The sequence below is a fragment of the Nonomuraea sp. NPDC049486 genome (genome assembly GCF_040676925.1).
Classification (GTDB): domain Bacteria; phylum Actinomycetota; class Actinomycetes; order Streptosporangiales; family Streptosporangiaceae; genus Nonomuraea; species Nonomuraea ferruginea.
Map to the genome: position 1 here is coordinate 54,507 of NZ_JBFAPV010000001.1, position 56,303 is coordinate 110,809.

The 56,303-nt window shown below is 70.9% G+C and carries 52 protein-coding genes and 3 pseudogenes (2 of these 55 cut by a window edge); 25 read left to right on the forward strand and 30 right to left on the reverse strand.

From position 1 onward, the window contains the following. Positions 1–1,340, reverse strand: the 5' portion of a protein-coding gene (locus AB0K05_RS00340) for a hypothetical protein (protein ID WP_364225197.1). Its footprint begins 280 nt before the window's first position; 1,340 of the gene's 1,620 nt are visible here — the first part of the coding sequence; its start codon is at positions 1,338–1,340; its stop codon lies beyond the left edge, outside the window. Positions 1,341–1,531: 191 nt separating this feature from the next. Continuing rightward, on the reverse strand, positions 1,532–2,704 hold the full coding sequence (locus tag AB0K05_RS00345; protein WP_364225200.1) for a methyltransferase domain-containing protein: 1,173 nt from the start codon (positions 2,702–2,704) through the stop codon (positions 1,532–1,534). Positions 2,705–3,007: 303 nt separating this feature from the next. On the opposite strand from AB0K05_RS00345, the gene groES reads away from it, so the two are divergent. The 4 genes from groES to AB0K05_RS00365 all read left to right on the forward strand — a co-directional run bounded on the left by groES (position 3,008) and on the right by AB0K05_RS00365 (position 6,150). Beyond that, a complete protein-coding gene (gene groES, locus AB0K05_RS00350; RefSeq protein ID WP_219545199.1) occupies positions 3,008–3,322 on the forward strand; it encodes a co-chaperone GroES in 315 nt (104 codons plus the stop codon). Positions 3,323–3,394: 72 nt separating this feature from the next. After that, positions 3,395–5,014, forward strand: a complete 1,620-nt coding sequence (gene groL / locus AB0K05_RS00355) for a chaperonin GroEL (RefSeq protein WP_271274693.1) — start codon at positions 3,395–3,397, stop codon at positions 5,012–5,014. 348 nt (positions 5,015–5,362) lie between these two features. Further along, a complete protein-coding gene (locus AB0K05_RS00360) occupies positions 5,363–5,998 on the forward strand; it encodes a sigma-70 family RNA polymerase sigma factor (protein WP_148036828.1) in 636 nt (211 codons plus the stop codon). Continuing rightward, a complete protein-coding gene (locus AB0K05_RS00365; RefSeq protein ID WP_187281617.1) occupies positions 5,995–6,150 on the forward strand; it encodes a hypothetical protein in 156 nt (51 codons plus the stop codon). The genes AB0K05_RS00360 and AB0K05_RS00365 overlap by 4 nt, the downstream gene beginning before the upstream one ends. Here the strand turns inward: AB0K05_RS00365 and AB0K05_RS00370 are convergent. After that, on the reverse strand, positions 6,111–6,488 hold the full coding sequence (locus AB0K05_RS00370) for a DUF5319 family protein (protein WP_148036829.1): 378 nt from the start codon (positions 6,486–6,488) through the stop codon (positions 6,111–6,113). The two genes, AB0K05_RS00365 and AB0K05_RS00370, sit on opposite strands and share 40 nt — an antisense overlap. Before the next feature lie 36 nt (positions 6,489–6,524). Continuing rightward, the gene (locus AB0K05_RS00375; protein WP_364225206.1) at positions 6,525–7,538 is read right to left on the reverse strand and encodes a helix-turn-helix transcriptional regulator; all 1,014 of its coding nucleotides are present in this window, start codon (positions 7,536–7,538) and stop codon (positions 6,525–6,527) included. A 397-nt stretch (positions 7,539–7,935) separates the two neighbouring features. On the opposite strand from AB0K05_RS00375, the gene guaB reads away from it, so the two are divergent. Together guaB and AB0K05_RS00385 are read left to right on the forward strand one after the other, a co-directional pair. Next, on the forward strand, positions 7,936–9,417 hold the full coding sequence (guaB, locus tag AB0K05_RS00380; RefSeq protein WP_219545119.1) for an IMP dehydrogenase: 1,482 nt from the start codon (positions 7,936–7,938) through the stop codon (positions 9,415–9,417). A gap of 15 nt (positions 9,418–9,432) precedes the next feature. Next, positions 9,433–10,542 (forward strand): GuaB3 family IMP dehydrogenase-related protein, encoded by a 1,110-nt coding sequence (locus AB0K05_RS00385; protein ID WP_271274762.1) that lies wholly within the window; start codon positions 9,433–9,435, stop codon positions 10,540–10,542. A 12-nt stretch (positions 10,543–10,554) separates the two neighbouring features. Here the strand turns inward: AB0K05_RS00385 and AB0K05_RS00390 are convergent, their stop codons facing one another. From AB0K05_RS00390 to AB0K05_RS00425, 8 genes are read right to left on the reverse strand one after another with little or no spacing between them, the layout of a single operon-like run. After that, positions 10,555–11,535, reverse strand: coding sequence for a serine hydrolase domain-containing protein (locus AB0K05_RS00390; RefSeq protein ID WP_364225210.1), 981 nt, complete (start codon positions 11,533–11,535; stop codon positions 10,555–10,557). Further along, complete coding sequence (locus AB0K05_RS00395; protein ID WP_364225213.1) at positions 11,532–12,002, reverse strand: Clp protease N-terminal domain-containing protein; 471 nt, start codon at positions 12,000–12,002, stop codon at positions 11,532–11,534. The genes AB0K05_RS00390 and AB0K05_RS00395 overlap by 4 nt, the downstream gene beginning before the upstream one ends. Further along, the gene (locus tag AB0K05_RS00400) at positions 11,999–12,235 is read right to left on the reverse strand and encodes a hypothetical protein (protein ID WP_271274697.1); all 237 of its coding nucleotides are present in this window, start codon (positions 12,233–12,235) and stop codon (positions 11,999–12,001) included. The genes AB0K05_RS00395 and AB0K05_RS00400 overlap by 4 nt, the downstream gene beginning before the upstream one ends. A gap of 47 nt (positions 12,236–12,282) precedes the next feature. After that, positions 12,283–13,050 (reverse strand): alpha/beta hydrolase, encoded by a 768-nt coding sequence (locus tag AB0K05_RS00405; protein ID WP_364225217.1) that lies wholly within the window; start codon positions 13,048–13,050, stop codon positions 12,283–12,285. Between the two features lie 2 nt (positions 13,051–13,052). Continuing rightward, positions 13,053–13,502, reverse strand: coding sequence for an SRPBCC domain-containing protein (locus AB0K05_RS00410; RefSeq protein WP_364225220.1), 450 nt, complete (start codon positions 13,500–13,502; stop codon positions 13,053–13,055). After that, a complete protein-coding gene (locus tag AB0K05_RS00415) occupies positions 13,499–13,846 on the reverse strand; it encodes a metalloregulator ArsR/SmtB family transcription factor (RefSeq protein ID WP_364225223.1) in 348 nt (115 codons plus the stop codon). Before AB0K05_RS00415 ends, AB0K05_RS00410 begins: the two co-directional genes overlap by 4 nt. Positions 13,847–13,901: 55 nt before the next feature. Then, positions 13,902–14,276 (reverse strand): VOC family protein, encoded by a 375-nt coding sequence (locus tag AB0K05_RS00420; RefSeq protein WP_364225226.1) that lies wholly within the window; start codon positions 14,274–14,276, stop codon positions 13,902–13,904. A 5-nt stretch (positions 14,277–14,281) separates the two neighbouring features. After that, positions 14,282–14,848, reverse strand: a complete 567-nt coding sequence (locus AB0K05_RS00425; RefSeq protein ID WP_364225229.1) for a TetR/AcrR family transcriptional regulator — start codon at positions 14,846–14,848, stop codon at positions 14,282–14,284. A gap of 57 nt (positions 14,849–14,905) precedes the next feature. Here AB0K05_RS00425 and AB0K05_RS00430 point away from each other — a divergent pair, with 57 nt between their 5' ends. Beyond that, positions 14,906–15,868, forward strand: a complete 963-nt coding sequence (locus tag AB0K05_RS00430; RefSeq protein WP_271274704.1) for a DsbA family protein — start codon at positions 14,906–14,908, stop codon at positions 15,866–15,868. 22 nt (positions 15,869–15,890) lie between these two features. On the opposite strand, the gene AB0K05_RS00435 is transcribed toward AB0K05_RS00430, so the two are convergent. Genes AB0K05_RS00435 through AB0K05_RS00450 form a run of 4 tightly spaced genes read right to left on the reverse strand, consistent with a single transcriptional unit; the run spans position 15,891 to position 19,636 of the window. Next, positions 15,891–16,718, reverse strand: coding sequence for a class II fructose-bisphosphate aldolase (locus AB0K05_RS00435; RefSeq protein ID WP_271274705.1), 828 nt, complete (start codon positions 16,716–16,718; stop codon positions 15,891–15,893). Positions 16,719–16,731: 13 nt separating this feature from the next. Then, a complete protein-coding gene (locus AB0K05_RS00440) occupies positions 16,732–17,634 on the reverse strand; it encodes a 1-phosphofructokinase family hexose kinase (RefSeq protein ID WP_271274706.1) in 903 nt (300 codons plus the stop codon). Next, on the reverse strand, positions 17,634–18,767 hold the full coding sequence (gene nagA, locus AB0K05_RS00445; protein ID WP_364225234.1) for an N-acetylglucosamine-6-phosphate deacetylase: 1,134 nt from the start codon (positions 18,765–18,767) through the stop codon (positions 17,634–17,636). The genes AB0K05_RS00440 and nagA overlap by 1 nt, the downstream gene beginning before the upstream one ends. After that, positions 18,764–19,636: an SIS domain-containing protein gene (locus AB0K05_RS00450; protein ID WP_219545130.1), complete on the reverse strand. Its 873-nt coding sequence runs from the start codon at positions 19,634–19,636 to the stop codon at positions 18,764–18,766. Before AB0K05_RS00450 ends, nagA begins: the two co-directional genes overlap by 4 nt. A gap of 127 nt (positions 19,637–19,763) precedes the next feature. Between AB0K05_RS00450 and AB0K05_RS00455 the strand changes: the two genes are divergently transcribed. Together AB0K05_RS00455 and AB0K05_RS00460 are read left to right on the forward strand one after the other, a co-directional pair. Further along, positions 19,764–20,534, forward strand: coding sequence for a DeoR/GlpR family DNA-binding transcription regulator (locus tag AB0K05_RS00455; RefSeq protein ID WP_148036845.1), 771 nt, complete (start codon positions 19,764–19,766; stop codon positions 20,532–20,534). Between the two features lie 44 nt (positions 20,535–20,578). Then, complete coding sequence (locus AB0K05_RS00460) at positions 20,579–22,309, forward strand: glycerol-3-phosphate dehydrogenase/oxidase (RefSeq protein WP_271274709.1); 1,731 nt, start codon at positions 20,579–20,581, stop codon at positions 22,307–22,309. On the opposite strand, the gene AB0K05_RS00465 is transcribed toward AB0K05_RS00460, so the two are convergent. Next, positions 22,304–24,229, reverse strand: a complete 1,926-nt coding sequence (locus tag AB0K05_RS00465) for a beta-propeller domain-containing protein (protein WP_364225239.1) — start codon at positions 24,227–24,229, stop codon at positions 22,304–22,306. The two genes, AB0K05_RS00460 and AB0K05_RS00465, sit on opposite strands and share 6 nt — an antisense overlap. 118 nt (positions 24,230–24,347) lie before the next feature. Here AB0K05_RS00465 and AB0K05_RS00470 point away from each other — a divergent pair, with 118 nt between their 5' ends. The 3 genes and pseudogenes from AB0K05_RS00470 to AB0K05_RS00480 all read left to right on the forward strand — a co-directional run bounded on the left by AB0K05_RS00470 (position 24,348) and on the right by AB0K05_RS00480 (position 28,055). Then, entirely contained in the window at positions 24,348–25,850 is a 1,503-nt protein-coding gene (locus AB0K05_RS00470) for a succinic semialdehyde dehydrogenase (protein WP_271274711.1), read from the forward strand. Further along, positions 25,847–27,506, forward strand: a pseudogene (locus AB0K05_RS00475) (GMC family oxidoreductase). Before AB0K05_RS00470 ends, AB0K05_RS00475 begins: the two are co-directional and overlap by 4 nt. A gap of 72 nt (positions 27,507–27,578) precedes the next feature. Further along, positions 27,579–28,055 (forward strand): hypothetical protein, encoded by a 477-nt coding sequence (locus AB0K05_RS00480; RefSeq protein ID WP_271274713.1) that lies wholly within the window; start codon positions 27,579–27,581, stop codon positions 28,053–28,055. A gap of 1 nt (position 28,056) precedes the next feature. On the opposite strand, the pseudogene AB0K05_RS00485 reads toward AB0K05_RS00480, so the two are convergent. Then, positions 28,057–28,746 (reverse strand): annotated as a pseudogene (locus tag AB0K05_RS00485) (pyridoxal-dependent decarboxylase); the annotation flags it as partial. A gap of 127 nt (positions 28,747–28,873) precedes the next feature. Further along, positions 28,874–29,506: pseudogene (locus tag AB0K05_RS00490) on the reverse strand (pyridoxal-dependent decarboxylase); the annotation flags it as partial. Between AB0K05_RS00490 and AB0K05_RS00495 the strand changes: the two are divergent. The 4 genes from AB0K05_RS00495 to guaA are packed head-to-tail and all read left to right on the forward strand — an operon-like array spanning position 29,469 to position 33,783. After that, the gene (locus tag AB0K05_RS00495; RefSeq protein WP_246639931.1) at positions 29,469–29,942 is read left to right on the forward strand and encodes an Lrp/AsnC family transcriptional regulator; all 474 of its coding nucleotides are present in this window, start codon (positions 29,469–29,471) and stop codon (positions 29,940–29,942) included. The pseudogene AB0K05_RS00490 and the gene AB0K05_RS00495 overlap by 38 nt on opposite strands. A 12-nt stretch (positions 29,943–29,954) precedes the next feature. Further along, entirely contained in the window at positions 29,955–30,701 is a 747-nt protein-coding gene (locus AB0K05_RS00500; RefSeq protein WP_364225244.1) for an N-acetyltransferase, read from the forward strand. Between the two features lie 10 nt (positions 30,702–30,711). Then, positions 30,712–32,202, forward strand: a complete 1,491-nt coding sequence (locus AB0K05_RS00505) for a DUF885 family protein (protein WP_271274716.1) — start codon at positions 30,712–30,714, stop codon at positions 32,200–32,202. Between the two features lie 33 nt (positions 32,203–32,235). Beyond that, positions 32,236–33,783 (forward strand): glutamine-hydrolyzing GMP synthase, encoded by a 1,548-nt coding sequence (gene guaA, locus AB0K05_RS00510; RefSeq protein ID WP_271274717.1) that lies wholly within the window; start codon positions 32,236–32,238, stop codon positions 33,781–33,783. A 222-nt stretch (positions 33,784–34,005) separates the two neighbouring features. Here the strand turns inward: guaA and AB0K05_RS00515 are convergent, their stop codons facing one another. Next, positions 34,006–34,440: a CBS domain-containing protein gene (locus AB0K05_RS00515; protein ID WP_271274718.1), complete on the reverse strand. Its 435-nt coding sequence runs from the start codon at positions 34,438–34,440 to the stop codon at positions 34,006–34,008. Between the two features lie 124 nt (positions 34,441–34,564). Between AB0K05_RS00515 and AB0K05_RS00520 the strand changes: the two genes are divergently transcribed. Next, complete coding sequence (locus AB0K05_RS00520; RefSeq protein WP_271274719.1) at positions 34,565–35,539, forward strand: CapA family protein; 975 nt, start codon at positions 34,565–34,567, stop codon at positions 35,537–35,539. Between the two features lie 15 nt (positions 35,540–35,554). Here AB0K05_RS00520 and AB0K05_RS00525 read toward each other — a convergent pair whose 3' ends face one another. The 4 genes from AB0K05_RS00525 to AB0K05_RS00540 all read right to left on the reverse strand — a co-directional run bounded on the left by AB0K05_RS00525 (position 35,555) and on the right by AB0K05_RS00540 (position 38,632). Continuing rightward, positions 35,555–36,172 carry a protein-L-isoaspartate(D-aspartate) O-methyltransferase gene (locus tag AB0K05_RS00525; RefSeq protein ID WP_271274720.1) on the reverse strand — a complete coding sequence of 206 codons (618 nt, stop codon included), beginning with the start codon at positions 36,170–36,172 and terminating at the stop codon, positions 35,555–35,557. Between the two features lie 78 nt (positions 36,173–36,250). Next, positions 36,251–37,105: a hypothetical protein gene (locus tag AB0K05_RS00530; protein ID WP_364225251.1), complete on the reverse strand. Its 855-nt coding sequence runs from the start codon at positions 37,103–37,105 to the stop codon at positions 36,251–36,253. Between the two features lie 340 nt (positions 37,106–37,445). Further along, positions 37,446–37,682, reverse strand: coding sequence for a DUF397 domain-containing protein (locus AB0K05_RS00535; RefSeq protein ID WP_333485678.1), 237 nt, complete (start codon positions 37,680–37,682; stop codon positions 37,446–37,448). A gap of 38 nt (positions 37,683–37,720) precedes the next feature. Next, entirely contained in the window at positions 37,721–38,632 is a 912-nt protein-coding gene (locus tag AB0K05_RS00540; RefSeq protein WP_364225255.1) for a helix-turn-helix transcriptional regulator, read from the reverse strand. Positions 38,633–38,827: 195 nt separating this feature from the next. Here AB0K05_RS00540 and AB0K05_RS00545 point away from each other — a divergent pair, with 195 nt between their 5' ends. Beyond that, a complete protein-coding gene (locus AB0K05_RS00545) occupies positions 38,828–39,121 on the forward strand; it encodes a hypothetical protein (RefSeq protein WP_271274724.1) in 294 nt (97 codons plus the stop codon). Beyond that, positions 39,118–39,570, forward strand: a complete 453-nt coding sequence (locus AB0K05_RS00550) for an ATP-binding protein (RefSeq protein ID WP_271274725.1) — start codon at positions 39,118–39,120, stop codon at positions 39,568–39,570. Before AB0K05_RS00545 ends, AB0K05_RS00550 begins: the two co-directional genes overlap by 4 nt. A gap of 9 nt (positions 39,571–39,579) precedes the next feature. Here AB0K05_RS00550 and AB0K05_RS00555 read toward each other — a convergent pair whose 3' ends face one another. After that, positions 39,580–39,987 (reverse strand): archease, encoded by a 408-nt coding sequence (locus AB0K05_RS00555; RefSeq protein WP_364225263.1) that lies wholly within the window; start codon positions 39,985–39,987, stop codon positions 39,580–39,582. A gap of 156 nt (positions 39,988–40,143) precedes the next feature. On the opposite strand from AB0K05_RS00555, the gene AB0K05_RS00560 reads away from it, so the two are divergent. Further along, on the forward strand, positions 40,144–40,980 hold the full coding sequence (locus AB0K05_RS00560; RefSeq protein WP_364225266.1) for a PhzF family phenazine biosynthesis isomerase: 837 nt from the start codon (positions 40,144–40,146) through the stop codon (positions 40,978–40,980). A gap of 91 nt (positions 40,981–41,071) precedes the next feature. Here AB0K05_RS00560 and AB0K05_RS00565 read toward each other — a convergent pair whose 3' ends face one another. The 3 genes from AB0K05_RS00565 to AB0K05_RS00575 form a co-directional block, all read right to left on the reverse strand. Beyond that, positions 41,072–41,569 (reverse strand): hypothetical protein, encoded by a 498-nt coding sequence (locus AB0K05_RS00565; protein ID WP_364225269.1) that lies wholly within the window; start codon positions 41,567–41,569, stop codon positions 41,072–41,074. 845 nt (positions 41,570–42,414) lie between these two features. Next, positions 42,415–43,416, reverse strand: a complete 1,002-nt coding sequence (locus AB0K05_RS00570; RefSeq protein WP_364225272.1) for a zinc-binding dehydrogenase — start codon at positions 43,414–43,416, stop codon at positions 42,415–42,417. Positions 43,417–43,565: 149 nt separating this feature from the next. Continuing rightward, positions 43,566–45,749 (reverse strand): M9 family metallopeptidase, encoded by a 2,184-nt coding sequence (locus AB0K05_RS00575; RefSeq protein WP_364225275.1) that lies wholly within the window; start codon positions 45,747–45,749, stop codon positions 43,566–43,568. A 114-nt stretch (positions 45,750–45,863) separates the two neighbouring features. Between AB0K05_RS00575 and AB0K05_RS00580 the strand changes: the two genes are divergently transcribed. The 3 genes from AB0K05_RS00580 to AB0K05_RS00590 all read left to right on the forward strand — a co-directional run bounded on the left by AB0K05_RS00580 (position 45,864) and on the right by AB0K05_RS00590 (position 53,920). Then, positions 45,864–46,817 carry a LysR family transcriptional regulator gene (locus tag AB0K05_RS00580; protein ID WP_364225278.1) on the forward strand — a complete coding sequence of 318 codons (954 nt, stop codon included), beginning with the start codon at positions 45,864–45,866 and terminating at the stop codon, positions 46,815–46,817. A gap of 84 nt (positions 46,818–46,901) precedes the next feature. Further along, complete coding sequence (locus AB0K05_RS00585) at positions 46,902–49,805, forward strand: AAA family ATPase (RefSeq protein WP_364225281.1); 2,904 nt, start codon at positions 46,902–46,904, stop codon at positions 49,803–49,805. Between the two features lie 206 nt (positions 49,806–50,011). Further along, positions 50,012–53,920 (forward strand): S8 family serine peptidase, encoded by a 3,909-nt coding sequence (locus AB0K05_RS00590; RefSeq protein WP_271274732.1) that lies wholly within the window; start codon positions 50,012–50,014, stop codon positions 53,918–53,920. Positions 53,921–54,151: 231 nt separating this feature from the next. Here the strand turns inward: AB0K05_RS00590 and AB0K05_RS00595 are convergent, their stop codons facing one another. Beyond that, positions 54,152–54,382, reverse strand: a complete 231-nt coding sequence (locus AB0K05_RS00595) for a hypothetical protein (protein WP_364225285.1) — start codon at positions 54,380–54,382, stop codon at positions 54,152–54,154. 96 nt (positions 54,383–54,478) lie between these two features. On the opposite strand from AB0K05_RS00595, the gene AB0K05_RS00600 reads away from it, so the two are divergent. Both AB0K05_RS00600 and AB0K05_RS00605 read left to right on the forward strand, forming a co-directional pair. Then, positions 54,479–54,955, forward strand: coding sequence for an ester cyclase (locus AB0K05_RS00600; RefSeq protein ID WP_364225288.1), 477 nt, complete (start codon positions 54,479–54,481; stop codon positions 54,953–54,955). A gap of 27 nt (positions 54,956–54,982) precedes the next feature. Beyond that, positions 54,983–55,951, forward strand: coding sequence for a class I SAM-dependent methyltransferase (locus AB0K05_RS00605; RefSeq protein WP_364225291.1), 969 nt, complete (start codon positions 54,983–54,985; stop codon positions 55,949–55,951). Here AB0K05_RS00605 and AB0K05_RS00610 read toward each other — a convergent pair. Beyond that, a protein-coding gene (locus AB0K05_RS00610) for a polysaccharide deacetylase family protein (RefSeq protein ID WP_219545155.1) crosses the window boundary here: on the reverse strand, positions 55,942–56,303 show its 3' portion. 313 nt of this gene lie beyond the right edge of the window; 362 of the gene's 675 nt are visible here — the last part of the coding sequence; the start codon falls outside the window, past its right edge; the stop codon is at positions 55,942–55,944. The two genes, AB0K05_RS00605 and AB0K05_RS00610, sit on opposite strands and share 10 nt — an antisense overlap.

Sequence of the window (56,303 nt, forward strand, 5' to 3'; positions counted from 1 at the left end):
GCCTGCTCGGCGCGGGTGTTGAGGCCGGTCAGGTGGGCGTCGAGGCCCTCGACCCGGTGGGCCAGGCGCTCCTCGGCCTCGCCCAGGCGCCCGTCGAGCGAGGTCAGGCGGTCGTCGATGCCGGCGAAGCGGTCCTCGTGGCGGCCCGCGGCCTTGCCGAGGCGGCCGTCGACGGCCTCCAGGCGCTCGTCCTGCGCGGTCAGCCGGTCCTCGACCGTGTCGAACCGCCCGACCTGGGCGGTCAGCCGCTCGTCGATGGCGTCGAACCTGTCGGCGTACGTGACGAGGTGCCGGTCGACGGCGTCGAAGCGGCCGGTCAGCCGCGTGTCCGCGGCGTCGAGGCGGTCGGCGTGGGCGGTGAGCCGCTCGTCGATCACGTCGAAGCGGCCGGTGTGCGTGTCGAGGTGCTCGTCGAGGGCGTCGAAGCGGCCCGCGTGGGAGGCCAGGCGGGCGTCGAGGGCGTCGAAGCGGCCGGTGTGGGAGGTCACGCGGGCGTCCACGCCGCGCAGGCGGGCGTCGACGTCGGCCAGGCTCTCCTCGGCCGTCTCGAACCGGGTGTCGAGCGCCATGAGCCGGCTCTCGACCCGGTCGACCCGGCCGTCGACGCCGTCGAAGCGCCCGGACAGGTGCTCGCCGACCTCGTCGACCCGGGCCCGCACCTCCCGGGCGGCGCTCGCCACCCGCTCGTCGAAGGTGTCGGACAGGTCGAGCACCACGCCCTCGACGCGGTCGGTGCGGGAGTTGAGCTCGGCCAGCGACTTGTCGAGCCGGGTGAACCGGCCGGCGGCCACCTCCATGCCCGCGCTCACCTGCGCCAGCCTGGCCGTGACGTCACCCATCCGCTTGGCCATGTCGTCGGTGAAGTCGACCACCGTCTGCAACCGGCCCAGCGTCTCCTCCATCCCCTCGCACACGGCGGTGACGTCGGCGCGCAGCTTCGGCAGCTCCATGACCGGGTGGACGCGCTTGCCGACCGACTCCACGGCCGAGTCGACGCCGCCGACCTGCTCGCCCACCGCGTCGACGTGGTCGCGCACCGCCTCGACGTGCTGGGCCAGGCCCTCGGCCCACAGGGGCGGCTTGGCGGCGATGTCGTCCAGCCTGCCGCTGACGGTCTCCAGGGTGCCGCTCAGGCCGCCCAGCTCGCGCTCGCGCACCTCGCGCAGGAGCCATTCCATGCCCTCCAGCCGCTGGCGGATCTCGTCGAGCACGGCTCCCTGCGTGCGCTGCTCGTACACGTGATCCTGGGCGGCGCGCGCCAGCAGCTCCCGCATCCGCTCCGAGATGGCGGTCTGGCCACCCGCCGCCTGCAGCAGAGTGGTGTGGTTGGAATGGTCCACCGAAAGGCTCCTTCGCTGTCGACGGTCTGCCGCGTAGCGGTGGGATGGTCCGATTTGCAGATAAGAAGGAGAACGCGGCTCACCGCAAGAGGGGGGAGGACTCCCGCCCGCCCACCTTAGCCTTTCGATCAAGGTCCGTCAGGGGCGAAGAAAAACGTCGCGCTTATCGGTGAATCGCCCTGATTTGTCATTCACGCAGGTGGGCTGGGGTCGCAGATCAGGACAGTGGGCTTATCGGATACGCGCGTGAGAATGACCACGGCGGTCCTGTCGCCGGAAAGCCTGAGGTCGGCCCGCAGGCGTTCTATATCGACCGCCGAGCCGCGTTTCTTGATGACGGCGTTGCCCACTCCGCGCTCCCTCAGCGCGGCCCTGAGCCGCTTCAGCGAGAACGGCAGCACGTGCTGTATTTCGTAGCGGGTGGCCCACGGGGTGTCGACCGGCTCGTCCCCCGAGATGTAGGCGATCATCGGGTCGGGCAGCCACCCGCGCACCAGCTCGGCCACCTCGCCGACGAGATGCGCCCTGACGGCCGCCCCGTCCGGCTCGTACACGTACCGCCCGACCGGCCCGGTGGCCGCGCGGGCGCCGGTGGCGGTGAGCGTGTGCCCGCCCGGCAGCAGCGTCGCGCGCCGCGCCCCCTCCGGCGGGCGGCCGGTCCACAGCGTGGCCTCCTTCACCTCGCCCTTGTACGAGACCCATTCGGCCTCCGCGTCGTCCGGGATGAACTCGTACGGGATGCCCGGAGCGACCTTCACACAGCCGACCCGCGCCCTGCCCAGCAGGCCGAGCACCACGGGCCAGGACGGCGAGTAGGCGAGCGGGTCGAACGTCCTGCCCCTGGAGGTGCGCCGGGCGGGGTCGGCGAACAGCACGTCGTAGGCCTCCGGCCGCACCTCGGCGGCGTCGCCCACCCGTACGGTCACCCGGTCGGCCACTCCGAGCGCCTCGGCGTTGGCCCTGGCCACGGCGACCGAGAGCGGGTCGGTGTCCACGGCGTCGACCGCGCAGCCGGCCCGCGCCAGCGCCAGCAGGTCGCCCCCGACGCCGCAGCAGGCGTCGGCCACGCGGTGCCCGGGAGCCGCGCCCAGCCGCCGCGCCCGGTGGTCGGCGACCTCGGCCCTGGTCGCCTGCTCCAGGCCGTGAGGGGTGAAGAACATGCGCCCGGCGTCGGCGCCGAACTTGGCCTTGGCCCGCTCGCGCAGCCGGGCCTGGGTGAGCGCGGCCGAGGTGAGCGCGGCGTCGTGGGTCCTGCGCAGCCGCGTGGCGGCGGCGACGGGGTCGGCGCCGACGAGCTCCTGCGCCTCGGCCAGGGCTTCGCGGCCGCGCGGGGTCAGCAGCGCGGTGAAGGCGTCGAGATCCACGGCATACGACGGTAGCGCCCGTACGGAGTGCTTCCGGGCCAGCGTGTCGGCCCGTGGGGGCCCCGCGCGGACGTAGGCTGGAGCTCCAGGAGGCTCCGGAGTCCGGGTCGACCTCGTGAAAGCTTGCCCACGATCGCTGTGAGCAGACGAGTTCGTGTTGACTGTCAAGCCCCTCTTGCATATGTTTCCTGTTGGCACTCTCCCCTTGAGAGTGCCAACGTGCGACGAGGCAGGTCTGGCACCCGCGACGGCAGGCCCAGCTGGTCGCCTCTTCTAATCAGTCACATCTGAAGGGGAGGTCCGATCGTGACGACCGCCACCAAGGTTCCCGTTAAGCCGCTCGGCGACCGCATCGTGGTTCAGCCGCTTGAGGCAGAGCAGACCACCGCTTCCGGCCTGGTCATTCCCGACACCGCCAAGGAGAAGCCGCAGGAGGGCAAGGTCCTCGCGGTGGGTCCCGGCAACTGGGACGAGGACGGCGAGAAGCGGATTCCGCTCGACGTCAGTGAGGGCGACATCGTCCTCTACAGCAAGTACGGCGGCACCGAGGTCAAGTACGGCGGCGAGGAGTACCTCGTGCTCTCCGCCCGCGACGTTCTCGCGATCATCGAGAAGTAAGCCGGTTGTGTCGGGCCCCGGGCGCTCTAGAGCCCCGGGGCCTTCGACGCTAGGAGAGGACTTTCAGCAAAAATGGCGAAGATCCTGGAATTCAACGAGGACGCCCGCCGCGCGCTCGAGCGCGGCGTCAACGCCCTCGCGGATGCCGTGAAGGTAACCCTCGGCCCCCGCGGCCGCAACGTCGTCATCGACAAGAAGTTCGGTGCTCCGACGATCACGAACGACGGCGTGACCATCGCCCGCGAGATCGAGCTTGAGGAGCGCTACGAGAACCTCGGCGCCCAGCTCGCCAAGGAAGTGGCCACCAAGACCAACGACATCGCGGGTGACGGCACCACCACCGCGACCGTCCTGGCCCAGGCCATGGTCCGTGAGGGCCTGCGCAACGTCGCGGCCGGCGCCTCGCCGCTGTCGCTCAAGCGCGGCATCGACAAGGCCGCCAAGGAGGTCAGCGACAAGCTGCTCGCCTCCGCCCGGCCGGTCGAGGACAAGAAGGAGATCGCCAACGTCGCGACGATCTCCGCCCAGGACGCCAAGATCGGCGAGCTGATCGCCGAGGCGTTCGACAAGGTCGGCAAGGACGGCGTGCTGACCGTCGAAGAGTCCAACGCCATGGGCATGGACCTGGAGTTCACCGAGGGTCTCCAGTTCGACAAGGGCTACCTGTCGGCCTACATGGTCACCGACACCGAGCGCATGGAGGCCGTCCTGGAGGACGCCTACATCCTGCTCACCCAGGGCAAGATCTCCTCCATCGCGGACTTCCTCCCGCTGCTGGAGCAGATCGCCCAGACCAAGAAGCCGCTGCTCGTGGTCGCCGAGGACGTCGAGGGCGAGGCCCTGGCCGTCCTGGTCACCAACAAGATCCGCGGCACGTTCACCTCCGTCGCCGTCAAGGCCCCGGGCTTCGGCGACCGCCGCAAGGCGATGCTGCAGGACATGGCCATCCTCACCGGCGGCCAGGTCGTCAGCGAGGAGATCGGCCTCAAGCTGGAGAACGTCGGCCTGGAGGTGCTCGGCACCGCCCGCCGCATCGTGATCGACAAGGACAGCACCACGATCGTCGACGGCGCCGGTGACGCCGCGGCCATCGAGGACCGCGTCAAGGAGATCAAGCTCGCGATCGAGCAGTCCGACAGCGACTGGGACCGCGAGAAGCTCCAGGAGCGCCTGGCGAAGCTGGCCGGCGGCGTGTGCGTGCTGCGCGTCGGCGCCGCCACCGAGGTGGAGCTCAAGGAGAAGAAGCACCGTCTCGAGGACGCGATCTCCGCGACCCGCGCGGCCATCGAGGAGGGCATCGTCTCCGGCGGCGGCTCGGCGCTGATCCACGTCGCCAAGGAGCTCGACGACCTCGGCCTGACGGGCGACGAGGCGACCGGTGTGGCCATCGTGCGCCGCGCACTGGTCGAGCCGACCCGCTGGATCGCCGAGAACGCCGGTCTGGAGGGCTACGTCGTCACGCACAAGGTGGCGGAGCTGTCCGCCGGCAACGGCCTCAACGCCGCCACCGGCGAGTACGGCGACCTGCTCGCCCAGGGCGTCATCGACCCGGTCAAGGTCACCCGCTCGGCCGTGCAGAACGCCGCGTCGATCGCGGGGATGCTGCTGACCACCGAGGCGCTCGTCGTCGACAAGCCCGAGGAGGAGGCTCCGGCCGCCGGCCAGGGCCACGGTCACGGCCACGGCCACTGACCCACGTTCGGCTCCTCACGGCCCGCACCGGCTCCGGTGCGGGCCGTCGTGGTTTTCGGTCACCGCCCGGACCGGTTTCGCAGTCGTACCTGCTTTCGAAACGCCAGTGGTATGTCATGTAGCGGGCGGCGAATCTTGATGGAGAATGTCGGATCAATTCGGTAAACCTCAAGCAGGCGGTAAGCGTCCACGTCTGACAAATGTCGTGCGTATCGGGTTATTCGGTGAAATATTGCGCCACAGTCAAAGGCTTAGTGTTGTCATCCGATTACCGAGAGTTATCGACGCGTCAATGTGACCAATCCGTAGCCGTTCGCCATGACGACATGCCGGATCAACGCGGGCATCATGCCTATCGTGAGCGAGGGAAGCGTCGCCGACGCCAAAATTGGGGTAAGGCTCGCGTCGAGACTTCCGGCACGGACGGATGACTCCGACCTAAGAGAACTGACAACCCTCGCCGTGCAGGGCGATCGCACCGCGATCGAATCCTTGCTCGGCGAGTTGCGTCCGATGGTGGTGCGCTATTGCCGCGCCAGGCTGGGCAGGGTGTCGGGGCAATATCACATAGCAGATGACGTGGCCCAGGAAGTGTGCATCGCGGTCCTGTCCGCCCTGCCGCGATACCGCGACATGGGACGGCCGTTCGCGTCCTTCGTGTTCGGCATCGCCTCGCACAAGGTGGCCGACGCGCTGCGCAGCTCCGTGCGCTCGGCCGTGCCGACACAGGACCTGCCCGACGGGCCCGACGACGGGCCGGGTCCGGAGGAGACCGTCGTCCGCTACATCGAGGTGGAGCACGCCCGCAGGCTGCTCGCCCGGCTGCCGCGCAACCAGCGCGAGCTGCTGCTGTTGCGTGTGGTGTCCGGGCTGTCCGCCGAGGAGACCGGTAATGTACTCGGCATGTCACCAGGCGCCGTACGCGTCGCCCAGCACCGGGCGCTCGCCAGGCTGAGGCAGATGGCCGAGCTGGAGTCCGCTTGACGCCAGAGGACGAGAGCGACGCGCTGCTCGACGCGCTCGCCGCCGGAGGGCTTCCCGACCACCACGACCCCGCCGCGCGGGTGCTCGCCGTGCTGGTCGCGGACGTCCTCGATCAGCGGCGCTCCTCGGTGTCGATGACGCCGTCGACGTAGCCTCTGGCGTACTCCCAGGTGACGTAGTCGGCCGGGTCGGGATGGAACGCCGGCTCGTGCACCTGCGGCCGGCCCTGCTCGATCATCTGGCGCAGGTTGCCGCGCAGCAGGTCCCAGTCGAAGAAGTGCTGCTCGCCGCACTCCGGGCAGTCGAGCACGAGCCCCAGCACGCCCTGCGGTTCGAGCAGGGAACGGAAGACCTCCACGTCGGCCAGGTCGGTGATCGCCTCGTCGCGCTCGGCGGCGGTCAGCGGCTCGGCGTCGTCGAACCCGCCCATCGCCGAGGACGGGTCGTCGGGATCATCCGCGAACGGGTCGCGGGGGACGTCTTCCGGCACCTTCCCACCATAAGACCGGGGCGGCGCCCATGGTGGTCATTGGTCGAGCCATCCGCGCCGCGCCGCCTCCACACCCGCCTGGAACCGCGACTGCGCCCCCAGCTCGGTCATGGCCTCGGCGAACCTCGTGCGCACCGTACGGACCGACACGCCGAGGTGGCGGGCGATCGCCTCGTCCGACAGGCCCTGCGCGGCCAGGCGGACCACCTGCGCCATGGCGTCGCCCCTGCGCCCCCACGGCAGCGGGACCGCCCTGCTCCACAGCTCCTCGAACAGCGAGCTCAGCATGCCCACCACGATCGGGGTGCGCAGCAGGTAGAAGTTGTACGCGACCTCGGGCAGGTTGCCGCCCCACCGGGCGGGCAGGCCGGCCGCCTCCGCCCCGGCCGTCATGAACCAGCTCGGCACCCTGTCGAGGGTCCGCATGCTGCCCCCGGTGGCGATCACGCGCGTCATCGCGTCGCGCACCCCCGGCAACGTCAGCGCGTCGACCGGCACGACGGCGCGGATCACCATCAGGCCCCGCTCCTGGGCGTCGATCCACGGGTCGGCGAACTTGCGGGCGAAGTCCGTCATGGTGCGCCCGTCGGGGATCGCGACGAGCAGGGTGAGCGGCGGCGCCTGCACCGCCATGCCCATGACGCTCTCGTACAGCACGTCGGCGCCGCCGACCAGCTCGACGGGGAACGGGCCGCTGCGGTAGTCGCGGCCCATGTCGTAGTCGCGGATCAGGGTGCGGATCGAGCCCAGCGCGCTGTCGATCCTGCGGCTCTCCTCGGCGAGCAGGTCGAGGCGGTCCGCCACCAGCCGGCCCAGGGCGGCCGCGGGGTGCCTGGCGAGGTACTCGCCCGACTGCTCGTCGACCACCCCCAGCCTGACCAGGTCGTCGAGCTGGCCGGCCAAGGTGTCGACCGGGCCGTTCATGACCTCGGCGAGCTCGCTCCGGGTGGCCCGGTGGAGGCGCAGCACAGCCGTGTAGAGGGCCGTCTGGGTGGGGTCGAGGCCCAGCGTTTCGAGCGGATCGGCCAGGGTCCGCTGCTCGTTGCGCATCGTGGCGTGCTCCGTTGGGGGGATACGGCGTGCCTGAGGATAACCCGGCATCCGGCGGTTGTCCGCAGGTTGGGCCGGAGGGGTGCAACTTCGTGCAATTGCACGTTTTCACGTTGCGGCATGCCGAAGAGTGACCCAGGCTTAACAGAGCGTCGGCAGCCCAGGCGGCCGGAGCGACGCAGGCCATCAGGACGCGGAGGGGGGTTCGGTGGCCACGGCGCGCTCCCGGCCCGGATGCCGGTGGCCGGGGGGCGGACGGCAGATCGTTCCGCCCTCCGGCTCTTTCGATGCCGGGAGCACGACGAACCGTGGGGGTCCTCGTCCTCCCGGCATCCATACGTTTTGCGCACACCCTCTAGACTTGGCGTCATCAGGCGAGGCAGGGAGGGGCCGCGGCATGTCCAAGTTCACGGAGACGGGTCTGACGTTCGACGACGTGCTGCTCGTGCCGGCCTACTCGGATCTCCAGCCGGGCGAGGCCGAGACGGTCACCCGGCTCTCGCGCGGCATCACGCTCAACATCCCGCTGGTCTCCGCCGCGATGGACACCGTGACCGAGGCCCGCATGGCCGTCGCCATGGCCCGCCAGGGCGGCATCGGCATCCTCCACCGCAACCTGTCGATCGAGGAGCAGGCCCAGCAGGCCGACCTGGTCAAACGGTCCGAGGCCGGCATGGTCACCAACCCCGTGACGTGCAGCCCCGACGACACGCTGGCCGAGGTCGAGCGGCTGTGCGCCACCTACCGCATCTCCGGCGTGCCGGTCACCGACCCGTCGGGCATCCTCGTCGGCATCGTGACCAACCGCGACATGCGCTTCGAGACCGACCACACGCGTCCCGTACGCGACGTCATGACGAAGATGCCGCTGGTCACCGCCCCGGTCGGGGTCTCGCGCGACGACGCGTTCGCCCTCCTGCGGCGTAACAAGATCGAGAAGCTGCCCCTGGTCGACCCCGACGGCAGGCTGCGCGGCCTGATCACGGTCAAGGACTTCACCAAGAGCGAGCAGTACCCCCTGGCCACCAAGGACGCCGACGGCCGGCTCGTCGTCGGCGCCGCCGTCGGCGTCGGCGGCGACGCCGAGACCCGGGCCAGGGCGCTGATCGAGGCCGGCGTCGACGTCATCGTGGTCGACGTCGCCCACGGCCACTCCAAGGGCCTGGCCGACATGATCGGCAAGATCAAGGCCAACGCCAAGGTCGACGTCATCGGCGGCAACATCGCCACCAGGGCCGGCGCCCAGATGCTGGTCGACGCGGGCGCCGACGCCGTCAAGGTGGGCGTGGGCCCCGGTTCCATCTGCACCACCCGGGTGGTCGCCGGCGTGGGCGCGCCCCAGATCACCGCCATCCACCAGGCGTCACTGGCCTGCGCGCCGGCGGGCGTGCCGGTCATCGGCGACGGCGGGCTGCAATACTCCGGCGACATCGCCAAGGCCATCGCCGCCGGCGCCCACTCGGTCATGCTCGGCTCGCTGCTGGCCGGGTGCGAGGAGTCGCCGGGCGAGCTGATCTTCATCAACGGCAAGCAGTTCAAGTCCTACCGCGGCATGGGCTCCCTCGGCGCGGTGCGCAACCGCGAGCGGGGCGGCACCTCCTTCAGCAAGGACCGCTACGCGCAGGCCGAGGTCGGCGGCGAGGACAAGTACATCCCCGAGGGCATCGAGGGCCAGGTGCCCTACCGCGGGCCGGCCGCCGCCGTCGCCCACCAGCTCGTCGGCGGGCTGCGCCAGGGCATGTGGTACGCGGGCTGCCGCACCATCGAGCAGATGCACACCGACTGCGAGCTGATGCCCATCACCGCGGCGGGTCTCAAGGAGAGCCATCCCCACGACATCCAGATGACCGTGGAAGCTCCTAACTATCACAGAAGGTAATCCATGACTCAGCAGGTGGAGATCGGCCGGGGCAAGTCGGGCCGCCGGGCCTACTCGCTCGACGAGATCGGCCTCGTGCCGTCGCGGCGCACCCGCGACCCGGAAGAGGTCTCGATCGCCTGGCAGATCGACGCGTACCGGTTCGAGCTGCCCGTCGTCGTCGCCCCGATGGACAGCGTGGTCTCGCCGGCCACCGCGATCGAGATCGGCCGGCACGGCGGGCTGGCCCCGCTCGACCTCGAAGGTCTCTGGACCCGCTACGAGGACCCGACCCCGCTGCTGGAGGAGTGCGCCTCCCTCAGCGCCGAGGCTGCCACCAAGCGCCTCCAGGAGATCTACACGGCCCCGATCCAGGAGGACCTGATCGGGCGGCGCATCGAGGAGATCAGGGCCGCGGGCGTCACCACCGCCGTCCGGCTGTCGCCGCAGCGGGTCGTGCAGTACCACAAGGCGGTCATCGACGCCGGCGTCGACATCTTCGTCATCCGCGGCACCACGGTCTCCGCCGAGCACGTCTCCGGCCGGGCCGAGCCGCTGAACCTCAAGCAGTTCATCTACGAGCTTGACGTGCCGGTCATCGTCGGCGGCTGCGCCACCCACACCGCCGCCCTCCACCTGATGCGCACCGGCGCGGCCGGCGTGCTGGTCGGCTTCGGCGGCGGCGCCTCCCACACCACCCGCAACGTGCTGGGCGTCGCGGTGCCGATGGCGACCGCGGTCTCCGACGTGGCGGCGGCCCGGCGCGACTACATGGACGAGTCCGGCGGCCGCTACGTGCACGTCATCGCCGACGGCGGCATGGGCACCTCCGGCGACATCGCCAAGGCCATCGCCTGCGGGGCCGACGCCGTCATGGTGGGCTCGCCGCTGGCCAGGGCCGTCGAGGCGCCGGGGCGCGGCTTCCACTGGGGCTCCGAGGCCCACCACCCCGACCTGCCGCGCGGGCGCCGGGTCGAGTTCGGCACCGTGGGCTCGCTGGCGCAGATCCTGCACGGTCCTTCGAGCGTGGCCGACGGGTCGATGAACCTCATGGGCGCGCTGAAGCGGACGATGGCGTCCACGGGTTACTCCGACATCAAGGAGTTCCAGCGGGTGGAGGTCGTGGTCTCGCCCGTCCAGAGCTGATCCCGCCGGTGGTCAGGGCCCGGTTCCGGCCATGCGGAACCGGGCGTCCAGGAGGTCGCCGAAGGTGGCCATCAGGTCGCCCCAGTCGCCGTTCGCGTTGGCGACCACCGCGCGCGAGCCGTCGCGGTCGGCCATGGCGTAGCTCCACGAGCCGGGCACGGCTCCGCCCCCTCCCCAGACCGTGACGCCGCAGGAGAGCCGCTGGGAGTAGACGCCCAGGCCGTAACGGGCGTGCGGGACCCACCCCGTCCCCTCGGTGGAGACCGTGGTGAACATCTCCCGCCGCAGGCCGGGCGGGAGCAGCCGGCCGCGCAGCAGCGCGTGCAGGAACGCGTGCAGGTCCGCGGTCGTCGAGACCATGCCGCCGGCGGCCCAGGCCCAGCTCAGGTCCGTCGCGGTCACGTCGTGGATCTCCGCGTCGGGCTGCTTCGCGTAGTGCCGCGCGTGCGGCTCGCGGAGTGTCTGGTCGTCCCCGGGGAGGTACGTGCCGGTCAGGCCGAGCGGCCGGGTGACGTGCCGCGCGATCTCCTCGGCGAGCGTCGAGCCCGTCACCCGTTCGACGATCATCCCGGCGAGGTTGTAGTTGACCTTCGAGTAGCGGAAGCCGCCCGGCTCCTCCAGGGGCGGCGTCTCCAGGCCCGGGATGACGTCCGGCAGGCCACTGGTGTGGTTGAGCAACCGCCTGACGCTGATCGTCGTGCCGTCGGCGCCGAGCTGCTCCTCGGCCAGGCCGGGCAGCCACGTCGCCACCGTGTCGTCCAGCGTCAGCCCGCCCTCGGCCACCAGCCGCAGGACCACCACCGCGGTGAACGCCTTGGTGAGGCTGCCGATCCTGAAGTGCTCGCCCGGCCGGCGCGCCCGGCGGGTCGTCAGGTCGGCCACGCCCGCCGTGCCGAACCAGGACCGGTCGGCGTCGCGTACGTCGGCGACGATCCCGGGCACCCCGCCACCGGCGACCGCCCGGTCGAGGACGCGCTGGATTCCCGCGTTCATTCGTTGATCAGCTCCAGGGCTCGGGACAGTAGGGCGGCGCGGTCGACGCCGGCCAGGGCGAGGGCGCGCGGGACCGTGCCCACCTCGGCGTGCAGGATCCCGACCAGCACGTGTGCCGGTCGCAGGTCCTTCTTGCGTGCCGCGGACGCGAAGCTCCGCTCCAGGGCGAGCCTGCCCGTGGCGCCCATGCCAGGCCGGCGTCCGGGTAGGACACTCGACCGGGGGAGGCCGAAGGCGGCGGACACGCCGACGGCGCTCAGGCTGTGCTCGAACTCGCGGTCGAGCGCGGCGCGGACGGCCTGGTGACCGAGCCCGGCCTCGGCGAGGACGCGCTGCGGCGCGGTGTCCTCCTGGGCCGCGACGGCCAGCAGGAGGTGCTGCGCCTCGATCGTCGCCGATCTGTCCCGCCGGGCCTCGGCCTCTCCCTCGGTGAGGATCGCGTGCAGGTACGCGTCGAACGGTCTCACGGTGAACGTCTCCTCAGCTTGACGCCCGCGGCGATGAGTCGCTTGGCGTGCTTGCGGTGGACCGCCTGACGCGTCACACCGAGTGCCTCGGCGACCTGCGGCCAGCTCCAGCCCGCACGCATCGCCTCCTCGACGGCGGCGTCCTCCAGCTGGTCGGCCAGGCGCCGCAGCGCCACCACGGCCGCCAGCGCGTCGCCGGGCTCCTGGGGAGGGGGGATCTCACTCGCGGACATGTAAGCAACGTTAGTTGACTAATCCGAAATTAGTCAACATAGGTTGCTCAGGCGAAGAAGGCAGCCAGCACCGGGGCGAGGGCGTCCGGCTGGACGTCGTGGGTCTGGCCGTCGAGGGATCGGTGCTCGGCCGTGGGGATGGCGTCCGACGTGGCCTCGGCGGCGCCCTGGAGCCCGTTGGGGCTTTCGCCGCCGGACAGGACCAGGGCGGGGATGGTGATCGCCGACGCCAGGTCGTGCGGCACCCGGCCGCCGCCGAGCAGTTCGTCGTCGTACGCGAGAGTGGGCGCGATCGCCTCCAGCGCCGCCCACATCGGCTGACCGCGCATGCCGTCGATGGCCTGGGCGGGCATCCCGACGTGGGCCATGAACAGCGCGACGGCCTCGCCTCTCATCCCGGCGGCGAGCAGCTCGCGCAGGCGGGCGGTGTACGCCCCGTTGCCGGGGTCGTCGATGTACGGCGGCTCGTACAGGGCGAGCCTGGTGATGCCGGGGCCGGTCGCCGCGGCTCTCAGGGCGAGGGCGGCGCCTGAGGAGATGCCGTAGACGTACGCCTCGCCGCCGGCCTCGGCGATGAGCGCCCGCAGGTCCTCGATCTCGCGTTCGGGCGCGTACGGCGGGGTGTCGGTGCTCTCGCCGCGCCCGCGCCGGTCGTACGCGTGGACGGTGAACGACGAGCTCAGCAGGGCGGCGAGCGGCCGCATCGGGCCCGCGGCGCGGTGGCACATGGCGCCGTCGACCAGGACGAGCGCGGGGCCGTCGCCGGAGCGCTCGTAGCCGATCACGGTGCCGTCGGGTGAGGTGAGTGTCGGCATGATCAGGTGTCCTCCCGGTTCAGGCCGGCCAGATAGGCGTCGAAGCGGTCCAGGCTGGTGGCGAAGCCCGCCCGCGCTTCGGCGCTGAGGTAGGCGGCCGGCACGTTGGTCTGGTGGGTGACCACCTCGGTGCGGCCGTCGCCCAGGTCGCGGAAGGTGATCGTGGTCTTCATGCCGCCCTCGACGCCCGGCTCGATCCACACCAGCCGCTCGGGGCGGCGCACCTCGGCGTAGGTGGCCTTCATCGTGTAGGTGCCGCCGTCGTCGCCGACCATCGTGGTCTCGAAGGCGCCGCCCGGCCGCAGGTCGACCACGATGCCGTCGAGCGGGGTGGTGGTGCCGGCCGGGCCCCAGAAGCGGGTGAGGTGCTCGGGCGTGGTCATGCAGTCGAACAGCAGCTCCGGCGACGCGCGGTGGACGCGCCGGTAGGTCATCTCGCCGGTCTCGGTCATGGTGTCTCCCCGTCCCGGTCGCGCAGGGCGGCCAGGTGCCGCTCCAGCCGGTCGTGGCGGTCGGCCCAGATCTCGCGGTGGCGGGCGATCCACCCGGCGGCGGCGTCGAGCCGCTCGGTGTCGAGAGCGCACGGTCGCGACTGGGCGGTGCGGGTGCGGGTGATCAGGCGGGCGCGTTCGAGCACCTTCAGGTGTTTCGAGACGGCCTGCTGGGTCATCGCGAACGGCTCGGTGAGCTGGCTCACGGTCGCGTCGCCCTCGGCCAGGCGCTCCAGGATCGCGCGCCTGGTCGGGTCGGCGAGCGCCGAGAACACCAGGGACAGCTCGTCTTCGGCTACGGTCACACGCCGACCCTAGCCACAACCATTCGTTTGCACAACCATCTGGTTGTGTGAGAGGTCAGGGCCAGGTGGTGGCCTCGGCGTCGAAGCGGTCGCTCTCCGCGGGCAGGACGCAGAGGAGGTGGCCGCCGGGAGCGCGCAGGATCCGGCATTCCTGCCAGCGGGAGACCTCGGTGGCGCCGAGGGCCACCAGCCGGGCCGTCTCCGCGTCGACGTCGTCGGTCTCGATGTCCAGGTGGTAGCGCGGGGCGTCGTCGACGGACTGGACGGCGAGGTCGAGTCCGGAGACGGCGCCGGGGAAGCTGGTGAACTGCTCGTAACCGGGCAGCGGCCGGGCGGGGACGCCGAGGGCGGCCGACCAGAAGGCGGTGGCCCGCTCGGCCTCGTCCGCCGGGGTGTCGATGAGGAGTGCGTAGACGCGGCTTCTGTGCATGGAGATCACTTACCAGCCGGGCGGAAGAGGCGCCAGAAGGCGAGCGCGACGTCGGCCGACGGCGTGTCCCGTGAGTCGATCACCCAGTGGGCGATCACGCCGGTCAGCGCGCCGGCGAGGTAGGCGGCGTGCGTGCCGGGCGGCACGTCCGCGAAGCCGGCGGGGCGGGCGCCGGCGGCGAAGCGGGCTTCCAGCTCGGCGGTGAGCCGCTCTCTGAGCCGGGCGCAGAAGCGCGGGCTGCCCTGGGTGCCGAGCATGCACGCGTACAGCTCGGCGTTGCCGTCGATGTGCGCGAAAAGCGTGGTCAGGGGCTCGGGCGCGCGGTCGCGCGGGGCGTCCAGCGGGCAGAGGGCGGCGGCCCTGGCCACCTCGGCGACCGCCTCCTCCATGGCGTCGGCGGCCAGCGCGTCGACGTCCGGGTAGTGCAGGTAGAACGTGGCCCGGTTGACCCCGGCCCGCTTGGCGACGGCGGAGATGGTGATGGCGCCCAGGTCGCGCTCGGTGGCGAGGTCGAGGACGGCGGCGCGCAGGCTCGCCCGGGTGCGCCGGGCGCGTGGATCGTCGGGGTTCACGATGGTCACTATACGACAGATGTTGCTTAATCAACAGTTGTCGCATAGATTGTCAGCATGCGAATCGAGATCTGGGCCGATGTGGTCTGCGGCTGGGCCTACATCGGCAAGCGGCGAGTGGAGAGGGCGCTCGAAGGGCTGGACGTCGAGGTCGTGTGGCGGCCGTTCCGCATCGACCCGATGGCGCCCGCGCAGGCGGTCCCGCACGAGGAGGCCATGGCCGACCCGACGGTCGACGCCGCCCTGCGCCGGTGCGCGCCCGATCTCACCCCCGGCGAGAACCGCGTGCGCGTGGCCCTCGTCGCCGCCGAGGAAGGCTTCGGCTGGACGTGGGGTCCCGCCTGGCGGGCCGACAGCCGCGACGCCCACCGGCTGATCGCCCTCGCCCTGGAGCACGGCGGTCCCGCCCTGCAGGACGCGGTGGCCGAGCGGGTGATGAAGGCCCACTTCCTCGACCGGCTCGACATCAGCGACCGCGGCACCCTCCACCGGCTCGCCGCCGACGCGGGCTTCGCCGGCGGGGGCGCGCTGCTCGACGCCGGCGCGGGCGACGAGCTCGTACGGGAGCTGCTGCTCAAGGGCAAGGCCATGGGCGTCAGGACCTCGCCGACCATCGTCGCCGGGTCCGAGGCGCTGGCCGGGGCCCAGTCGGCGGAGGTGATCAGGGAGTTCGTGCTGGCGGCGCGGCCCGCGCGCCGGCTGCCCGAGGAGGTCGAGCGCTACCGCCACGCGGAGTCGCTGCTCGACCAGCGCGACCCGCTCGGCGCGCTGGCGCTGCTCAGGCCGCTGCTGGACGAGCACGGCGACGACCGCAACGTGCTCATGCTCGCCGGGCGCTGCTACTACCTGTCGGCGCAGCTCGGCCGTGCCCGCGCGGTGCTGGAGCGGCTGGTCGCGGCCACGCCGGACGACGCGTACGCCCGCCACCTGCTCGGCCGCACCCTCCAGCGCCAGGGCCACGCGGAGGAGGCCGGTCCGCACCTGCGGATGGCGGCGGTGATGGCACCGGAGTACGCCTGACGACCAGGCGTACTCCGGGCGGTCAGGACGACGTGAGGACGGACAGGAGGTGGGTGACCTCGCGGGTGACGGCGTCTCTGCCGGACTTCACGTACTTGCGGGGGTCGACGACCGCCGCGTCGCGGGTGAGGTGGTCGCGGACGGCGCCGGTGAACGCCTTGTTGAGGTGGGTCGCGATGTTGATCTTCTTCATGCCGTTCCGTACAGCCTCGCGCAGGGTGTCGTCGGGCACTCCCGAGGAGCCGTGCAGGACCAGCGGGACCGGCAGCGCGGCCCGCAGCTCGGCGATGAGCGCCAGGTCCAGCACGGCGTCCTTGGTGGTCATCGCGTGGGAGGTGCCCACGGCCACGGCCAGCGCGTCCACGCCGGTCCTGGCCACGTAGTCCGCCGCCTCGTGGGGCTTGGTGCGGGCGCCGGGGGCGTGCACGCCGTCCTTGCCGCCGACCTCGCCCAGCTCGGCCTCCACCCAGACGCCGCGCGCGCGGCACCAGGCGGTCACCTCGGCGGTGGCGGCCACGTTCTCCTCGTCGGGCAGCGCGGAGGCGTCGAACATCACCGAGCCCAGCCCGAGCGCCACCGCCTCCTCGACCAGCGCGCGGTCGGTGGCGTGGTCCAGGTGCACGGCGACCGGCACGGTGGCCGCGCGGGCGACGGCGAGCGCGGCGAGCGCGACGGGCTCCAGCGCGCCGTGGTAGCGCACGCAGTTCTCGCTGATCTGCAGCACCACGGGCACGCCCAGGGCCTCGGCCCCGGCCACGATGGCGGTGGCGTGCTCCAGCTGGATCACGTTGAACGCGCCCACCCCGGCGGGGGACTGGCGGATGACGTCGCCGATTCCGGTGAGGGGCATGACGGGGGCTCCTTCAGACGATCTCGATCAGCGGGTGGACGGCCTCGTACACGCCCGGGTCGAAGGCGCCGGCGACCGGCGCGGCCACCGCGGCGGCGCCCAGCGCGGCCGCCCGGCGCAGCAGCTCGGGCCACGGTCCCGGGGCGACCAGGCCGAGCGCCAGCCCGGCCACCAGCGCGTCGCCGGCCCCGGTGGGGTTGCCGTCGACCGCGTACGGCATGCGGGCGCGGAACGTGCCGTCGGCCGTGACCGCCAGCGCCCCCGACGCGCCCAGCGACACGATCACCGCCCCGGCGCCGCGGTCGCGCAGGGCCTCGGCGCCCTCCTCCGGGCTGCCGTGCGGGACGGCCCTGGCCAGCTCCTCGGCGTTGGGCTTGATGATCGCGGGGCGGCCGTCGGGCGCGTGGCGGAGCGGCTCGCCGTCGGCGTCGACGATCGCGGGCACCCCCCGGTCGCGGGCGAAGGCGGCCAGCGTGGCGTACGTGGTGACGGGAAGCCCTCGCGGCAGGCTGCCCGACAGCACGACGGCCCGCGCCTCGCGCAGCAGCGCCTCGTACGTGCGCAGGAAGTCGGCGAACTCGTCCTCGCCCACCGTCGGCCCCGGCTCGTTGAAGAGCGTGTGCGCGGCGGGCTCGGCGACGACGAGCGTGGTGCGGGTCTCGCCCGCGACGGGCACCAGGGCGTGCGCCAGGCCCGCGGAGTCCAGGTCACGCTCGACGGCCCGGCCGGTGGGGCCGCCGGCCAGGCCGGTGACCAGCACGTCCTGGCCCAGGGCGGCCAGGACGCGGGCCACGTTGACGCCCTTGCCGCCCGCGCGCCGGTGGACCGCGGCGACGCGGTTCACCCCGTCCCAGGAGATCTGTGGCGTCTCGTAGGTGACGTCGAGTGCGGCGTTGAGCGTCACGGTGAGGATCATCAGGGCTCCGCGATCCAGGCGCCGCGCTTCATCACGCCCGCCACCTCCAGGTCGTCGCCGAGCACCACCAGGTCGGCGTCCTTGCCGACGGCGATCGAGCCGGTCCGGCCGGACAGGCCGAGCACGCGGGCGGGGGTCAGCGCCGTCATGCGCGACACCTCCGGCAGCGCCAGGCCCAGCTCGCGGACGGCCCGGCGGAAGGCGGTGTCCATGGTGAGCGTGGAGCCCGCGATGGAGCCGCCCTCGGTCAGCCGGGCCACGCCGTCCACCACCCGCACCCGCATCGGGCCGAGGAGGTACTCGCCGTCGCTCAGCCCGGTCGCCGAGATCGAGTCGGTGATCATCGCCACCCGGTCGGCCCCGGCCACCGCGCAGGCCAGCCGGAGCATGGCAGGGTGCACGTGCACGCCGTCGTTGATCAGCTCGACCGTGACCCGCTCGTCCTGCAGCAGCGCCGCGATCGGGCCGGGGTCGCGGTGACCGAGCTGCGGCATCGCGTTGTAGAGGTGGGTGGCCACGGTGGCGCCCGCCTCGATGCCGGCCAGCGTCCGCTCGTAGTCGGCAGCGCTGTGGCCGAGCGCGGCGACCACGCCTTCGGCGACGGCCATCCGGATCGTGTCGAGCGCGCCCGGCAGCTCGGCCGCGATCGTCAGCATCCGCACGTGCCCGCGCCCGGCCTTGACCAGCGCGGCGAACTCCGCCGGGGACGGCTCGCGCAGCAGCTCGGGGTCGTGCGCGCCGCAGCGCGCCCTGGCGATGTACGGGCCCTCGAAGTGGATGCCGGCCAGCAGGCCCTCGTCGCAGAGCTCGGCCAGCGACGCGGCGGCCGCGGCCAGGCGCTCGGGGGTGTCGGTGACCAGGCTGGCCACCGTCGTGGTGGTGCCGTGGCGCGCGTGCAGGGCCACCGCGTCGCGCGCCTTGTCCTGCTCGCCGGTGGGGAAGGACCCGCCCGCCCCGCCATGGTTGTGCATGTCGACGAAGCCGGGCACGACGTGCCGCCCGCCCAAGCTGTGGCCGGGACGGGGGGCGGATCCGTGGCCGACATGCGTGATGCGGCCGTCCTCGATGGTCAGCCACCCCTCGTGGACTGCGTCGGGGGTCACGATGCGGGCGTCGGCGAGAGTAAGGCTCATGGAGAAAGGATCACAGATCGGGTGAGGTGGAGGGGCTCGTCGGGGTTGAGCCCGCGGGCGAACGCCCTGGCCACCGACACCCGCTGGGCGCGGACCAGCTCGGCCATCGGGTCCAGGTCGCTCTCGGTGAACGTGCCGCCGGTCGCCTCCACCTGCGCGCGCAGGCCCTCGGGGGCGGTGCCGAGCATCCAGGTGACGCGGCCGGGGCCGGCGATGCTGATCGGGCCGTGGCGGTACTCCATCGCCGGGTAGGCCTCGGTCCACGAGCGGGACGCCTCGCGCATCTTCAGCGCGGCCTCCTGCGCCAGCCCGACGGACCAGCCCGAGCCGAGGAAGGTGACCTGCTCGGCGGTGATCAGCTCGTCGGGCAGCGGCTCGGCCAGGGCCCGCTCGGCGTCGGCGATGACGGGCTCCAGGTCCTCGCCGAGGCTGGCGCGGAGCAGGGCGAGCTGGGTGGTGGCGAACCGGGTCTGCACGACCGAGCGCTCGTCGGCGTGGTCGAGCACGATCACCTGCCCGGCGGCCCGCATGATCGGCGACTCCGGGTCGGCGGTGATGGCCGTGGACGCGGTGTCGAGCCTGGACAGCAGGTCGAGCACCTCGGTGGTGGTGCCGGAGCGGCTCAGCGCCAGCACCCGGTCGTAGCGCCGCCCGGTGGGCGCCTCGGAGGCGGCGAACGCGTCGGTCTCGCCCTGCCCGGCGCGTTCCCGCAGGGCCGCGTACGCCATCGCGATGAACCAGGAGGTGCCGCAGCCGACGACGGCGACCCGCTCTCCCGGGCGGGGCAGCGCGCCGGCGGGGACGCCGGCGACCGCTCGGCGCCAGCAGTCGGGCTGGGAAGCGATCTCGGCTTCGGTATGGGTGGTCACCGCTACCTCCGTAATGCTTGTTTCTGCATTTTTTATAGCATAAAAGTGCAAAATTGGGCACTGGTGGCTACCGATGCGAGGGTATGCCACGCTTGCCCCCTTGACGGATCTCCGAAGGAGGGTGATCGTGTCCCGATACGACCGGTGGAACGCGATCCTCGAGCTGCTCGCGCAAGAAGGCAGGCTCTCCGTCGAAGACGCGGCCCGCGCGCTCGACGTCTCCACCGCGACCATCCGCCGCGACTTCGACCAGCTCGCCCAGCAGCAGATGCTCATGCGCACGCGGGGAGGCGCGGTCGCCCAGAGCGTCAGCTACGACCTGCCGCTGCGCTACAAGACCGCCCGGCACGCCGACGAGAAGCACCGCATCGCGGCCGCCGCCGCCGAGCTGGTGCGGCCCGGCGCCGTGGTCGGGCTCAACGGCGGCACCACCACCTCCGAGCTGGCCCGCGCGCTGGCCACGCAGGCGACGCTGGAGTCGGGCTTCACGATCGTCACCAACGCGCTCAACATCGCCGCCGAGCTGGTGGTCCGGCAGCACGTGAAGATCGTGGTGACCGGCGGGGTGGCCAGGCCGCAGTCGTACGAGCTGATAGGACCGCTGGCCTCGGGCGTGCTGGAGGAGGTCACGCTCGACATAGCCTTCCTCGGCGTCGACGCGCTCGACGTGGAGCTGGGCGCCTCGGCGCACCACGAGGGCGAGGCGAGCGTCAACCACCTGCTCATCAGCCGGGCGGCGCAGGTCGCCGTGGTGGCGGACTCCTCGAAGCTGGGGAAGCGGGCATTTTCCCGTATCTGCCCCATCGAGGAGATCGACACCCTTGTCACCGACCAGCGGTTGCCCGAAGCCGACGCCGCCCGCTTCGCCGAGGCGGGTGTGAAGGTGATTCGCGCATAACGGGTAGGTATGGACCCAAGTCTCACAACGCAGGGGGAATGCGGATGGCTGCGGGTAAGTGCGTGGCCCGGCTCGGGCCCGTCGAGCGGGGGGCGGCGCTGGCGGCGATGGCGTCGCGCGAGCTGGACGTGGTCGTGGTCGGCGGCGGGGTGGTCGGCGCGGGCATCGCGCTCGACGCCGCCACGCGAGGGCTGGAGGTCGGGCTCGTCGAGGCCCGCGACTTCGCGTCGGGCACCTCCTCGCGCTCGTCCAAGCTGATCCACGGGGGCCTGCGCTATCTCGAACAGCTCAACTTCGACCTGGTCCGCGAGGCGTTGCAGGAGCGGGCGCTGCTGCTGCAGCGCATCGCCCCGCACCTGGTCCGGCCGGTGCCCTTCCTGTTCCCGCTGACCCACTTCGGGTGGGAGCGCCCGTACGTGGGAGCGGGCGTGATGCTCTACGACACGCTCGGCTTCGCCTCCGGGCTCACCAGGGGCGTGCCGGGGCACCGCCACCTGTCCAGGAAGCGGGCGCTGCGGCTGGCCCCGGCGCTGCGGAAGTCCGCCTTCACCGGCGCCGTGCAGTACTGGGACGCGCAGGTCGACGACGCCCGCTACGTGATGACGCTGCTGCGCACCGCCGCCACCTACGGCGCCCACGTGGCGCCGCGCGCCCAGGCGGTCGGGTTCCTGCGCGAGGGGGAGCGGGTCACCGGCGTGCGGGTGCGCGACCTGGAGTCCGGCGACGAGCTGGACGTGCGCGCGCAGCAGGTGGTCAACGCCACCGGCGTCTGGACCGACGACATCCAGGAGCTCGTCGGCGGGCGCGGCCAGATCCACGTGCGCGCCTCCAAGGGCATCCACCTGCTGGTGCCGCGCGACCGCATCCACTCGCGCACCGGGCTCATCCTCCGTACGGAGAAGTCCGTGCTGTTCGTGATCCCGTGGGGCCGCCACTGGATCATCGGCACCACCGACACCGAGTGGACCCTGACCAAGGCGCACCCCGCCGCGTCCCGTGCCGACATCGACTACCTGCTCGACCACGTCAACGAGGTGCTGTCGGTGCCGCTGACCAGGGACGACGTGGAGGGCGTCTACGCGGGGCTGCGGCCGCTGCTGTCCGGCGAGTCGGACCAGACGTCCAAGCTGTCGCGCGAGCACGTGGTCGCGCACCCGGTGCCGGGCCTGGTGATGATCGCGGGCGGCAAGTACACCACCTACCGGGTGATGGCCAAGGACGCCGTCGACGCCGTCGCCCACGGGCTCGACCAGCGGGTGCCGTCCTCGTGCACCGACCGCATCGCGCTGGCCGGGGCGGAGGGCTACCAGGCGCTGTGGAACTCCCGTCACCGGATCGCGTACGACTCCGGCCTGCACGTGGCCAGGATCGAGCACCTGCTGCAGCGGTACGGCTCGATGATCGACGAGGTGCTGGCGCTGGTCGAGGCCGACCCGTCGCTGGGCAAGCCGCTGTACGGGGCCGACGACTACCTGCGGGCCGAGATCGTCTACGCCGCCACCCACGAGGGCGCCCGCCACCTGAACGACGTGCTGACCAGGCGCACGCACATCTCCATCGAGACCTTCCACCGCGGCACGGCCGTCGCCCAGGAGGCGGCCGAACTGCTCGCCGGCCCGCTGGGCTGGGACGACGAGCAGGTCAAGCGCGAGGTCGAGTACTACACCAAGCGCATCGAGGCCGAGCGCCTGTCGCAGGAGCAGGACACCGACCAGGAGGCCGACGCCATCAGGCTCGGCGCCCCCGAGATCGTGCCGGTCGAGCCCTCGTCATGAGGTGAGCGGGATCCACGCCTGCTTCGCGAGCGTGGCCAGGTCGTTGACCTGCGCGCCCTCGTACGAGAACGTCCAGATCGCGTCGCCGATCACCATCGAGCGCTGGATGCCGGGCTGGTAGGCGAGGCCCTGCTCGGTGCGGCTCGGGTGCTGGATCGTGCCCGTCCTGGTCACCTCGGAGTCGGTGATCTTCAGTACGGTCGCGCCGGTCTCGAACGTGCCGTCGGCGTGGCTGCTGAGGGGGATGACCGCGGTGCCGGTCTTCGGCCAGTAGAGGAACGCGTGCGGGTCCCACTCGGCCTCGGAGCCGGAGTCCTTCTGGAAGAGCTGCGAGAGCCTGCGCGGGTTCGCCGGGTCGGCGACGTCGAACAGGGAGATCTGCGTGCCGAGCGTCCTGCCCTCCGTGCTGGCCTCCTGCCCGACGCCGATCAGCCGCCCGTCGCCCGCCGGGTGCAGGTACGCCGAGTAGCCGGTGATCTTCAGCTCGCCGGTGACCTTCGGGGCGGCCGGGTCGCGCAGGTCCAGCGTGTAGAGCGGGTCCACCTGGCGGAACGTGACGACGTAGCCGACCGGGCCGATGAACCGGACCGAGTAGATCCGCTCGCCCTTGCCCAGCCCGCCGACCTGGCCGACGGTCTTCATGCCGGCGGCGTCGAGCACGTGCACGCTGCTGGAGCTGCTCCTGCCGTCGGCGGAGCCGAGCGTGGTGGCGACGCGCAGGTGGCCGTCGTGCTCCGACAGCGAGTACTGGTTCAGCAGCCGCCCCGGCACCTTGCCGGAGGCCGCGTACGAGGGCGCGCCCGGTCCCGAGACGTCGAACCGGTGCACCTCGGTCTCCTCGGGCGGCGGCCCGCCGGGGGTGGGCTCGTCCGGTGAGGGCTCGGTCGCCGGGGCCTGCTCGACGTCCACCGGCTGGACCGGCCACCACCAGCGCGGGTTGCTCGCCACGTACAGGCTCTGGCCGGTGCCGTAGACGATGTCGCCGTCGGCGGCGAGCGCGATCGGGTCCGACCCTGCGGCGGTGACGCCCTGGGCCAGGTCGAGCGTGTGCAGGGTGAGCATCGAGGTGCCGGTGTACTCGGCCGGGTGGCTGACCCGCTCGCACGGCACCGTGGCCTTCCTGACGGCGCCCGACGCGTCGGTGATCTCGATCTCGGGCAGCCAGGCGGTCAGCGGGGCGCCGCGGACCACGGCCTGGTTCATGGCCTTGCGCTCGGCCTCGCCGACGTTCTCCTTGGCCTCGGGGAAGGCGATGGCGGGCTGGCCGCGGGTGACGAGCCGGACCGTGGAGCCCACCATGCGGGCGTCCACGTGGGCGCCCTCGGGCTTGATCGAACCGATCACCTTCGGCTCGCCCGCGAGGTCGACGAGCACGTACCGGGTCTGGCCCGGCGGCGCGAACCCGTCGGCGATCCGGGTCGCGGCCATGCCGCCGCCCTGGAGCAGCACCAGCGCCCGGTCACCGGAGACCAGCAGGTCGGCGGGGGAGTAGCCGCCGTCGTCGCCCTTCAGGTCGAGCGAGCCGGTGACCTTCCTGGTGGCGGTGTCGATGACCCGGAGGACGCCGCCGCTGACGGTGAAGACGCGGTCGCCGTCGGTCTTGACCAGGTCGGGCTCGTCCACGCCGGCCTCGTGCACGTTCGTGGTGGAGTGGTCGGGGGTCGCCTTGGCCGTGCTGTCCCTGGCCGCCGTCGCGTCTTCCATGTACATGATCTGCGGGCCGCCGAAGCCCCACGGGCCCACGTTCGCGGCCGCCTTCTCGCGCAACCCGGCCAGCAGCTCGTCGCAGTCGCTGTAGGAGACCAGGCGGACTTGCCCGAGCGGGGTGCTGGGCGCCTTGTCAGGAGGTGCCGAGGTGCAGGCGGCGAGAGCCGCCACGAGCGCGGCGGCAGCCGCGATCGGCCGGGTGAGCGTCTTCATGCCCTCACAACGGATCAGCCCGGCGGCCGGTTCAAGGGTGAAGATCGGCTCTCCGCGGTGCGCCGACGTCCGTTGCCGATAACTACCGGTCGGTAGCCAACCCGAATATCCTTCTGGCATGCACGTCACCACCGGCAGAACCCGGCAGATCATCGCTCCGTTCACCGGCGAACCCCTCGCCGAACTCCCCCTGGCCGGCGCGGAAGATGTGCGCGAGGCGTACCGCAGAGCGCGGGCGGCGCAGGAGGAGTGGGCGGCCAGGCCCGTGCAGGAGCGGGTGAAGCCGTTCCTGCGGCTGCACGACGTGATCCTGGACCGGCGCGAGGAGATCCTCGACCTGCTCCAGGACGAGACGGGCAAGGCCCGTTCGCACGCCTTCGAGGAGGTCCTCGACGTCGCGGGCTGCGTGCTCTACTACGCCCGCCGGGCGCCCGGACTGCTCGCCCCGCAGGGACGCAAGGGCGTGTTCCCGATCGCCACCCGGGTGAGCGAGCTGCGCCGGCCCAAGGGCGTGGTCGCGCTCATCTCGCCGTGGAACTACCCGCTGTCGCTGGGCGTCACCGACGCCGTGCCCGCGCTGCTGGCCGGCAACGCGGTGGTGCACAAGCCCGACACCCAGACCACGCTGTCCACCCGGTGGGCCGTCGACCTGCTGGTGGAGCTCGGCATGCCGCGCGACCTCTGGCAGGTCGTGCCCGGCGAGCCTGACGAGATCGGCGAGGCGCTGCTCGACGGCGCCGACTACGTGGCCTTCACCGGCTCCACCCGCTCCGGCAGGAAGATCGCCGAGGAGGCGGCCAAGCGGCTCGTCGGCTGCTCGCTGGAGCTCGGCGGCAAGAACCCGATGCTGGTGCTCGACGACGCCGACCTGGACCTGGCCGTGCAGGGCGCGATCCGCGCCTGCTTCGCCAACGCGGGCCAGCTGTGCCTCTCGATCGAGCGGCTGTACGTGCACACGTCGCTGTTCGAGGCGTTCGCCGACCGCTTCGCCCGTCAGGTGCGCAACATGAAGCTCGCCCCCGGCCGCGACTGGTCCGTCCAGATGGGCTCGCTGACCCACCGCCACCAGCTGGAGACCGTCACCCGGCACGTCAACGACGCCGTGGCCCGCGGCGCGACCGTGCTCGCCGGCGGGAAGGCCAGGCCGGACCTCGGGCCGCTGTTCTACGAGCCGACCGTGCTGACCGGCGTCACCGACGACATGGAGCTCTGCCGCGACGAGACGTTCGGCCCGGTGGTGTCGCTCTACCCGTTCGCCTCCGACGACGAGGCGGTCGAGCTGGCCAACGACACGGCCTACGGCCTGAACGCCTCCATCTGGACCTCCGACACCTCCCGCGGCCGCGCGCTGGCCGCCCGGATCAAGGCCGGCACGGTCAACATCAACGAGGGGTACGGCGCCGCGTACGCCTCCTACGACGCCCCGATGGGCGGCATGAAGGCGTCCGGCCTGGGCCGCAGGCACGGCACGGAGGGCCTGCTGCGCTACACCGAGTCGCAGACCGTGGCTTCCCAGGCGTCCTGGCTGCGCATCGAGCCGCCGTTCGACCTGGCCCAGGAGACGTGGGCGGACGTGCTGACCACCACGCTCAAGGTGATGAAGTGGCTGAGGGTCAAGTGAGCGGGTTCGACGTCGTCGTCATCGGTTCCGGGTTCGGCGGCGGCGTCTCGGCGCTCCGGCTGGCCGAGAAGGGCTACCGGGTCGCGGTGCTGGAGGCGGGGCGGCGCTTCGACCGGTCCTCGCTGCCCGCGACCTCCTGGCGGCTGCGCGACTTCCTGTGGGCGCCGTGGCTGGGGATGAAGGGCATCCAGCGCATCCACCTGCTCCGCGGCGAGAAGGGCCGGCGTGATGGTGCTCGCCGGGGCAGGGGTGGGCGGCGGGTCGCTGGTGTACGCCAACACGCTGTACGAGCCGCTCGACCCGTTCTACCGCGACCCGCAGTGGGCCTCGATCACCGACTGGAAGGCCGAGCTGGCGCCCTACTACGACCAGGCCAAGCGGATGCTCGGGGTGACGACCAACCCCGCGCACACCCCGGCCGACGCGGTGATGCTGAAGATCGCCGATCGGATGGGCGTGGGCGGCACGTTCCGCCCGGCCCCCGTCGGCGTCTACTTCGGGCCCGACGGCGCCGACCCGTACTTCGGCGGCGCGGGCCCCGAACGGCGCGGCTGCGTCCAGTGCGGCGAGTGCATGACCGGCTGCCGCCACGGCGCCAAGAACACGCTCACCGAGAACTACCTCTACCTGGCCGAGCGGGCCGGCGCCCGGGTCTACGCCGAGTGCACGGTCACCTCGGTGCGCCCGCTGCCGTCCGGCGGCTACGAGGTGCTGGCCCGGCGGACCGGCTCGGCCAGGCGGCGCCGGGTCTTCACCGCCCGGCAGGTGATCTTCGCGGCCGGGGCCTGGGGCACGCAACGACTGCTGCACCGGCTGCGCGACGACGGCACGCTGCCCCGGATCTCGCCCCGGCTGGGCACGCTCACCCGTACCAACTCCGAGGCGCTGCTCGGTTTCGAGCGGCCGTCGCGCGGCGGCGAGAAGCTCAACGCCGGGGTGGCGATCACGTCGTCCTTCCACCCGGACGCCGAGACGCACATCGAGCCGGTCCGCTACGGCGACGGCTCCAACGCGATGGGCCTGCTGCGCACGCTGCTGATCGACGGCGGCCAGAACCGGTGGAAGGCGTTCGCCCGCGAGGCCGCCCGCCGTCCGCTGCGCGCGCTCGGGCTGCTCGACCTGCGCGGCTGGTCCGAGCGGTCGCTGATCGCGCTGGTCATGCAGGCCAAGGACAACTCGATCACGGTACGGCGCGGCCGGTTCGGGCTGCGTTCCACCCGGGGGCACGGCGAGCCGAACCCCACCTGGATCCCGGCGGGCCACGAGGCGGTGCGGATCGGGGCCGAGGAGGTCGGCGGCGAGCCGCGCGGGTCGTGGCTGGACCTGTTCGACATCCCCGCGACCGCCCACTTCCTCGGCGGCTGCGCGATCGGGGCCTCGCCGGGGGAAGGTGTGATCGACCCGTACCACCGGCTCTACGGGTACGAGGGCCTGCACGTCGTGGACGGGTCCTCGATCGCCGCCAACCTGGGCGTGAACCCGTCGCTGACCATCACCGCGCTGGCCGAGCGGGCCATGGCGCTCTGGCCGAACGCGGGCGAGCCCGACGCCCGCCCGCCGCTCGGCACGGCCTACCGGCCCCTGCCCCCGATCCCCCCGCGCAGCCCGGCGGTCCCCGCCACGGCCCTCGCCGCGCTCTGGATCACGAATCGGTAACAGGAGGTGTGAGCCCCCCGGAGAAGTGGTTAGGGCGTTTTAGGCAAACTTTCCACTTTCGGGGGTTTCACCATGCTCAAGCGAACCATGACCGCCGCCCTTGCCGGGGTCACCGCCCTAGGGCTGCACCTGGTCGCCGCCCCACCGGCCGCCGCCGCGGCGTACGGCTGCAGCGGCACGCAGGTCGGCAGCTGGAAGATCCCGATGAAGGACGCGCTCGACGGCAGCACGTACTACATCAGCGACGTCAAGCTCTTCTACAACGCCGCCACCGGGTGGAACTGCGCGGCGCTGGTCAAGCGCTCCGGCCACCAGCGGTACGGCGAGAAGACGCCCCTCTTCATCGAGATGTACAACGAGAGGTTCGCCGAGGACAACGTCAAGAACAACTACGCCAAGGACACCGGCCGCTTCAAGTACTACGCGGGCCCGGTCAAGGTCTACGGCAAGAACATGTGCGTGAGCATCCACGCCAGGCACGGCGACCACACCGGGCCGGGCAACGACTACAACGGCAGGCTCAGCAAGACCGGCGTCGCCTGCCGTTGATCTAGAAAGCCTCGATCTCGTCCAGGAGTGCTGTCAGGGTGGCGTCGTCCGTGGCCGGGGCCATCACCGTGATCCGCAGGTGGCGGACCCCGGCCAGTTCGGTCGAGGTGAGGTAGAAGGTGCCGTCGCGCATCAGCCGTTCGCGGATCGCCACCTGGTCGCCGTCGCCGTGGCGGAAGCACACGATGTTGCTCTCCGGCTCGTACGGCACCGTGAACCCGGGGCGTTCGCGGGCCAGCTCCCAGAACCGGTGGGCGGTGTCGTACCGGGAGGCCACGTAGTCGCCGAGGCCGCGCTCGCCGCGCCAGGCCAGGTTCATGAACACCTTCAGCCCCAGCTCGGCCTTGGTGCACTCGACCGTACGGGCGATCTGGTCGAAGCCCTGGTCGCCGTAGAACAGGTAGCTGGCCTCCTGCTTGAAGGCCGCGTCCAGGTCGCTCTCCCTGCGCACCAGCACCGCCGCCGACAGGGCCGAGGTGCGCAGCATCTTGTGCGCGTCCCAGATCACCGAGTCGGCCAGCCCGATGCCGTCGAGCAGGTGGGCGTGCCGGTCCGACAGCAGGGCCGAGGCGCCGTGCGCGCCGTCGACGTGGAACCACACCTCGCGCTCGCGGCACCACTCGCCGATCGCCCGCAGGTCGTCGTACAGTCCGGTCCCGGTGGCGCAGGCCGCCGCGACCAGCGCCATGACCCGCTTGCCCGATGTCCGGCAGTCTGGCCGGGTCGATCCGGCCCAGTTCGTCCGTCTCCAGCGGCACCACCGCGCGCTGCCCGAGCCCGAGTATCGAGACCGCGCGGGAGATCGAGTAGTGCGCCGACGGCGAGGCCAGGATCACCAGGTCGCCCGGCACGCCCTCCTCCCACGCCTCCGGCGCCACCCGCGCCCTGGCCGCCAGCATCGCCGTCAGGTTGGCCAGCGAGCCGCCGTGCGTCAGCACGCCGCCGCCGGCCGGGAAGCCCACCTTGTCCAGCATCCAGCGCAGGACCTCGAACTCGACCGTGGCCGCCGAGGCGCCCATCTCGTAGATGTTCATCGGGTTGTTGATCGCGCCGTGCACGAGGTCGGCCAGCGCGGCGGGGAAGTCGGGGGAGGCGGTCTGGTGGGCCAGGAACGCCGGGTGGTGCAGCCGCGTGCTCTCGGCGAGGAAGGCGCGCAGGAAGCCGCGGTACGACGCGGGGGTCATGCCGCCCTTGACGATCAGCTCACGCAGGCCCAGCCGGTCCGCCAGCTCGCGCGGCGGCGTGCGCCTGAGCACGGGGGCCTCGCCCCGCTGGCTCTCCGCCACATAGGCGGACAGCTCCTCGACCGTGATGCCGGCCGACTCGGTGAACTCCTCAACGTTCCACATATCTCGAAATAGTGAGGACATCATCGGCGTGCGGCTAGTGTTGCCGAATTGGAGGGCAATTTCCATGCATAATGCCGAACTGGATTCGATCGACCTGGCCATCCTGGCGGCACTCCAGCGCGACGCCCGGCTGCCGAACAAGGATCTCGCCGAGCGGCTCGGCGTCGCGCCCTCCACCGCGCTCGAACGGGTGCGCGCGCTGCGGCGGCGCGGGATCATCACCGGCTTCCGCGCCTCGGTCGACGTCGCCAAGCTGGGCCGGCCGCTGCAGGCGCTGCTCGCGCTGCGGGTACGGCCGCACACGAGCCAGCTCGTCGACCCGCTGCGGAGCTTCGTGCTGTCGCTGCCCGAGACGATCACGCTCTTCCACGTGGCCGGCGCCGAGGACTTCCTGGTGCACGTGGCCGTGGCCGACGCCGAGCACCTGCACCGGCTCTGCCTGGAGAGGTTCCTGGTACGGCCCGAGATCGTGCACCTGCAGACCACCTTGATCTTCAAGAGTGAGGATCAACCCGTCCAGCGGCCCTCCGAAATGTGAAAATATCCGCCCATGGCCTTGCGGATCACCACCCTCTCCGAGCGCCCCGAGTTCATCCCCACCCTGTGGGACATGGACCACTCCTGGCCGGAGTTCATGATGAAGGACCCGATCGCCGACTTCTTCTACGCGGTCGCCGACACGGCCTACACCGACTACGTCCTGGTCGCCGACGACGACGCCGAGCCGGGCCGGCTGGCCGCCCGGGGCTGCACGATGCCGTTCACGCTCAAGGAGGGCGAGCTGCCCGACGACGGCTGGGACGGCGTCATCAGGCGCGCCTGGCTGACCCGCGAGCGCGGCGAGCGCCCCGGCCGGATCTCCGCCCTGGAGATCACCGTCCGCCGCGACCTGCTCGGCAAGGGCGTCTCGCCGCTCATGGTGGCCGCCATGCGCGCCAACGCCGCCCGCCTCGGCTTCGACGAGTTGGTCGCGCCGGTCCGCCCCAACCACAAGCACCTGGAGCCGCACACCCCCATGGCGGAGTACGCCTTCCGCACCCGCCCCGACGGGCTGCCGCACGACCCGTGGCTGCGCGTCCACGTACGGGCGGGAGGCGAGATCGTCAAGGTGGCGCCGCGCTCGATGACGATCGCCGGCACGCTCGCCGAGTGGCGCGAGTGGACCGGCCTGCCGTTCGACCGGCCGGGCCCAGCGGAGGTGCCGGGCGCGCTCAACCCCGTCCACGTCGAACCCGGCCACGATCACGCCGTCTACGTCGAGCCCAACGTCTGGGTCAGCCACCCACTCGGCCGCTAGCGTTTCCGGCATGACGGAACTTCAGCCCAGATTGCGGGCCATCACCGACCTGATGGTCCCGGAAGCACGCGAGTCAGGCGGACGGCACGAGTACGACGGCGCCATCCAGGACCTGTCTCCCGAGGGCGTGCGCGCCGGCCTGACCCGGCTCGGCGACGGCGACCTGCCGGAAGACCCCCACGACGCCCGCCACCTCCAGGTCTTCGAGGAGGGCCTGCGTTTCGAGCTCGGCGAGCTCGCGCTGCACCGCAAGAACCCGCTGCTCCACCTGTCCAACCTGGACCTCGCCTGCTACGACCGCGACTACGGCCCCGAGGAGCAGCGCGCCGCCGCCAAGGCCGCCCACCTGGCGCTCTGGCCGGAAGCGGTACGGCACGCGACCGCCTCGCTCGACCAGGTCAGCGCCCCCGTGGCGCAGTCCCTGCTCGGCGCGGTCAAGGGCCTGGCCGCAGGCGTCACCGACCAGGCCGCTCTGGAGGCGCACGCCCGCCTGGTCGCCCACGTCGAGCGGGCGGCGGAGACCGGCGACCCGGACGCCGCGCTCGGCGCGGACGCCCTGGCCCGGCTCATGGGCACCGTCGAGGGCCTGGACGTCGACCTGGGCAGGCTGGCCGAGCGCGCCGACGCCGAGCGCGACCGCCTGACGGCCCGCCTCGCCGACGCCTGCGACCGGCTCGGCCAGGGCGGCAGGCCGCCGCTGGACGTGGTCCGCGAGCTGGTCAAGCAGCACCCCGACGCCGACGGCGTGATCGAGGCGGCCAGGATCGGCACCGAGAAGGCCATCGCGTTCACCCGCGAGAAGGACCTGGTGCCCTACCACGACGGCACGTGCCTGGTCGGCCTCGCCCCCGAGTCACGCCGCTGGGCGATGGCGATGATGTCGTGGAACGCCCCCGGCGAACCCGAAGGCCCGTCCTGGTACCACATCACCCCGCCCGACCCGTCCTGGCCGAAACAGGACGTCGACGAGTGGCTGGAGGTCTTCAGCGAGACCACGCTGCCCGCCATCAACGTGCACGAGGTCGCGCCCGGCCACTTCTCCCACGGCCTGGCCCTGCGCCGGGCGCCGTCGGACGTGCGGCGGCTGCTGCAGTCGTTCTCGTTCGCCGAGGGCTGGGCGCACTACGCCGAGGAGCTCTGCGTCGAGGAGGGGTTCGAGGCGGGCGACCCGCGCTTCGAGATCGGCGTCTGGGTGGAGGCGCTCATCCGCGTCACCCGGCTGGCCTGCGCGATCGGCGTGCACACCGGCGCGATGACCGTCGAGGACGCGGCCGCCCGCTTCGCCTCCCACACCCACCTGGCGGGCCCCGCCGCGATGGCCGAGGCCAGGCGGGCCACCTTCGATCCCACGTACGGCCGCTACACCTGGGGCAAGCTGATCATCATGGACCTGCGCGAGCAGGCCAGGCAGGCGTGGGGCGCGGGCTTCACCCTCCAGCGCTTCCACAAGGCCCTGCTCGACCTCGGGTCGCCGCCGCTCGGTCTGCTGTCGATAGACTGAGTGCACCGCATTCGCCTTTGGGGGGTTCCTTCGGTGTCTGAGTTCGACACGGTCCTGGTGGTCGACTTCGGCGCGCAGTACGCGCAGCTCATCGCCAGGCGGGTGCGCGAGTGCCACGTCTACTCCGAGATCGTCCCGTCGACCATGACGGTCGAGGAGATGATGGCGAAGAACCCCAAGGCGATCATCCTGTCCGGCGGTCCCTCGTCCGTCTACGCCGACAACGCCCCCGACGTGCCCCACGGCCTCTTCGAGACCGGGGTGCCCACGTTCGGCATCTGCTACGGCTTCCAGGCGATGGCGAGGGCGCTGGGCGGCGAGGTGGCCCGCACGGGCGTCGCCGAGTACGGCGGCACCTCCCTGGAGGTCCTCGACGAGGGCGTGATCTTCGCGGGTCTCCCGTCGGCCCAGAAGGTCTGGATGTCCCACGGCGACAGCGTCGCCGCCGCCCCCGAGGGCTTCCTGGTGACCGCCTCGACCCGCGAGACCCCGGTCGCCGCCTTCGAGCACCCCGGCCGCGGCCTCTACGGCGTGCAGTTCCACCCCGAGGTCCTCCACAGCGAGCACGGCCAGCAGGTGCTCAAGCACTTCCTGGAAGCGGCCGGCTGCCGCCCCAGCTGGACCATGCTCAACATCGTCGAGGAGTCCGTCGAGGCGGTCCGCCGCCAGGTCGGCGACGGCCGCGCCATCTGCGCCCTGTCCGGCGGCGTCGACTCCGCGGTGGCCGCCGCCATCGTCCAGCGCGCCATCGGCGACCGGCTCACCTGCGTCTTCGTCGACCACGGGCTGCTGCGCAAGGGGGAGGCGGAGCAGGTCGAGCGCGACTTCGTGGCCGCCACCGGGGTGCGGTTGCGGGTGGTCGACGCCTCGGACCGTTTCCTGAAGGCTCTCGAAGGGGTCTCCGACCCTGAGGAGAAGCGCAAGATCATCGGCCGGGAGTTCATCCGGGTCTTCGAGGACGAGCAGCGCGCCATCATGGCCGACGGCCCGGTGGACTTCCTGGTGCAGGGGACGCTCTATCCGGACGTGGTGGAGTCCGGCGGGGGCACGGGCACGGCCAACATCAAGTCCCACCACAACGTGGGCGGGCTGCCTGAGGACCTGCAGTTCAAGCTGGTGGAGCCGCTGCGCACCCTCTTCAAGGACGAGGTGCGGCGGGCCGGCGAGGAGCTCGGGCTGCCGTCGGCGATGGTGTGGCGCCAGCCGTTCCCGGGGCCGGGTCTCGGGATCCGGATCGTGGGCGAGGTCACGCGCGAGCGTCTCGACCTGCTGCGCGAAGCCGATGCGATCGCTCGTGAGGAGCTGTCGCGGGCGGGGCTCGACCGGGAGATCTGGCAGTGCCCGGTGGTGCTGCTCGCCGACGTGCGCTCTGTGGGGGTGCAGGGGGATGGTCGTACGTACGGGCATCCGGTGGTGCTGCGGCCGGTGACGTCCGAGGACGCGATGACGGCCGACTGGTCGCGGGTGCCTTATGACGTGCTGTCGCGGATCTCCACGCGGATCACGAACGAGGTGCGCGAGGTCAACCGGGTGGTGCTGGACGTCACCAGCAAGCCCCCGGGCACCATCGAGTGGGAGTGACGGGTCACCTCCGACGGCCGCCATCGGTCAACCCGCGACGGGCGCTCGCTGCTCAAATGAAGATGAGATTGTAGTTTCACGGTCAAGATCGCCTTGCAACTACAATTTGCTCTTAGGTTGGTTAGGCTGCGCAATCCGGCCGACCTCCCACCAGGGCGATCGCGAGCTCTCCGGTGAATGAGGCGCCGGGGGCCGCGTGAACGGCCCCCGCGCCCGGCTGGATCAGGAGGACGCGTAGACCCGGTGGACGAACTCCGCGAGCTTGTTGTCGGGGAGTTCCTTGGCCAGGTCGGCCTCGCTGACCATGCCCACGATCCGCTTGTCCTCGATCACGGGCAGCCGCCTGATCTGGTGCTGCTCCATCTTCTCCAGCGCCTCTTCGACGCTGCTGTCGGCCTCCACCCACACCAGGCCGTGGGCGAGTTCGCTTGCCGTGGTGCTGTCGAGGTCCTTGCCCTCGGCACAGCACTTGATCACGATGTCCCGGTCGGTGATGATGCCCTTGAGCCGGTCGTCGTCCCCGCAGATCGGCAGCGCGCCGACCGACAGGTCACGCATCATCTGCGTGGCCCTGCGCAGGCTGTCTTGCTCTCCGATGCACTCGGCCCCTTGGTGCATCACGTCCTGGACCTTCTTGCCGATTCCCGGTGTGCTCATCGCTGCCTCCCCGAGAAGGTCGCTTACGCTTCCACCTGACGCCTACCCCCAGATAGCGGATCATTGCAGGTGGCGGCGGTGTTTTCCGGGCGTTTGAGCACGTCGTCGAGGGCAGGGGAACCTCGTGGTTGTCACGCTCGCGCTGGCGGGCGACACGATGCTCGGTCGTGGCGTCGGGGACCTGCTGGCCGATTACAACGCCCCGGACGCGTTCGTCTCGGACGGCGTCCGCGAGTACCTGTCCGAGGCCGACGCCATCCTGCTCAACCTGGAGTGCTGCGTCTCCAGTCGCGGCGACTCGATGTTCGCGCCGGGCAAGGTCTTCCATTTCCGCGCCCCGCCGCAGGCCGTCGATCTGCTCGCCGAGCTCGGCGTCAGCTGCGTCACGCTGGCCAACAACCACGCGCTGGACTACGGCTACGACGCGCTGCTCGACACCCGTGCCCATCTCGAACGCGTGGAGATCCGCGCGGCGGGTGCGGGCGCCACCCTGGACCAGGCGCGCGAGCCGGTCATTCTCGCCACACGGGGGCTGCGCATCGCCGTCATCTCCGTGACCGACCACCCGGACGACTACGCGGCCGCCCCCGACCGGCCCGGCGTCGCCTACGCCGACCTGCGCTCCGGCGTCCCCGGCTGGCTGACGGACACGGTGACGAGGATGCGTACGGAAACGGACGCCGTGCTGGTCATGCCCCACTGGGGTCCCAACATGACGACCGGGCCGCTGCCGTACATCCTCGGCGCGGCCAGGATCCTCACCGACGCCGGGGCGACGCTGATCGCCGGCCACTCCGCGCACGTCCCGCACGGCGTGGCGCCGCCGGTCCTGTACGACATGGGCGACTTCATCGACGACTACGCGGTGGACCCGGATCTGCGCAACGACCTGTCGCTGCTGTTCCTGGTGACCGTCGACGAGCTCGGTCCGGTACGGTTGCGCGCCGTGCCGCTCAAACTCGACTACTGCCGCACCGTCCTGGCCGAGGGCGCGGAACGCTCCTGGCTCGCCCGGCGTTTCATCAGCGCGTGCGAGGCGCTCGGCACGGCGGCGGTCTGGGAGGACGACCTGCTCATCGTGGACCTGCGGAGAGGATGACGCCCGCATGATCGCTTACCGCGTGTGTTCGCCGATGAGGGGGACGAACCGGGCAGGCGTCAGGAGGCGCAGCCACGCCAACTGACCCTGCCGCTTGGTGTACAGCGTGACGATGTCGGCCGCTTCGCCCGTGATCGGCATGACCAGCCGCCCGCCCTCGGCCAGTTGCGAGACCAGTGGCGCGGGCACCGTCGGAGCGGCGGCCGACACGATGACGGCGTCGAAGGGCGCGTGAGCGGGCAGGCCGGCGGTGCCGTCGCCGACCAGCACCTCGACGTTGGTCACACCGGCCGCGGCCAGGTTGGCCCGGGCGTGTTCAGCCAGGTCGGCATGGCGTTCCAGCGAATAGACCCACCTGGCCAGTCGGGCCAGCAGGGCGGTCTGGTAGCCGTACCCGCTGCCGATCTCCAGGACGGTCTCCGTGCCCGCGAGCCCCAACGCGTCGATCATCTGGGCGACCAGGGACGGCTGCGAGGTCGGCTGCCCGTGACCGATCGGGATCGGCTCGTCGAACTGGGCGCGCGCGGCGGAGCGCAGCGGCACGAACCGCTGGCGCGGCGTGTCGGCGAAGGCGGCCAGCAGGCGGGGATCCGTCATCCCCTTCTCCCGAACGACCTCCACCAGCGTGCGCATCGCCGAGCCCTCCTCCCTGCCTCGCGGCTACCCCGGCCCATGAGCCGCTAACAGCTCACGAGCATGGGCCCGCCTGGCTCACACGGGATCGGTCGGGATGTGGGCGTAACCGAGCAAAGTGACGCCGCACCTGGTCAGGTCCGCAGCCTCCACACCATTGTCCTCGGCGTCCTTGGTCGAGAGGACCTTGTCCAGACACGAGATCTGGGAGTGCGGGACGAGCCCCAGGTGGTAGTAGAACGTAAGGCCCCGGGCGCCGGCATAGCCGCCGAACCTGCGTTGCGGTTTGGACCAGCACCCGTTCTGATCGGGCACGATCAGTTCGTCCTTGCCCCAGAACAGGCCTTCGACGCCGGCATTGCCGTAGGCGTCGCGAGTCTTGGGATCCGCGGACCCGAAGGGATACAACAACTGATCCTCCGGCACTTTGCCGGTGATCCGCCCGGTTGCCTCCAGGTGCATGAAGTCCGTGCCGTTATAGGTGACGTTGTAAACGAACGACTCGATCTTCAGGTCGGGATAGGCGGCTGTCGAGGCCGACGTCACCTTGGCCTGGGTAATCGTGTCTGAAGGCTTCGGGCAGGTGAGGGTTTCCGATCCGACCGGATTGACGATGAGCCTGAAGGCAACAGCCGCGCCGAAGACCACGGCCATCGCACCTACGAGTACGGCCGCCCACGCCTGGCCTGTCAGGCGGCGGGGCCTGTTCGGGGAGCTTTCTCCTCCAGTGCGGGCGTCCGAAGGGCCATCCCCGCCGGCGCGGGCGATCTCATTGGATGCAGTGATTACGCCGAACACCGCGGCTACACCCGAGGCGACCCAGCTCATCGCCTCCAGGCCGATGAGAACGGCGACGACTCCCATCACCAGGCTGGTCAGCGAGGCGAGTACCAACAGCCATCTGCGTGAGTTGCCACCGTCTCTCATAGCCACGACAGTCTCCAGGGAGCAGCAACAAGTGCAAGGGTGACGTTCGAAGAAAGAGAGGCGTTGACAGCTTCCGACGCGAGTTGCGAAAGAGAGACCTTATAGGTGGAAGGCTAGAAGGTCTGGACCTTGAACCTGAGTAGGTGGATGGCCGTAAAGGACGGCTCGCCTATCAGACCCGCTTCCGCTCAGGCTGCTTTTACGCCACGCGGCGTTCAGCTCGGGAGATGCAGTCATCATGCCCCCCTTCAGGTGTAGGGGTCGCTGCGACGTTCGGACGAGAGGTGTTCGCGGGTCTCGGCTTGGTCGTCCGACGGGGTGTGCCGTCCTCTGCAGGAGTGATCTCTCAAACGAGGTCGTCGAACTCCCCTGCGATAATCCCATGTCGAAACGCGGCGAACTCGCTGCGGGTGAAGTACAGCCTGGGTCCATCAGGGTCTTTGGAGTCGCGCAGTGCGACGAGGGGGCCGTGGCCGGCTTTGTGATCGGCTTCGAGCGCCTTGGTGTCATCGTCGTCTAACAGCGCTACTTCGACACAGTTTCCGCCCGTGCCGTTCGAGAACGTGGACTTTCGCCAGGTCAAAGGGGAAGGTCGCTCTGGCCCAGTGTCCCGCTGGTGGCTCATCTCGTCCCTCCAGTCACTTGCTCGATCAGACGTCGGGTCTGATCTGGCCCGAGCGCCCGTGCGCGAAGGTGATCGAATAGTCGATTGTAGGCGTTTACGTCGTGAGGCTCTTCCAGGTAGATACTCCCCCTCCAATACTCAAGGTACACAACGTCTGGATCTGAGAGTTTTGGAAACTTCAGGATGCTGAAGCCCCCGTTCATTGCGGGATGAGCTCCGCTGGAGAAGGGCAGCACCTGGATGTTGATGGAGTTCTGCGACGACAGTTCGTGCAGGTGGCGCAGTTGACGATGCATGAGTCCTTCCTCGCCCACCGCGCGCCGAATGACCGCCTCGTTCAGCACCATCCACATCTCGGGTGGGTATGCGGACTTGAGTACCTCTTGACGCTTCATCCGGATCGCGAGGCTGAGGGCCAACTCCTCCTCAGAAGGCAGGGCCGGTTCCGCGCTCATGATCGCGCGCGCGTACTCCTCCGTCTGGAAGAGGCCGGGTACGTACTCGGTCTCGTAACCGGTGATGGATGACGCGTCCTCTTCGAGGCCCACGTAGCTCTGGAAGTATTCCGGGATCGTGTCGGACAGCTTGTCCCACCAGCCGCGTTTCCGCGCATCGCGGGCGAGTTGGAGAAGCACTTCCCTTGTGTGCGCCGGCACCTCGTAGATCTCCAGCAGCATGGTGACATCAGCGATCCGCGCTCCCACCGTCGCTGCCTCGATGCGGGTGATGGTTGGTGCCGAACACCCCATCAGCTCCGCGACCGTCTCGCGGGACATCCCCTTCTCCTTGCGCAAGCCGCGCAATACCGCGGCCAGACGGCGCTGTCGTGCTGATGGGCTGCGCTGAGCTGTCATCTCGTCTCCGGGAGAAACGTTATCGATCTTGGGGCAAAACTGATCGGCGTGCATCCTGCCAACTATCTTGCACTTAGAGTAGTCATCAATGCACACTCTGCGAGGGGCAATGCTTGAACAGGGCCAGGTTTCTCCGCCCGGCTTCCTTCGTAGCGAGGGCACGGTTGTTGTGGATCAGCACGACGTACAACGTGTGTCAGTACCCCCGACCTGCTGGATCGGTGCCGCACATGAAGGGCGGTTGGATCGATGCGACGCAAGCGAACCCGAGCCACGCAGCCGACGGCGACCCGGGAGCACGAGCAGTTCCACCACCTGACGCGACTGGCCTGGGGTCTGTCGAAGCGCGGCCTGGCCGTTTCGGTGCAGTTGCCGAGGCGAGATGAGCCGTGTGTCGCGGTCCAGCGGGTGTCGGGGCCGTTGCTCGTACGGGCCTCTCTTCAGGGCGAAAGGTGGGTGTTCTCGTGGGGGCGAGGCCGGGACCGGTGCGTGGACGCGCGGGACGAGGCCGCGTGCGAGCGGGTGTGGGAGGTGGCGCAGTGAGGGAGCGTGCACTGGTGGACCTGACGGTTCCGGGGAGCGCGGCCTGGGTCTGCCTGGTTCGCTGCTGGGTGGCAGATGCCCTGACGGTGGCGGGGCATCGCGAGGTGGACGGCGCCCGGCTCGTCGCGAGCGAACTGGTGGGGAACGCCGTGCTGCACACCGGGTCCGGGCGGCCGGGCGGGCTGGTGAGGGTGAAGGTCTTCGAGATCAGCGCCGCGACGGCCAGGGTCGAGGTGATCGACGAGGGGGCGGCGACCGTTCCTCTTCCCCGTCGGTCGGATGACGATGACTGCGGTGGCCGGGGGCTGTGGCTGGTTCAGCAGACGGCGATCAGTTGGGGAACCCGGACCGTGCCGCGGCGGTGGAACCTGGTGTGGGCCGAGGTGTCCACGCTGGACGTGCTCGACACGCCTGACCTCGGTTCATCGCCCCGACGCCGACCAGGCTGAGCCGGACGCCTAGACGTCCACCACGGCCTGCGCCCGCCATATCCCGTCCACCCAGCCGAACCGCAGGTTGTGCGTGCCGACCGCCTTCGGCATCGCGCCGATCCGCTCCACCGTCTCCAACGGGACCGTGGCCAGCCGCGCCTCCACCCGCTCCACCGGAAACTCGGTCGGCTCGTCGATCGACATGTCCACGGCCAGGCGGCCGAACATCTCGATCTGGTAGATCACCTCTTGCAACACCGCGACGAGCACCTCTTCGTCGCTCTCCTCGGTCACCACGAAGGTCACGCTGTCGTCGGGCCGCGCCCCCTCGATGTCGGCGAAGCTCTCCACCAGGCCCCGCATCGCCTCGGCCAGGCAGCCTTCCCTGGAGTCCGCCCAAGCCTCCACCGCGACGTCGGCGGGATGCGGCACCACGCGATGACCACCCCGGCTCATAACGCCACTTCAGCAGCTGCCCGCGCCGCCGGGAATCCCCTGACCTTCAAGAGTTCATCCCGATTCCCCCGGTGTGTCCGGGCCCGCTTCGCCCGCGAGGTCGCCGCGCTCACGTTTTGGTCCTAGCGTTCCACCATGGACCTACTGCGATACGTGGCCTTCAGTGAACGAGCCGACGGAGGAAACCCCGCTGGAGTCGTCCTCGACGCCGGCGGGGTCGGCCCCGAGAAGATGCTCGACGTCGCTGCGGAGGTCGGCTACTCGGAGACCGCCTTCGTGACAGAACGGACCGACCGGACGCTCTCGGTTCGATATTTCAGCCCGAAGGTGGAAGTGCCCTTCTGCGGCCATGCCACCATCGCGACGGCAGTGGCCTTCGCGGACGTGTACGGGCCCGGAGACCTGCTCATGCACACGCAGGCCGGGCCGATCAAGGTGACGACTTCGGTGAACGCGGCCGGTCACACCGTCGCCACCCTCGTCAGCGTTCCGCCCCGCGTGGAAGCGCTGGATGACGCGCTCCTTGAGGATCTCCTGTCGGTTCTGGGCTGGTCGTCAACTGATCTGGACCCGGGCCTGCCCCCCAGAGTGGCCAACGCCGGCGCTTCTCATCCGATCATCGCCGCCGCCACTCGTGAACGTCTCGCGGATCTGACCTACGATTTCGAAGCCCTGGCCGCGCTGATGGCCAAAGCCGGCTGGACGACGGTCGACCTTGTGTGGCGGGAGCGGGTCGATGTGTTCCACGCCAGGAACCCCTTCCCTCCAGGGGGTGTGGTGGAAGATCCGGCGACCGGTGCCGCCGCGGCGGCGCTCGGTGGCTATCTGCGTGCTCTCGAACTCCTCGCGCCGCCCGCGACCGTGACCGTGTACCAGGGCCATGACATGGGCCGTCCGAGCACCATCACGGTGTCGATACCCATGGACCCGGCGATCGGCATCTCGGTCACAGGAACCGCGGTGGCGCTGTGACCGTCGCCTTGAGGAGTGCTTGACGAGGTCTTCCTCTGGCGGCAGCGCCGGCTCGTGCGTACTCCCGGACCGTGCCGCGGCGGCGTGAGAACTACTTCTCCATGCGCTTGGCCAGCGCCCGAACCGTCTTGATGTCGTCATCCGTGACGTCGGTGCTCTGGTCCTGCGCTTCGTGGCTGACGATCACTTGCCCCACCTTGCGGTTCCGCACGGTGTCCAGGCCTTTGGGTTTCAACCAGGCTGACGACAGGGGAGTGGTGTTGGGGCCGGACGACTGCTGGGCCTGGAACTTGTCGTGGGCTGATTCGAGCTTGATCGCGTCGTGCCAGTTGCGGACATTCCAGAAGAAGAGGTTGAGCCCGAGGAGCACCCTCGACAAGCTGGAAGCCTGGTCTGAGAGGTTCTGGTGGATGCGTGTGCCTTCGTCGATCTGGGTCGTGGTGTACTTGGCCGAGTGCTTGCGAAGTTCTTTGGCGGCCTTGTCGTACTCGTCCCATAGGGTCGTTATGTAAGTGCGCCAGTCATCGAATACCTGTTGCTGCGACGACATATATTCCGTGTCGGCCGCCAGGCCCTGATAGTGGCCCACGAGATTGTCCAGGTGTACGTGGATGTCCGCGGGCTGCCTTGATGAGCTGCTCTTCCAGTTCCTGCCGCGCCACTACCCATGCGCCGAAGGCGAGGTCCACCGCCTCTGACTCTTGGTACGTTCCATGCTTCTCGGAGGGATTCTCTGACACGGCGTTCTCCTGTCGTGTGACCGCCCTGGGGCGAACGAGCGATAGATGGCTCGGATCAAAGAGGACGGGTGGCGAACAGCATCGTCGTTCCGCCGAGAAGCCCTGTCAACGGTGTGGAATGGCCGTATGGGAATATGGCGAATCGGTTGGGGTGAATTGCGGGCATTTGAGTGCTTCCGACGCTCCTGCCGGAGCGCCGGTGCGGGACGCCCGCGAAGGCGTCCCGCACCCTCCTCCGAGGAGGCAGTTCCTAGTACTCCCGTTCCTGGTGCTGGCAGTACTGGCGCTTCCAGCCGCCGCCCTTCTTCTTCGACTGCTTGCAGTAATAGCACCGCTTGTTGTTCTCGGTCATCCACTTGCACGGTGCGCCGGCGCTGGTGGACGCGCAGTTCCTGAGCGAGGTCGCGCTGTCGGCGCTCTGCGCCTGCGCGGCGGCGGAAGGGACTAGAGCGGCTGCCGCGAGGGCACTGATGGCGCATGCTTCTTTGAGCATGGAGCCTCCCCGTTGCTCGTTGCCTCCTTCTCATCGTGCCCCGCCGGAATGGAAGAACGTCAAGGCGCGGGACGGCATATTTTCTTGGCCGCGAAAATAAGGCCTGACGCTCAAACATGAATCGCGCGGACGGCGCCCGTTCCACAAGCGTGTCTTTACCGGCGATCCGCTTTCCTTTTCCTCCGGCGCCGTGAAGGTGCGTCAGACGCAGGTCAAGAGGGTCTTGCCGAGGGCGGTGCGGGCGGCGATGGCCGCGTGCGCGTCGGCCGCGCGCTCCAGCGGGAACGTCTGCCCGATGTGCGGCCGAAGGCGTCCCGCCGCGGCCTCGGCCAGCGATCGCTCGATCAGCTCCCGTACCCGGACGGGTTCCGGCGCGCCGTCCGTGATCCCGATCAACCGCACGCCGCGGGCGGCGGCCTCCTCGGCCGTGAAGTCGGCGAACGTGCCACCCGCCGCGCCGTACGCGAAGAACCGGGCGCCGCTCACCGCCGCATCCAGCGCCTGGCGGCCGAGCGGGCCGCCCGCCCCGTCGAACACCGCCTGGACGCCGCCGGTCAGGTCGCGGACCCGGTCGGCCCAGCCCTCCTCGGTGTAGTCCACCGCCTCCTCGGCGCCGGCCTTGCGCGCCAGGTCCAGCTTGGCGTGCCCGCGCGCCGCCCCGATCACCCGTGCTCCGGCGGCGGTCGCGAGCTGGGTGATGACGACGCCGAGGCTCCCGCCCGCCGCCGTGACCAGCACCGGGTCGCCCGGCCGGATCCCGGCCCGGTCCACGACCCCCATCCCGGTCGGCCCGTCGTGCAGCAGCGCCAGCGCCTCGTGCGGACCGAGCGCGTCCGGGATCTCCACCAGGGTCTCGGTACGGGCGACCGCCTTGGTGGCGTACCCGCCGACCGGAGCGAGGATCGGGCTGCCCTCGTGCACGGGCTTCCCGGTACGGGCGACGACCCGCCGGCCGGTCCATCCCGGGTCCACGCCCTCCCCGATGGCCACGACCGTCCCCGCCACTCCGTCACCCGGCACGTACGGCGGCTCCACCGGGAAGAACCCCTCCCCCCAGCCCGCCCTGAGCTGCGTGTCGAGGAACAGCACGTCCACGGCGACCACCTCGATCAGGACCTGCCCGGGCCCGGCGACCGGATCCGGCGCGTCCCGCGCCACCAGCACCTCGGGGTCTCCGAACGTGGTCACCTCGACGACTCGCATGCCACTCGCTCCACTCTGTCTTCCAGTCACTGTCCCTGACAGCCTGCAACCTCGACCGAAGTTGAGGTCAACAGGTGAGTCTCCGCGCCGGGAACCAGCGACCGCAGCCGGGCGGGACAGACTCCGGCCGGCTGCGGTCGCCGTCGGACTCAGTGCTCGGTCAGCACCGTCGCTCCGGTGAACGACTGGGCCGCGTGCAGGCTCACGTAGTGGTAGCCCTCCGCCGGGTTGGTGACGGTCAGGGTGTGCGCGTTGCCCGCGCCCGTCGCCCGCTGCGTGGAGGACGAGGCGGTGGCCCAGGAGGTGCCGCTGTAGTAGAGGTCGGCGTCGCCGGTGCCGCCCGACGAGGTGATGGTCAGCCTCGCCGTCCCCGCCGGCACGTACAGGTAGAGGTACGCGTAGTTGCCCGTCGTCGCCGACAGGCCGCCGCGCCGGCAGTTCTGGCCGAGCTCGCGCGGGTCGGCGCCGGTGCACTCGGCGCCACCACTACCGCCGCCGCCGACCGAGCCCAGCCAGGTGCGCCAGTCCGTGTCGTACCGGCTGCCGATCGTGCTGGTCAGGAAGGTCCGCGCGGTGTTCCACGCCCCGGTCCGGTACGCGCGCAGCACGGTCTGGACGTCGGCCGGGTGCCGCTCGTACAGGTAGCGGACGGCCAGGTAGCCCCACCGGTAGACGCGGGTGGAGTCGTGCGCGTACGTGGTGTTCCACAGCGTGGACAGGGCGTACGTGCCCTTGGCCGCCTCGGTGACGGCGGCGTCGTAGGTCAGCTTGCGATACCCGTACGACACGTACTCGGCGAAGCCCTCGATCCACCAGATGGTCGGCGTGCTGATCCCGGCGGTGAAGTCGCCGTACATGTTGAAGCGGCCGTCCAGGTAGTGGGTGTACTCGTGGTTGAGGTTCCAGATCTGGAAGTCGGGACGCAGCCATTCGGCCTCGTACGCGATGAACCTCGGCTGGTTGCCGGCCGCCGCCGGGTCGCCTTCCAGGTACATGCCGCCGTTGTTCGTGTCGATGCCGAACATGGCGCCCGCGTACGTCCGGTAGTCGGTGCTGGAGTCGTACACCACCACCTCCAGCGTGGTGTTGCGGTCGTCCGCGACCGGGCCGCTGTCACGCGCCAGGTTGTGGAAGTACGCGTCCTGCCCGGCCAGGCTGGCGCAACTGGCGGACAGCTGCCCGGACGTCATGTGCTGGGCGCGGATGCGGATGCCGGAACCGCAGGCCTGCGTGATCGGCAGCACCTCGGCCGCCAGCCGGTTCCGCAGGTCGCAGGTGCCGTAGGACGAGCAGTTGGCGCGGTCGTAGAAGTCGGCCATCTCGGCGACGCCCACCCACAGGGGGGCGGTGGCGCCGGTGATCGACGAGCGGCCGAGCAGGTCCCTGGCCAGCGGCCGGACGGTCGTCCGCAGGTCGGCGTGCTGGAGGAAGCGGCCCAGCTCGCGGCCCGCGTTCGAGACGAGGTACGACCGGTCCGTGCCGAGGAGTGACAGGTGTCGTGTCGCGAACGCGTTCAGCGTGTCGAGCACGCCGCGGTCGGCCCGGACGGCGCTGACGAACGCCGGCAGCTGGTGGCCCCGGAACAGCACGGTGTAGACGTTGTTGACCGCGTTCAGCATCGGCCAGGAGGCGTCGTACGTGCTGTCGTAGCCGTCGAGCAGGCGCTTGACCACCCACAGGTAGCGGTCGTTCTGTTGGGCGCTGTCGATCAGCGTGACCGCCTCGGCCAGCACCTCGCCGTTGGCGTCGCTCACCGTGAAGGCGCGCGGGGCGCCGAAGAACGCGTCCAGCCCGGCCATGACGGCGGTCCGCAGGGACGGGCCGTAGGCGCCGACGTCCGACGGGTTGTACCACTGGACGTAGTAGCCGGCCCGCAGGTAGAGGACGAGCTGGGCGGTCCCGGCGCTGTTGTCGCCCGGGTAGTTCACGCCGTCGTCCCTGAGGGCGTACGCGACGCTGGTCATCTGCGCTTCGCGGAAGGCGTGGTACGCGTCCGCGCCCGTCAGGGAGAAGAGCGTGTTCACGCACTCGGTGGTGGACGCCTTGATCTGCCGCACCAGCGCGCCGCCGGTGCGGCCGGTGAAGTCGCTCACGGAGCAGGCGGCGGCCTTGAGGGCCTTGGCGGCCGGCTCGTCGTAGTCGCGGCGGAGCGCGTCCTTGGACGCGGGCAGCGGCGCCCGGTCCTCGACGGCCAGGGATTCCTTCCGTACGTGGTCGTCGACGGTCGTCGTCGTGGCCGCGGCCGGCGGCGGTTCGGCCGTGACCGACGCGCTCACCGGCATGGGCGCCGCGAAGGGCAGCAGCAGGGCTGCCAGGACTAACAGCTTTCGCACGAGAACCTCCGGGGGGTGACGCGTGGATGCGAGGCCGCCCTGAGTGTGAAAGCCGTTGCCGAGCCGCGGTCATACAGCCGGGCATAAGAGTTGCGTATGCCCTAATTTCTGGACATGGACCTCGATCTCAGGCACCTCCGGATGGTCTGCGCGATCGCCGACACGGGCAGCGTGACGCGGGCGGCGGCGCGTCTCGGCCTGTCCCAGCCCGCGATGACCAACCAGCTCAGGAAGGTCGAGGCGATCGTCGGGGGCGAGCTGTTCGTCCGCAGCCACGCGGGCGTCGAGCCGACGCCGCTGGGCCGCCAGGTCGTCGCCCGCGCCAGGATCGTCCTGTCGGAGCTCGACTCCCTCTTCGGCGACCTGCGCGACGCCGGCGAGACCGCGGGGCTCCAGCTGGGCTGCATCCACCTGGCGTGCGTGGCCGGCGTCGTGGACCGGGTCGCCGAGGAACTCCCCGGCCGGCCCATCTCGCTGCGGATCGAGCCGTCCGCCGTGCTGCTCGCCGAGGGACTGGCACACGGGCGGCTGGATGCCGCGCTCATGGGCATGATCGAGGGCTTCGACGTGCCCATGACCGCCCCCGTGGTCACCCGCACGCTGATCCCGCGCCACCCGATCTTCGTGGCGCTGTCGGCGGGCCACCGGCTCGCGGGCCAGGCCGAGATCGACCTCGCGCACCTGCGGGGCGAGCGCTGGATCAGTCCGCCGGGCGCAGAGGACGGGTCGCTGGCCGCGCTGCGCGCCTCCTGCCGGGCAGCCGGGTTCGAGCCCGACGTCCGCTACGACGCGCCCAGCGGCGCCGGTCGCCCCCTGGTCGCGGCCGGTCACGGCGTCCGGCTCGTGGACCCCACCTGGCCCGCCGCCGAAGGCACCGTCGTGCGTCCTCTGGCGGGCGAGCCGCAGGTCGCCAGGCTCGTCGTGGCGTGGCGGCGGGACCGTCTCAGCCATGACGCGGCCGCCGCCGTCTATCGCGGCCTGGCCCGTGCCTTCATCGACCACGTCGAGGACAACCCCGTCTTCGGCGCCTGGTGGCACGCCCACCCGGAGGCCCATCCGCTGCTGTGAGGACCTGGCGTCGTGTGCTCTCTGACGACTATGATGATCTAGCTCAGGTCCAGCCTGTCGTTTCACGGTAGGGAGCACCCGACTGTGGCTGGTGCGGCGACTCCCGGCGCCGGTGCGCCGCGGCTGATGGCGGTGCCCGCGTTCGTGGGCCGCGAGTCCGAGCTCGCCGCGTGCCGGCGGGCGCTGGCCGGGGAGCCGGCGATCGTGCTCGTCGAGGGAGAGGCCGGGGTCGGCAAGAGCCGCCTGCTGCGGGAAGTCCTGGACCGCGGCCTGGTGGCCTTCTGCCCGCCCTTTCGTGAGCCGTACACGCTGGGCCCGATCGTCGACGCGGTCCGCCAGGCCGCCGGCAGCGTCGCGGGGCTGGGGCTGAGCGCGCTCGCCGGGGCGCTGCGGCCGCTGTTCCCCGAGTGGGCGGACGAGTTGCCACCCGCGCCTGAGCCGCCCGAGGACGCCCGCGCCGCCCGCCACCTGCTCTTCCGCGCGCTCGACGAGGTGTTGGACCGGCTGCGGGTGTCGGTGCTGGCGGTGGAGGACGCCCACTGGGCCGATGAGGCCACGCTGGAGTTCCTGCTGTTCCTGGCCGCCCGGCACCCGTTGCGGACCGGCCTGGTCGTGACCTACCGCCCGGACGACGTGCCGCAGAGCTCGTTGCTGCTGCGGCTGTCGTCCCGGCTGCCCGCGACGGGCCTGCGGCTCGTGCTGGAGCCCCTGGACGTGGCACACACCGGCGCCCTCGTGTCGTCGATGCTGGACGACGAGCCCGTCTCCCCGGCGTTCGCCATGCTGCTGCACCGGCACACCGACGGGATCCCGCTGGCCGTCGAGGAGTCCGTGCGCCTGCTGTACGACCGTGCGGATCTGACCCGCAGGGACGGGGAGTGGGCCCGCCGCAGGCTGGCGAGGATCGACGTGCCCCCGACCGTGCGTGACGCGGTTCTCGAACGGGTCGCGCGGCTGGGCCCGGCCGCGCGGTCCGTCCTCCGGGCGGCGGCGGTGCTGTCCGCCCCGGCGGACGAGGCCACGCTCGGCGCCCTGCTCGCCGCTCCGGCCCGGCATCCGGACGCGCCGGCTCGGGACGGCTTCACCGCTCCGGGCGGTCTGGCCGAGGCGCTGGCGTGCGGGCTGTTGCGCGAGGACGACGGGTCGCTGTCGTTCCGCCACGTGCTCGCCTCCAGGGCGGTGTACGAGGCGATCCCCCCTCCGGACCGCCGGGCGATGCACCTGCGGGCCGCTCACGTGCTGGCCACGCGGACGCCGCTCCCCGTGTCCCAGCTCGCCCGGCATTCCCGCGAAGCCGGAGACGTGGCCAACTGGAGGCGCTACGCCGAGCGGGCCGCCGATCTCGCGCTGGCCACCGCCGACGAGGCCGGCGCCGCGTCGCTGCTGTATGACCTGCTCACCCATCCCGAGTCGCCCCCGGCGGACGCCGCCCGGCTGGTCGCCAAGATCCCGTTCCCCTCGTTCACCGGTGACGACCGCTTCCACGGGCTGGTCCGGAGCCTGCGGTCCGCTCTGGAGTGGGACGCGATGCCCGCGGCGGACGCGGCGGAGACCCGGCACCAGCTGGGCCGGGTACTCGTGATCATGGAACAGTACGAGGCCGGCCGGGCCGAGATGAAGAAGGCGGTCGCGCACCTGCCGCCCGGCTCCCTGAGCGCCGCGCTGATCATGACCTACCTCGGCTGGCCACGCGGGCCGTCCACCCCGGTCTCCACGCATCTGCGCTGGTTACGCCGCGCGGCGGCGGCCGCCGAGTCGGTGCCGGCGAGCGACCGCCTCAACCTCCTCGTCGAGCGCGTCAGCGCGCTGCTGCTGATGGGGGAGGAGGAGGGGTGGGCGGAGGCATCCCGGATACCTGGTGAGCCGGCCGACGCGGAGGAGTCCCGGCACATCGGGAAAGGTCTGCTGAACCTGGGAGACGCGGGGGTGCGCTGGGGACGCCACAGCGATGCGGCCCGCTATCTGGCGCAGGCCGCGCGGCTGGCCGAACGTCACCGGTTCCGTCGCATCAGAGAACTCGTCCGGGTGACGCGCCTTCACCTCGACTGGTTCGAGGGCCGATGGCGGGGGCTGGCCGGGCGGGCCGCCGCCCTGGCGGAGCACGACGAGATGCAGCCGGTGACGAGGCTGGAGGCCGTCCTGGTGGCCGCGCTGCTGCGCGCGGCGGCGGGCGACGCCAAGGCGGAGGAACGGTTCGAGCACGTGCTGTCGGATTGCCGCCGCCACGGTGCCGTGGAGCTCCTGGCCGAGCCGGCGGCTGCCCTGTGCCGACTGCTGCTCGCGCGCGGAGAGACCGGGGAAGCCCTGCGGGTGACCGACGAGCCCATGCGACAGGTCGCGGACAAGGGCACCTGGCTGTGGGCGGCCGACCTCGCCCCCGCCCGAGCCGCGGCGCTGGTCGCCGCCGGACGACCGGACGAGGCCGCCGACCTCGTCGCCGCGTTCGCCGGTTGGGTGCGCGGGCGGGACGCGCCGGCGCCTCGGGCCGGTCTGGCGCTGTGCCGCGCGATCCTCGCGGAAACGCGTGCCGAGCCGCGACAGGCCGCGGCCGCGTACGGTCGCGCGGCGGACGCCTGGCAGCGGCTTCCCCGGCCCTACGACGCGCTGCTCGCCCAGGAGCGGCAGGTCGCCTGCCTGCTGGCCGCCGGTGAGGCCGAGACGGCGCTTCTCCTCGCCCGGCAGGTGCTCCAGGGGCTGACCGGCCTGAACGCCCGCGCGGCGGCGGAGCGGCTGGCCGCTCTGCTCCGCGTCCACCAGGTGGAGGTGCGCGGGCGCGGGCGACGGGGCTACGGCGACCAGCTCTCGCCCCGCGAGCTGGAGGTCGTCCGCCTGCTCGCCACCGGCAAGACCAACAGGGAGATCGCCGCCGTCCTGTCGCGATCCCCGAGGACGGTCGCGGCACAGGTCAACTCGGCCATGCGCAAGCTCGGTGTCAACTCCCGTACGGCACTCGCGGTCGGCGCCGTCGAGTCCGGACTCGTGTCCTGACAGAGACCTGCCGTCTTCCGTCATTTATTAGGTCATCCAACCCATGACAAGGGTTGTGGACTCACCGAAGCTCACAGCGTGAAGTCCTCTCCGAGCGACCTTCGGGATGACTCTCCGGACGATGAGGACGCGCCGCCCGAAGACGAGACCGGCGAAGAAGCCGGCGAAGAGTACGAACCGCTCTGACACCCCCCAGGAGAACCCCCATGAAGATTTCCCTAGGCGTGCGCCGACGGTGGCCGGTCGCGGCCCTCGCGGCGCTCGCCATGGCCACGACGGCTGTGCACGTGCCGCCGGCCGCAGCCGAGAAGGTGCAGAAGGAGCCGGCCGCGCCGGTCACCCTCGACGGCGTCGAGCCGGGCGAGCACGAGATCACCCTCATCACCGGTGACAAGGTCACGTTCACCGACGAGGGCGGCGGACGCTACCGCTTCCAGACGGAGGCCGCGCCCAGGCCCGGCGGCGCCATGCCATCCTTCCACGGCCAGGGCGGGCCCGACGCCTTCTACGTCTACCCCGACGACGTGCTGCCCGCGATCGAGTCGGGTCGCGTCGACCGCGCGTTGTTCGACGTGAAGTACCTGGCCGAGCACGGCTACGCGGACGACACCTCCACCCCGGTGATCGTGCAGTACCCCGAGGCCGCTGAGAACCGCCGGGCCGCGGCCGACGCGCTCCCGGCCAGCGCGCCGACGGCCACGCTCGACAGCATCAACGGCGCAGCCTTGGCCGTGCCGCATGACCGTACCGCCGCGTTCTGGACCGCCGTGCTGGACCGTACGCCCGAGGGACGGGTCGCGAGCACCCTCAGTGCGGGCCTCTCCAAGGTGTGGCTCGACCGCAAGGTCGAGGCCGACCTCGACTGGAGTGTGCCGCTGATCGGGGCGCCGCAGGCGTGGGCCGCCGGTTTCGACGGCACCGGCGTCAAGGTCGCCGTCCTGGACACCGGGATCGACGACACGCACCCGGACCTCGCCGGCAAGGTCACCGAGGCCCGGTCGTTCGTCCCCGGAGCCGAGACCGCGAAGGACGGCCACGGCCACGGCACCCATGTCGCCTCCATCATCACCGGCACCGGGGCGGCCTCCGGCGGCAAGCACAAGGGCGTCGCGCCCGGCGTGGAACTGGTCGTCGGCAAGGTGCTCGACGACGGCGGCAGCGGCGAGTGGAGCGGCGTCATCGAGGGCATGGAGTGGGCCGCGTCCAGCGGGGCCGACGTCGTGAACATGAGCCTGGGCGGCGATCCGACCGACGGCACCGACCCGATCAGCCAAGCGCTCGACACCCTCACGGCCGGCACCGGCACGCTGTTCGTCGTCGCCGCGGGCAACTCCGGCGAGGCCGAGAGCGTCGGCACGCCGGGCGTGGCCCGGTCCGCGCTCACCGTCGCGGCCACCGACAGGGACGACAAACTGGCCCCGTTCTCCAGCCGCGGCCCGCGGTCCGACGGCGCGCTCAAGCCGGACATCGCGGCCCCCGGCGCGGACATCGTCGCGGCCCGCGCTGCGGGGACCAGCATGGGCACACCCACCGGCGACTCGTACACCTCCGCGTCCGGCACGTCGATGGCCACGCCGCACGTCGCGGGCGCGGCGGCGATCCTCGCCCAGCGGCACCCGGACTGGGAGGCGGGCCAGCTCAAGACCGCGCTGATGAGCACCGCCGAGGACGTGGGCGGGACCGTCTACGAGCTGGGATCCGGACGGCTGGACCTCGCCACCGCGATCACCCAGCGGATCCACGCCACCACTCCGAACCTCGACTACGGCCACGTCGAGGCGGGCACCGCGCCGATCAGCAAGGAGATCTCGTACGTCAACGCGTCGGACCAGCCGGTGACCCTCACCTTGACCCCCGACCTGGCGAACACCGCCGGCGAGGCGGTCCCGGAGGGCATCCTGGCGGTGGACGCGACGCTGACGATCCCGGCCGGCCAGACGGCCACGGCCACCGTCACGATGAACGCGGCCGATCTCGCCGAGGGCGCCTACACGGGTGCGGTCACCGCGACCGACGGCGGCGGCACCCGGCTGACCATCCCCGTCGGCCTGCTCCGCGAGCCGCCGAAGGTCCAACTCACCATCCGAGTCCTCGACCGTGAGGGCGCACCGGCGGCGCCGGCGGTTCTCGGCATGCTGGACGTCACGGGCGGCCGCGGCTCGCTCGGCCGCCGCCTCCGGGCGGAGTCGCCCGGCGTCTTCACGGCCATGGTGCCGCGTAGCGTCTACAGCGTCACCGGGGCGTTGGCCTGGGTCGACCCGTCCACGTACCTGACGCACAGCGCCTGGCTGCTGGCGCCGGAGTTCGAGGTCTCCGGGGACGCCGAGATCACCCTCGACGCGCGTGACGCCCGCGAGATCCGCTTCGGCACGCCGGAACCGTCCGTCCCGTCACCGGAATCCCAGCGGTACACCTACGTCCAGGAGACGCTGGCGGACGGCAGCATCTGGTACCACGGGACGAGCTCCGCCCCGTTCGTCCGTCACTGGGCGACGCCCACGAAGAAGACCACCAAGGGCAAGGTCTCGCTGACCACCAGCGTGGGGCAGGCGGCTCCCGAGGTGACCATGAAGGTGCGCGGACGTGACGGGTTCGCCCTGCACCCCGAGGTCTTCCCCCACGTGGGCGACATCGTCAGGAACTACGGCGTGAAGCACGTCCCCTTCACCGGCAAGCTGACCGCGAAGCTGGTCGACGTCGGGATCGGCACTCCGGAGAAGCTGGCGGGGCTCGACCTGCGCGGCAAGCTGGCGCTGCTCGACGACGAAGGCAACTGCGGCGGGCGTCCGGAGCGTTTCCACGCCATCCGCGACGCGGGGGCGGCCGGCATCCTGATGTGGCCGTCGGGGCCTCTCTACTCCTGCGGCCTGGGGCCGTTCATCCCCCAGCCGGTGTGGATCCAGCCCGATGACGGCGTGACGGAGATCGGCATCCCCTACGTGTCGGTGTCTCCCACCGAGGCCCGCGCGTTGCGGGAGCGGCTCGCCAAGGGCGCGGTCAGCATCGACGTGCACGGCAGGCCGCATTCGCCCTACGCCTACGGGCTGCACCACACCGAGCGGGGCCGGGTGCCCGCCAAGCTGTCGTACGAGCTCACCGGCCGGCAGTTCGCGACCATCGACGCCCGCTACCACTCCGAGACGCCCACGGCCTACCAGAGCGAGTCGTGGCCGGTGGCGAAGTCGGACGTCGTGCCCATCCCGGCCGTGCTTCCGCAGATCGCCGCCCCGGGCGCGCGCGTCGAGTACGTCGGCCCCATCGACCCCGAGGCGGTCGTCGTACGCCAGACGAGCAGCGAGCAGTGGTCCCTGCTCCGCGCCATGCACGTCTTCCGCAGGCCGGCCCGCCTCACCCACCACTGGAACGCCGGCCCCTTCACCCCGAGCGCGTCCGTCGTGCCGGACGACGTCTACCGGACGATCGACCCCGCCGGCAGCGGGCAGAGCGTCGGGATCTGCTCGGTCTGCCGGCAGGGGGACGCCCTGTGGCCTCTCTACACCCGTACCGGGGCGCAGGGCCAGCTCGGACAGCCCGTGATCGGTGGCATGCGCCTCTACAAGGGCGGCACGGAGATCCCGCTCGGCATCGCCGCTCAGCTGCCCGCGTTCAACCTCCCCAAGGAGGCGGGCGACTACCGGTTGACCCTCGACGACGCCGAGGCCAGGACGACGGCGGAGTGGACCTTCCGCTCCCGGACGGTCACCGAGGAGGCCAAGCTGCCCGGCTACGACTGCCTGGGCGCGCTGGCCGGCGTCATGGACCCGTGCCGGCCGGAGGCGGTCGTGTTCGTCGCCTACGACCTGAGCGACAGCATCGGGCTGGACAACAGCGTGCCGGCGGGAAGGCGGCACACCTTCGACGCTGACGTCTACCACTCGCCGACGACCGCCCGCACGTCCGCCGTAGCCGGTCTCAAGCTGTGGACCAGCACTGACGACGGCGTGACCTGGGCTCCGGCCGACGTCCGCCGGGGCCGCGGCGGCGCCTACACCGTCTCGGCCAAGTATCCCCGCCTGTCCGCCACCAAGGGCGCGGTGAGCCTGCGGGCCGAAGGCTGGGACGCCGCGGGCAACCGCGTCACCCAGACCACCCTGCGCGCCTTCACCCTCCGCTAGCCGGGTGAACCGACGCTCCTGCGGGCTCCGCATCCAGCGGGGCCGCAGGAGCCGGGTGTGGGGGAACAGCACGTTCACGGCCGAAGCCGGGGGCGAAACAGAGAGGTCACAGGCCTTCGACGAGCCGGAATGCCCGGCCCCGGGCGCGCGCTCAGGGCACTCGTCGTGCTCACGGGGTAGGTCGGCCACGAACTCTGTCGCTGCGGCCTGGGTCCCTCGGGTCGTTCCGCTTTACTCCGGCGAGCCCAAGATCGCGCTGAATTCCGGTGCGGCCGAGTGGAATTCCTGGATGTCTGCGAGACCGAGGACTTCAATGGTTTCGCATGCGTAACCGTGGGAGACGGTGATGGGACGCACACCGGCTTTCCCATGTACAAGTGCGGATGGCGGAAGGTCTGCAACTTCATCAACGCGGGCGCTGTCGTGAACAACCAGTACGGCGGCAACGGAGTGGATCAGCATCTGCTGACCAGCCTCCTGAGAACGGCGACCTGCAGGCTCTAGCGGGTCTTGAACCGGCGGAGGGTTGTTGACAATCTGGAGGTCCAACATCAGCCCGTGCTGCCGTGGAGAATCGTGATGGCGGACGCGACGACTCTGAATCGCATACTGCTGGACCTCTATGGCCTTCACCAGTCCGACCCGGACTGGCTGGAGAAATCTCTCGCCGTGCTCACGGATGACTGCGAGGTCGTCAATATTCCGCTCGGCGCCACCTCTCACGGGCCTTCCGGGTACGCCCGGTTCATTCAGGCGTGGGTGGCGGCCTTCCCTGACAGTACGGTCGAGATCACGAATCTGTTCTCGACCGATGACCAGGGCGTGGTCGAGTTCATCGGACGCGGGACGAACACCGGCCCGCTGCTCGGTCCCGTCGGGGTGATAGCCGCGACAGGGCGTCGGGCGGAGGTGCGCTTCTGCAACGTGCAGCGGTTCGCCGATGGGAAGGTCAGCAGCTTCCACCAGTATTTCGACCTCATGGGTCTGCTCCAACAGCTCGGCGTGCCGCCGGCCATGCCTTCTTCTCCGCTCTAGCCGGTCACAGGAGATCAGGAACGGCTTATGGGCGCATCAGAAAGCCGATCTCTCGCCCATCTGGAGACGGTGCTCGACCAGACCGCGGCAACACTTCAGGCGCATGGAGCCGCCGTAGCGACGATGGAGGTGCTCTTTCTCGAACTGTTCACGATACGTGGGCAAGTGGCTGTTGACTTCTGGAAAGAAGTGGTGGTCGACGCCTGCCGCCGCCATCCCCTCGTACATCTTCTTCATCAAGATTCGTTCACCTTCCGCGCGTTCAGCAAACCACGTGGCTATGCGGGGGATGCGGTGCTGCTCGACTTCATGTATGCGGCTGAGGACTCGTCGACGCCGGCGGAATGGGAAACCGGCTCCCTGCTGGGCAAGCAGATCTGCCATTACACCTCCACCTGTTCGCAGGGAGCACGGGCTGCCCGGTCTCGCCGCCGCGTGATCATCGACACCCTGAACCGGTGTGCGGCCGGCGACTCAGCGCCGTCGGTGCTCTCCCTGGCCTGCGGGCATCTGCGCGAAGCCAGATACTGCCCCGCCCTCCGGCAGGGGAGTCTGGGCCGGTTCCTCGCCGTGGACCAGGACAAGGAGAGTCTGGCCGTCGTCTCACGCGAACTGGCGCCATGGGGAGTCGTCCCGCTGGCGGCCTCGGTTCGGGAGATCCTCAGAGGCGACGTGGTTCTGACCGGCTTCGACCTGGTCTACGCGACCGGTCTGTATGACTACCTCGCCGAACCGGTGGCGCAACGGCTCTGCGAGCGCCTCTTGCGCATGCTCGGTCCCGGTGGGCGCTTCCTGATCGCCAACGTGATGCCCACCTGCACCAGCGCCGCCTACATGGAGGCGTACATGGATTGGTGGTTGCTGTATCGAACCGAGACGCAGATGCTCAAGCTCGCCGAGACCTTGCCGGACAAGGACGTCGAAAAGATCCGCGTCTTCACCGACAACCTGGGGCAGATCGTCTTTCTGGAGGTGGAGAAGACGGCCTACGGGTAGCTGACGCCCGACCGCAGCTTGCCGCTGTAGAGCTGCGGCACGGTGACCAGGTGGTAGCCCCGCTTCTTCAGCTCCCTGATGACCTCCGGCATGGCCTGGACGGTCTGCGGCACCGTGTCGTGCATCAGGATGATGCCGTCGCGCTTGGCCAGGCTGAGCACCTTGGCCTTGATCTTCTTCTTGTCTTTCAGCGCCCAGTCGTGGGTCGTGCCGGTCCACTTCACCTCGGCGAGGTCCAGCTCGTCGGCGATGCGCAGCACGCGCTCGTCGGTGTGGCCGAACGGCGGCCGGAACATGGTCGCCGTCAGGCCCGTGGCCTTCTTGATGGCCTGCTGGCCGGCCTTGATGTCGT

Bases quoted from the DNA above. Each gene is read 5' to 3' on its own strand.
- AB0K05_RS00580 (WP_364225278.1), top strand. From the start codon at position 45,864: ATGGACCTCGATCTCAGGCACCTCCGGATGGTCTGCGCGATCGCCGAC.
- AB0K05_RS00435 (WP_271274705.1), bottom strand. From the start codon at position 16,718: ATGCCCCTCACCGGAATCGGCGACGTCATCCGCCAGTCCCCCGCCGGG.
- AB0K05_RS00480 (WP_271274713.1), top strand. From the start codon at position 27,579: ATGCTCAAGCGAACCATGACCGCCGCCCTTGCCGGGGTCACCGCCCTA.
- nagA (WP_364225234.1), bottom strand. From the start codon at position 18,767: ATGAGCCTTACTCTCGCCGACGCCCGCATCGTGACCCCCGACGCAGTC.
- AB0K05_RS00375 (WP_364225206.1), bottom strand. From the start codon at position 7,538: ATGCGCAACGAGCAGCGGACCCTGGCCGATCCGCTCGAAACGCTGGGC.
- AB0K05_RS00500 (WP_364225244.1), top strand. From the start codon at position 29,955: ATGGCCTTGCGGATCACCACCCTCTCCGAGCGCCCCGAGTTCATCCCC.
- guaB (WP_219545119.1), top strand. From the start codon at position 7,936: ATGTCCAAGTTCACGGAGACGGGTCTGACGTTCGACGACGTGCTGCTC.
- AB0K05_RS00570 (WP_364225272.1), bottom strand. From the start codon at position 43,416: ATGCGAGTCGTCGAGGTGACCACGTTCGGAGACCCCGAGGTGCTGGTG.
- AB0K05_RS00545 (WP_271274724.1), top strand. From the start codon at position 38,828: ATGCGACGCAAGCGAACCCGAGCCACGCAGCCGACGGCGACCCGGGAG.
- AB0K05_RS00560 (WP_364225266.1), top strand. From the start codon at position 40,144: ATGGACCTACTGCGATACGTGGCCTTCAGTGAACGAGCCGACGGAGGA.
- AB0K05_RS00390 (WP_364225210.1), bottom strand. From the start codon at position 11,535: ATGAACGCGGGAATCCAGCGCGTCCTCGACCGGGCGGTCGCCGGTGGC.
- AB0K05_RS00420 (WP_364225226.1), bottom strand. From the start codon at position 14,276: ATGCACAGAAGCCGCGTCTACGCACTCCTCATCGACACCCCGGCGGAC.
- groL (WP_271274693.1), top strand. From the start codon at position 3,395: ATGGCGAAGATCCTGGAATTCAACGAGGACGCCCGCCGCGCGCTCGAG.
- AB0K05_RS00515 (WP_271274718.1), bottom strand. From the start codon at position 34,440: ATGAGCACACCGGGAATCGGCAAGAAGGTCCAGGACGTGATGCACCAA.
- AB0K05_RS00605 (WP_364225291.1), top strand. From the start codon at position 54,983: ATGGGCGCATCAGAAAGCCGATCTCTCGCCCATCTGGAGACGGTGCTC.
- AB0K05_RS00430 (WP_271274704.1), top strand. From the start codon at position 14,906: ATGCGAATCGAGATCTGGGCCGATGTGGTCTGCGGCTGGGCCTACATC.
- AB0K05_RS00465 (WP_364225239.1), bottom strand. From the start codon at position 24,229: ATGAAGACGCTCACCCGGCCGATCGCGGCTGCCGCCGCGCTCGTGGCG.
- AB0K05_RS00495 (WP_246639931.1), top strand. From the start codon at position 29,469: ATGCATAATGCCGAACTGGATTCGATCGACCTGGCCATCCTGGCGGCA.
- AB0K05_RS00525 (WP_271274720.1), bottom strand. From the start codon at position 36,172: ATGCGCACGCTGGTGGAGGTCGTTCGGGAGAAGGGGATGACGGATCCC.
- AB0K05_RS00360 (WP_148036828.1), top strand. From the start codon at position 5,363: ATGCCTATCGTGAGCGAGGGAAGCGTCGCCGACGCCAAAATTGGGGTA.
- AB0K05_RS00505 (WP_271274716.1), top strand. From the start codon at position 30,712: ATGACGGAACTTCAGCCCAGATTGCGGGCCATCACCGACCTGATGGTC.
- AB0K05_RS00540 (WP_364225255.1), bottom strand. From the start codon at position 38,632: ATGCACGCCGATCAGTTTTGCCCCAAGATCGATAACGTTTCTCCCGGA.
- AB0K05_RS00400 (WP_271274697.1), bottom strand. From the start codon at position 12,235: ATGTCCGCGAGTGAGATCCCCCCTCCCCAGGAGCCCGGCGACGCGCTG.
- AB0K05_RS00460 (WP_271274709.1), top strand. From the start codon at position 20,579: ATGGCTGCGGGTAAGTGCGTGGCCCGGCTCGGGCCCGTCGAGCGGGGG.
- AB0K05_RS00410 (WP_364225220.1), bottom strand. From the start codon at position 13,502: ATGACCGAGACCGGCGAGATGACCTACCGGCGCGTCCACCGCGCGTCG.
- AB0K05_RS00470 (WP_271274711.1), top strand. From the start codon at position 24,348: ATGCACGTCACCACCGGCAGAACCCGGCAGATCATCGCTCCGTTCACC.
- AB0K05_RS00405 (WP_364225217.1), bottom strand. From the start codon at position 13,050: ATGCCGACACTCACCTCACCCGACGGCACCGTGATCGGCTACGAGCGC.
- AB0K05_RS00440 (WP_271274706.1), bottom strand. From the start codon at position 17,634: ATGATCCTCACCGTGACGCTCAACGCCGCACTCGACGTCACCTACGAG.
- AB0K05_RS00595 (WP_364225285.1), bottom strand. From the start codon at position 54,382: ATGCTGATCCACTCCGTTGCCGCCGTACTGGTTGTTCACGACAGCGCC.
- AB0K05_RS00590 (WP_271274732.1), top strand. From the start codon at position 50,012: ATGAAGATTTCCCTAGGCGTGCGCCGACGGTGGCCGGTCGCGGCCCTC.